This window comes from Thiofilum sp., assembly GCF_016711335.1.
Lineage (GTDB): Bacteria > Pseudomonadota > Gammaproteobacteria > Thiotrichales > Thiotrichaceae > Thiofilum.
Genome location: NZ_JADJTF010000001.1, coordinates 2,873,905 through 2,931,575 on the forward strand (window position 1 = coordinate 2,873,905; position 57,671 = coordinate 2,931,575).

At 43.6% G+C, this 57,671-nt stretch carries 54 protein-coding genes (2 of these 54 only partly in view); 31 read left to right on the plus strand and 23 right to left on the minus strand.

Features of this window, described 5'->3' with window-relative positions:
• The 7 genes from IPL34_RS13685 to IPL34_RS13715 form a co-directional block, all read left to right on the plus strand.
• Window positions 1-210, plus strand: the 3' portion of a protein-coding gene (locus IPL34_RS13685; RefSeq protein WP_296842007.1) for a TerD family protein. 390 nt of this gene lie to the left of the window's left edge; only the last 210 of its 600 coding nucleotides appear in the window; the start codon falls outside the window, past its left edge; its stop codon occupies window positions 208-210.
• Between the two features lie 11 nt (window positions 211-221).
• Window positions 222-1,475: a TerD family protein gene (locus IPL34_RS13690; RefSeq protein WP_296842008.1), complete on the plus strand. Its 1,254-nt coding sequence runs from the start codon at window positions 222-224 to the stop codon at window positions 1,473-1,475.
• Window positions 1,476-1,524: 49 nt separating this feature from the next.
• Window positions 1,525-2,103 (plus strand): TerD family protein, encoded by a 579-nt coding sequence (locus tag IPL34_RS13695; RefSeq protein ID WP_296842009.1) that lies wholly within the window; start codon window positions 1,525-1,527, stop codon window positions 2,101-2,103.
• Between the two features lie 50 nt (window positions 2,104-2,153).
• Complete coding sequence (locus IPL34_RS13700; protein ID WP_296842010.1) at window positions 2,154-2,732, plus strand: TerD family protein; 579 nt, start codon at window positions 2,154-2,156, stop codon at window positions 2,730-2,732.
• Window positions 2,733-2,826: 94 nt separating this feature from the next.
• Window positions 2,827-3,870 (plus strand): DUF475 domain-containing protein, encoded by a 1,044-nt coding sequence (locus tag IPL34_RS13705; protein WP_296842011.1) that lies wholly within the window; start codon window positions 2,827-2,829, stop codon window positions 3,868-3,870.
• Window positions 3,871-3,889: 19 nt separating this feature from the next.
• Window positions 3,890-4,345 carry a tellurite resistance TerB family protein gene (locus IPL34_RS13710; protein WP_296842012.1) on the plus strand — a complete coding sequence of 152 codons (456 nt, stop codon included), beginning with the start codon at window positions 3,890-3,892 and terminating at the stop codon, window positions 4,343-4,345.
• Between the two features lie 149 nt (window positions 4,346-4,494).
• Window positions 4,495-5,529, plus strand: a complete 1,035-nt coding sequence (locus tag IPL34_RS13715; RefSeq protein WP_296842013.1) for a thioredoxin fold domain-containing protein — start codon at window positions 4,495-4,497, stop codon at window positions 5,527-5,529.
• Between the two features lie 74 nt (window positions 5,530-5,603).
• Here the strand turns inward: IPL34_RS13715 and IPL34_RS13720 are convergent, their stop codons facing one another.
• The gene (locus tag IPL34_RS13720; RefSeq protein ID WP_296842014.1) at window positions 5,604-6,647 is read right to left on the minus strand and encodes a thioredoxin fold domain-containing protein; all 1,044 of its coding nucleotides are present in this window, start codon (window positions 6,645-6,647) and stop codon (window positions 5,604-5,606) included.
• 116 nt (window positions 6,648-6,763) lie between these two features.
• On the opposite strand from IPL34_RS13720, the gene IPL34_RS13725 reads away from it, so the two are divergent.
• Complete coding sequence (locus tag IPL34_RS13725; protein WP_296842015.1) at window positions 6,764-7,222, plus strand: DsrE family protein; 459 nt, start codon at window positions 6,764-6,766, stop codon at window positions 7,220-7,222.
• Between the two features lie 73 nt (window positions 7,223-7,295).
• On the opposite strand, the gene IPL34_RS13730 is transcribed toward IPL34_RS13725, so the two are convergent.
• The 6 genes from IPL34_RS13730 to coaBC all read right to left on the minus strand — a co-directional run bounded on the left by IPL34_RS13730 (window position 7,296) and on the right by coaBC (window position 13,959).
• The gene (locus tag IPL34_RS13730) at window positions 7,296-7,811 is read right to left on the minus strand and encodes a Uma2 family endonuclease (RefSeq protein WP_296842016.1); all 516 of its coding nucleotides are present in this window, start codon (window positions 7,809-7,811) and stop codon (window positions 7,296-7,298) included.
• Between the two features lie 162 nt (window positions 7,812-7,973).
• Complete coding sequence (locus tag IPL34_RS13735; protein ID WP_296842017.1) at window positions 7,974-11,525, minus strand: tetratricopeptide repeat protein; 3,552 nt, start codon at window positions 11,523-11,525, stop codon at window positions 7,974-7,976.
• On the minus strand, window positions 11,526-11,762 hold the full coding sequence (locus IPL34_RS13740) for a hypothetical protein (protein WP_296842018.1): 237 nt from the start codon (window positions 11,760-11,762) through the stop codon (window positions 11,526-11,528).
• Window positions 11,763-11,772: 10 nt separating this feature from the next.
• Entirely contained in the window at window positions 11,773-12,219 is a 447-nt protein-coding gene (locus tag IPL34_RS13745; protein WP_296842019.1) for a hypothetical protein, read from the minus strand.
• Between the two features lie 73 nt (window positions 12,220-12,292).
• Complete coding sequence (gene dut, locus IPL34_RS13750) at window positions 12,293-12,751, minus strand: dUTP diphosphatase (RefSeq protein WP_296842020.1); 459 nt, start codon at window positions 12,749-12,751, stop codon at window positions 12,293-12,295.
• The gene (gene coaBC, locus IPL34_RS13755) at window positions 12,736-13,959 is read right to left on the minus strand and encodes a bifunctional phosphopantothenoylcysteine decarboxylase/phosphopantothenate--cysteine ligase CoaBC (protein ID WP_296842021.1); all 1,224 of its coding nucleotides are present in this window, start codon (window positions 13,957-13,959) and stop codon (window positions 12,736-12,738) included. The genes dut and coaBC overlap by 16 nt, the downstream gene beginning before the upstream one ends.
• 38 nt (window positions 13,960-13,997) lie before the next feature.
• On the opposite strand from coaBC, the gene radC reads away from it, so the two are divergent.
• Window positions 13,998-14,669, plus strand: a complete 672-nt coding sequence (gene radC / locus IPL34_RS13760; protein ID WP_296842022.1) for a DNA repair protein RadC — start codon at window positions 13,998-14,000, stop codon at window positions 14,667-14,669.
• Window positions 14,670-14,719: 50 nt separating this feature from the next.
• On the opposite strand, the gene IPL34_RS13765 is transcribed toward radC, so the two are convergent.
• Complete coding sequence (locus IPL34_RS13765; protein ID WP_296842023.1) at window positions 14,720-15,208, minus strand: hypothetical protein; 489 nt, start codon at window positions 15,206-15,208, stop codon at window positions 14,720-14,722.
• A 343-nt stretch (window positions 15,209-15,551) separates the two neighbouring features.
• Here IPL34_RS13765 and IPL34_RS13770 point away from each other — a divergent pair, with 343 nt between their 5' ends.
• From IPL34_RS13770 to IPL34_RS13780, 3 genes are all read left to right on the plus strand, one after another.
• Complete coding sequence (locus IPL34_RS13770) at window positions 15,552-19,019, plus strand: acyl-[ACP]--phospholipid O-acyltransferase (RefSeq protein ID WP_296842024.1); 3,468 nt, start codon at window positions 15,552-15,554, stop codon at window positions 19,017-19,019.
• Between the two features lie 18 nt (window positions 19,020-19,037).
• Window positions 19,038-19,976: a TIGR01777 family oxidoreductase gene (locus tag IPL34_RS13775; protein WP_296842025.1), complete on the plus strand. Its 939-nt coding sequence runs from the start codon at window positions 19,038-19,040 to the stop codon at window positions 19,974-19,976.
• A gap of 118 nt (window positions 19,977-20,094) precedes the next feature.
• The gene (locus IPL34_RS13780) at window positions 20,095-20,469 is read left to right on the plus strand and encodes a hypothetical protein (RefSeq protein ID WP_296842026.1); all 375 of its coding nucleotides are present in this window, start codon (window positions 20,095-20,097) and stop codon (window positions 20,467-20,469) included.
• Window positions 20,470-20,533: 64 nt separating this feature from the next.
• Here the strand turns inward: IPL34_RS13780 and IPL34_RS13785 are convergent, their stop codons facing one another.
• Entirely contained in the window at window positions 20,534-21,448 is a 915-nt protein-coding gene (locus tag IPL34_RS13785; protein ID WP_296842027.1) for a hypothetical protein, read from the minus strand.
• A gap of 146 nt (window positions 21,449-21,594) precedes the next feature.
• Between IPL34_RS13785 and IPL34_RS13790 the strand changes: the two genes are divergently transcribed.
• Window positions 21,595-21,903 (plus strand): CopG family transcriptional regulator, encoded by a 309-nt coding sequence (locus IPL34_RS13790; protein WP_296842028.1) that lies wholly within the window; start codon window positions 21,595-21,597, stop codon window positions 21,901-21,903.
• Between the two features lie 71 nt (window positions 21,904-21,974).
• On the opposite strand, the gene IPL34_RS13795 is transcribed toward IPL34_RS13790, so the two are convergent.
• From IPL34_RS13795 to IPL34_RS13820, 6 genes are all read right to left on the minus strand, one after another.
• Window positions 21,975-22,583 (minus strand): hypothetical protein, encoded by a 609-nt coding sequence (locus IPL34_RS13795; RefSeq protein ID WP_296842029.1) that lies wholly within the window; start codon window positions 22,581-22,583, stop codon window positions 21,975-21,977.
• A complete protein-coding gene (locus IPL34_RS13800) occupies window positions 22,561-23,730 on the minus strand; it encodes an XRE family transcriptional regulator (protein WP_296842030.1) in 1,170 nt (389 codons plus the stop codon). The genes IPL34_RS13795 and IPL34_RS13800 overlap by 23 nt, the downstream gene beginning before the upstream one ends.
• Entirely contained in the window at window positions 23,720-25,105 is a 1,386-nt protein-coding gene (locus tag IPL34_RS13805) for a 7-cyano-7-deazaguanine synthase (protein ID WP_296842031.1), read from the minus strand. The genes IPL34_RS13800 and IPL34_RS13805 overlap by 11 nt, the downstream gene beginning before the upstream one ends.
• Window positions 25,102-25,677 carry a hypothetical protein gene (locus IPL34_RS13810; protein WP_296842032.1) on the minus strand — a complete coding sequence of 192 codons (576 nt, stop codon included), beginning with the start codon at window positions 25,675-25,677 and terminating at the stop codon, window positions 25,102-25,104. The genes IPL34_RS13805 and IPL34_RS13810 overlap by 4 nt, the downstream gene beginning before the upstream one ends.
• A 365-nt stretch (window positions 25,678-26,042) precedes the next feature.
• Complete coding sequence (locus IPL34_RS13815) at window positions 26,043-26,390, minus strand: XisI protein (protein ID WP_296842033.1); 348 nt, start codon at window positions 26,388-26,390, stop codon at window positions 26,043-26,045.
• Complete coding sequence (locus IPL34_RS13820) at window positions 26,375-26,791, minus strand: element excision factor XisH family protein (protein ID WP_296842034.1); 417 nt, start codon at window positions 26,789-26,791, stop codon at window positions 26,375-26,377. The genes IPL34_RS13815 and IPL34_RS13820 overlap by 16 nt, the downstream gene beginning before the upstream one ends.
• A gap of 162 nt (window positions 26,792-26,953) precedes the next feature.
• Here IPL34_RS13820 and aroA point away from each other — a divergent pair, with 162 nt between their 5' ends.
• The 5 genes from aroA (at window position 26,954) to mltB (ending at window position 32,405) form a co-directional block, all read left to right on the plus strand.
• Entirely contained in the window at window positions 26,954-28,270 is a 1,317-nt protein-coding gene (gene aroA, locus IPL34_RS13825) for a 3-phosphoshikimate 1-carboxyvinyltransferase (RefSeq protein WP_296842035.1), read from the plus strand.
• Window positions 28,263-28,940, plus strand: coding sequence for a (d)CMP kinase (gene cmk / locus IPL34_RS13830; protein ID WP_296842036.1), 678 nt, complete (start codon window positions 28,263-28,265; stop codon window positions 28,938-28,940). Before aroA ends, cmk begins: the two co-directional genes overlap by 8 nt.
• 116 nt (window positions 28,941-29,056) lie before the next feature.
• Window positions 29,057-30,094, plus strand: a complete 1,038-nt coding sequence (locus IPL34_RS13835; protein ID WP_296842037.1) for a low specificity L-threonine aldolase — start codon at window positions 29,057-29,059, stop codon at window positions 30,092-30,094.
• Window positions 30,095-30,264: 170 nt separating this feature from the next.
• Window positions 30,265-30,768: a hypothetical protein gene (locus IPL34_RS13840; protein ID WP_296842038.1), complete on the plus strand. Its 504-nt coding sequence runs from the start codon at window positions 30,265-30,267 to the stop codon at window positions 30,766-30,768.
• Window positions 30,769-30,866: 98 nt separating this feature from the next.
• Window positions 30,867-32,405, plus strand: coding sequence for a lytic murein transglycosylase B (gene mltB / locus IPL34_RS13845; RefSeq protein ID WP_296842039.1), 1,539 nt, complete (start codon window positions 30,867-30,869; stop codon window positions 32,403-32,405).
• Window positions 32,406-32,473: 68 nt separating this feature from the next.
• Here mltB and IPL34_RS13850 read toward each other — a convergent pair whose 3' ends face one another.
• The gene (locus IPL34_RS13850) at window positions 32,474-33,400 is read right to left on the minus strand and encodes a hypothetical protein (RefSeq protein ID WP_296842040.1); all 927 of its coding nucleotides are present in this window, start codon (window positions 33,398-33,400) and stop codon (window positions 32,474-32,476) included.
• A gap of 673 nt (window positions 33,401-34,073) precedes the next feature.
• Between IPL34_RS13850 and IPL34_RS13855 the strand changes: the two genes are divergently transcribed.
• Both IPL34_RS13855 and IPL34_RS13860 read left to right on the plus strand, forming a co-directional pair.
• Window positions 34,074-34,670, plus strand: a complete 597-nt coding sequence (locus IPL34_RS13855) for a hypothetical protein (RefSeq protein WP_296842041.1) — start codon at window positions 34,074-34,076, stop codon at window positions 34,668-34,670.
• Window positions 34,667-35,353 (plus strand): methyltransferase domain-containing protein, encoded by a 687-nt coding sequence (locus tag IPL34_RS13860; RefSeq protein WP_296842042.1) that lies wholly within the window; start codon window positions 34,667-34,669, stop codon window positions 35,351-35,353. Before IPL34_RS13855 ends, IPL34_RS13860 begins: the two co-directional genes overlap by 4 nt.
• Before the next feature lie 99 nt (window positions 35,354-35,452).
• On the opposite strand, the gene IPL34_RS13865 is transcribed toward IPL34_RS13860, so the two are convergent.
• On the minus strand, window positions 35,453-36,121 hold the full coding sequence (locus tag IPL34_RS13865; RefSeq protein WP_296842043.1) for an HAD family phosphatase: 669 nt from the start codon (window positions 36,119-36,121) through the stop codon (window positions 35,453-35,455).
• 84 nt (window positions 36,122-36,205) lie between these two features.
• Here IPL34_RS13865 and IPL34_RS13870 point away from each other — a divergent pair, with 84 nt between their 5' ends.
• Window positions 36,206-36,664, plus strand: coding sequence for a DUF1499 domain-containing protein (locus IPL34_RS13870; protein WP_296842044.1), 459 nt, complete (start codon window positions 36,206-36,208; stop codon window positions 36,662-36,664).
• A gap of 178 nt (window positions 36,665-36,842) precedes the next feature.
• Here the strand turns inward: IPL34_RS13870 and IPL34_RS13875 are convergent, their stop codons facing one another.
• The 4 genes from IPL34_RS13875 to IPL34_RS13890 all read right to left on the minus strand — a co-directional run bounded on the left by IPL34_RS13875 (window position 36,843) and on the right by IPL34_RS13890 (window position 43,254).
• Window positions 36,843-38,039 (minus strand): ferritin-like domain-containing protein, encoded by a 1,197-nt coding sequence (locus tag IPL34_RS13875; protein WP_296842045.1) that lies wholly within the window; start codon window positions 38,037-38,039, stop codon window positions 36,843-36,845.
• Window positions 38,017-38,874, minus strand: a complete 858-nt coding sequence (locus tag IPL34_RS13880) for a PhnD/SsuA/transferrin family substrate-binding protein (protein WP_296842046.1) — start codon at window positions 38,872-38,874, stop codon at window positions 38,017-38,019. The genes IPL34_RS13875 and IPL34_RS13880 overlap by 23 nt, the downstream gene beginning before the upstream one ends.
• A gap of 11 nt (window positions 38,875-38,885) precedes the next feature.
• Entirely contained in the window at window positions 38,886-40,001 is a 1,116-nt protein-coding gene (locus IPL34_RS13885; RefSeq protein WP_296842047.1) for an acyl-CoA dehydrogenase family protein, read from the minus strand.
• 427 nt (window positions 40,002-40,428) lie between these two features.
• Window positions 40,429-43,254, minus strand: coding sequence for a cadherin domain-containing protein (locus IPL34_RS13890; RefSeq protein WP_296842048.1), 2,826 nt, complete (start codon window positions 43,252-43,254; stop codon window positions 40,429-40,431).
• Between the two features lie 435 nt (window positions 43,255-43,689).
• On the opposite strand from IPL34_RS13890, the gene purL reads away from it, so the two are divergent.
• The 4 genes from purL (at window position 43,690) to IPL34_RS13910 (ending at window position 49,860) form a co-directional block, all read left to right on the plus strand.
• A complete protein-coding gene (gene purL, locus IPL34_RS13895) occupies window positions 43,690-47,583 on the plus strand; it encodes a phosphoribosylformylglycinamidine synthase (protein WP_296842049.1) in 3,894 nt (1,297 codons plus the stop codon).
• A 77-nt stretch (window positions 47,584-47,660) separates the two neighbouring features.
• On the plus strand, window positions 47,661-48,713 hold the full coding sequence (locus IPL34_RS13900; protein ID WP_296842050.1) for an AAA family ATPase: 1,053 nt from the start codon (window positions 47,661-47,663) through the stop codon (window positions 48,711-48,713).
• On the plus strand, window positions 48,706-49,380 hold the full coding sequence (locus IPL34_RS13905; protein ID WP_296842051.1) for a DUF3226 domain-containing protein: 675 nt from the start codon (window positions 48,706-48,708) through the stop codon (window positions 49,378-49,380). The genes IPL34_RS13900 and IPL34_RS13905 overlap by 8 nt, the downstream gene beginning before the upstream one ends.
• Before the next feature lie 3 nt (window positions 49,381-49,383).
• Window positions 49,384-49,860, plus strand: a complete 477-nt coding sequence (locus tag IPL34_RS13910) for a phosphate-starvation-inducible PsiE family protein (protein WP_296842052.1) — start codon at window positions 49,384-49,386, stop codon at window positions 49,858-49,860.
• Window positions 49,861-49,910: 50 nt separating this feature from the next.
• Here IPL34_RS13910 and petA read toward each other — a convergent pair whose 3' ends face one another.
• Window positions 49,911-50,513, minus strand: a complete 603-nt coding sequence (petA, locus tag IPL34_RS13915) for a ubiquinol-cytochrome c reductase iron-sulfur subunit (protein ID WP_296842053.1) — start codon at window positions 50,511-50,513, stop codon at window positions 49,911-49,913.
• A 264-nt stretch (window positions 50,514-50,777) separates the two neighbouring features.
• Between petA and IPL34_RS13920 the strand changes: the two genes are divergently transcribed.
• The 5 genes from IPL34_RS13920 to IPL34_RS13940 are packed head-to-tail and all read left to right on the plus strand — an operon-like array spanning window position 50,778 to window position 56,018.
• Window positions 50,778-52,160 (plus strand): c-type cytochrome, encoded by a 1,383-nt coding sequence (locus IPL34_RS13920; protein WP_296842054.1) that lies wholly within the window; start codon window positions 50,778-50,780, stop codon window positions 52,158-52,160.
• Between the two features lie 2 nt (window positions 52,161-52,162).
• Complete coding sequence (locus tag IPL34_RS13925; protein WP_296842055.1) at window positions 52,163-53,386, plus strand: hypothetical protein; 1,224 nt, start codon at window positions 52,163-52,165, stop codon at window positions 53,384-53,386.
• Window positions 53,387-53,395: 9 nt separating this feature from the next.
• A complete protein-coding gene (locus IPL34_RS13930; RefSeq protein ID WP_296842056.1) occupies window positions 53,396-53,998 on the plus strand; it encodes a hypothetical protein in 603 nt (200 codons plus the stop codon).
• Complete coding sequence (locus IPL34_RS13935; protein WP_296842057.1) at window positions 53,995-55,347, plus strand: NAD(P)/FAD-dependent oxidoreductase; 1,353 nt, start codon at window positions 53,995-53,997, stop codon at window positions 55,345-55,347. Before IPL34_RS13930 ends, IPL34_RS13935 begins: the two co-directional genes overlap by 4 nt.
• Window positions 55,344-56,018 carry a c-type cytochrome gene (locus IPL34_RS13940; RefSeq protein ID WP_296842058.1) on the plus strand — a complete coding sequence of 225 codons (675 nt, stop codon included), beginning with the start codon at window positions 55,344-55,346 and terminating at the stop codon, window positions 56,016-56,018. The genes IPL34_RS13935 and IPL34_RS13940 overlap by 4 nt, the downstream gene beginning before the upstream one ends.
• 141 nt (window positions 56,019-56,159) lie before the next feature.
• On the opposite strand, the gene IPL34_RS13945 is transcribed toward IPL34_RS13940, so the two are convergent.
• A complete protein-coding gene (locus IPL34_RS13945) occupies window positions 56,160-57,377 on the minus strand; it encodes a hypothetical protein (RefSeq protein ID WP_296842059.1) in 1,218 nt (405 codons plus the stop codon).
• A gap of 208 nt (window positions 57,378-57,585) precedes the next feature.
• On the opposite strand from IPL34_RS13945, the gene IPL34_RS13950 reads away from it, so the two are divergent.
• A protein-coding gene (locus IPL34_RS13950; protein ID WP_296842060.1) for a Crp/Fnr family transcriptional regulator crosses the window boundary here: on the plus strand, window positions 57,586-57,671 show its beginning. 616 nt of this gene lie beyond the right edge of the window; the window shows 86 of its 702 coding nt (coding positions 1-86); it begins with the start codon at window positions 57,586-57,588; the stop codon falls past the right edge of the window.

The following is a 57,671-nucleotide window of genomic DNA, read 5'->3' on the forward strand; positions in this document are numbered from 1 at the left end:
GTAGGCAATGCGTTCTGTCGCCTTGTGGATGATACCAATGACACTGAATTAGCACGCTATAACTTAACTGAGCAGGGTGCACATACAGGTGTGGTGATGGCGATTGTCAGTCGTGATGGTAATGGTGGTTGGCAGATGAAAGCCGTGGGAGCACCCAGCCAAGGAGCGATTGCGAATGATATGATGCCTGCGGTATTAGCGGCGCTGTAAGAGGTCTAGCCATGTCAACAGTGCAATTAATAGCAGGTGCGAATGCGCCCGTACCTAAAGAAACCCTCAGCATAGAGGTCAAACTTAATCCGAATCAACTGGCAGGCGTAGAGGTTGATATATCAGCCTTTTTATTAACTGCACAGGGTAAGGTGCGCGGCGATGATGACATGGTGTTTTATGGTCAACCGCGTCCGGGCAATGGAGCGGTAGCCTTAAAGAGCAATACAGCAGGGCGTGCTGAGTTTGAAGTGAATCTCAATAGTCTGCCTAGTGCCATTGAAAAAGTCGCTTTTACTGCCACGATTCACGAAAATCGCCAAACCTTTGGAGCGTTTCAAGAGCTAACGGTCACGCTTAAAAACGCTGCACAGCAAGCTATAATTGAAGCGAAATTACCTGCTGCTGGCATGAAAGAATCTGCCCTGATTTTAGGTGAGTTGTATTTACGTCAAGGACAGTGGAAGTTTCGTGCAGTCGGTCAAGGGTTTGCTGGAGGTTTAAAACCCTTAGCTGAGCATTTTGGAGTTGACGTTAGTGATCCTGCACCTGCACCTATTGCACCCGCGCCTATTCCTAAAGCAGCACATGCACCTATTCCCCAACCAGTTCCAGTGCCTAAACCCATTTCATTAACCAAAATTACTTTGGATAAAGCCAAACCTACGGTCAGCTTGGATAAAAAAGCCGAGGGTTTTGGTGAGATTCGCATTAACCTCAATTGGAATCGTAACAACGCCGGACAACCTGCGCCTAAAAGTGGTGGCTTATTAGGTGGTTTATTTGGCGGCGGTGCGCGTTCGGGGGGGATTGATTTAGATGTGGGTTGTTTATATGAGCTGCAAAACGGTACTGTGAGTGCTATTCAAGCACTGGGTAATCGTTTTGGCGCATTTAATCAAGATCCTTATATTGAATTACAAGGTGATGATCGTACCGGAGCGGTCAAAGAAGGCGAATGGCTGCGTATTAATGGGCAGCATTGGACGCATTTCAAACGTATTTTAATCTATGCTTTTATTTATGAAGGTGTGCCGAATTGGGCGCAAACCGATGGAGTGGTTACCATTTATGTACCCAATGAAGCGCCCTTAGAAATTCGTTTAACCGAAGGCTCAAACTCATTAGGCATGTGTGCCACCGTTTTATTGGAAAATATCAACGGATCATTAAAAGTTAATCGAGAAGTGCGTTATTTCCGAGGTCATCAGGATATGGATAAAGCTTACCATTGGGGTTTACGTTGGACTTCCGGCTCCAAATAAAGGCTTAATCGAATATAAAAGCAATCAGCATTAAATAAAGGAGAGAGTAATGGCTTTAAGTTTACAAAAAGGCGGCAATTTATCACTGAGTAAAACCGATCCTAGTTTAACTAAAATTATTGTCGGTTTAGGTTGGGACGAAAGAACCACTGATGGTTCGAGTTTCGATTTAGATGCTAGCGCCTTTTTACTCACTGCTACGGGTAAGGTACGTGGTGATGCTGATTTCATTTTTTATAATCAATTAAAGTCAGCCGATGGTTCAGTAGAGCATACGGGCGATAATCGCAGTGGTAAAGGTGACGGTGATGATGAAGCAGTGAAAGTGGATTTAAGTAAGGTATCCGCTGATATTCAAAAAATTGCTTTTACCGTGACGATTCATGATGCTGATGCGCGACGGCAAAACTTTGGTCAAGTAGCCAATGCTTTTATTCGTATTGTCAATGAACAAACGGGTGTTGAAATTGTACGTTATGATTTAGCGGAAGATTATTCGACTGAAACTGCAATGGTATTTGGTGAGCTATATCGCCACAATGCAGAATGGAAATTCCGTGCAGTCGGACAAGGGTATTCAGGTGGTTTAAAGGCTATGTGTGACCAATATGGTATTATGATTGGCTAAACCCCTATTATTGAAATAGTAAAAATTTTATCTTAAGAGAGGATATTAAAATGGCTGTTAGTTTACAAAAAGGTGGCAATGTTTCTTTAACTAAAGAAGCACCGGGTTTAACAAATGTAGTGGCGGGCCTAGGGTGGGATACTCGTCAAACCGATGGTGCAGCATTTGACTTAGATGCCTCAGTATTTATGTTGGGAGAAAATGGTAAGGTGCTTTCTGATGCAGCTTTCATTTTCTTTAATAATAAAAAGTCACCCGATGGTAGTGTAGAGCATTTAGGTGATAATCGTTCGGGTGAAGGTGAAGGCGATGATGAGCAGGTTAAATTAAATCTGGCTACTATGTCCGCTGATGTAAAGAAAATAGTCTTTGCTGTTACCATTTATGATGCAGAGGGACGTAAACAAAATTTTGGGCAAGTTTCTAATGCTTATATCCGTTTGGTGAATGAGGCAGATAATAAAGAAATTGCACGTTACGACTTATCCGAAGATGCGAGTACTGAAACAGCCATGTTATTTGGTGAAGTTTATCGCCATAATGCTGAGTGGAAATTTAAAGCAGTAGGTCAAGGTTTTGCCGGTGGTCTAGGTGCTATGGCTGCCTCTATGGGTGTGAATATTGGTTAATTAAATAACTATTCATAGCTAAAAAATAATAATTATGAACAGGCATCCTTGAGGTGCCTGTTTTTGTGTAGGCTTAAGGAATTAATTAACCACTATGTTTCAAGATTTTAAATACTCTCTACTTGTTACCATTCTATGTGTTGGTATAGCGATATGGTGGGGAGTAGTCCATCCTTCTATGGGCGTATTAACCGCTATTTTCTTAGTAGTGGTACTCGGTATTATGGAGGTGAGTCTATCATTCGATAATGCTGTTGTTAATGCTTCGATCTTGAGGGAAATGGATGAAAAATGGCAGCAGATATTTCTAACGGTTGGTATTCTAATTGCCGTTTTTGGTATGCGCTTAGTTTTCCCTATTGTCATAGTAGCGGTAGCAACAGGGTTAGGTGTATTTGAAGTCGTTGATATGGCATTGAATAATCCTACTCAATACTCACAATATTTAACGGCTAGCCATGCAGGTATTGCTGCATTTGGCGGAATGTTCTTATTATTGGTGTTCTTAAGTTTTATGTTTGATCATGAAAAAGAAGTCCATTGGTTAGGGGCATTCGAGGAGAAAATGAGTGCACTAGGCAAGCTTGATGTGATTAGTGTATTAATTGCCTTAGTAACCTTATTCTTGATTCAAGAGTTTTTACCTATGGCTCAAGAGACACGCTTGACTGTGTTAATGGCAGGTTTAGGCGGGGTTATTTTGTATATTATGGTCAGTAGTTTAGATATTTTCTTTGAGAATAAAGAAGAGGGCGAGGCAGTCGTAGAAGGAGCTAAGCGTAATGGTTTAGCAGGATTCCTATATTTAGAGGTATTAGATGCCTCATTCTCTTTTGATGGTGTAATTGGAGCTTTTGCGATTACTAATGATGTGGTTATTATTATGCTAGGCTTAGCGATAGGTGCTATGTTTGTGCGTTCTATGACTGTTCATTTAGTGCGTAAAGGTACATTAGATGAGTATATTTACTTAGAGCATGGGGCGCATTACGGGATCGGTGCGTTAGCGATCATTATGCTACTCAGTATTCATTTTCATATCCCAGAAGTCATTACCGGTTTAATTGGGGTAAGTTTTATTGCATTTTCAATAATGTCTTCCTTAAAATATAAAAAACAATTAGCCCATTCAGCTTAATTAGTAAGGAGTTTAAGCTATGTCATTTTTAGATACATTAAAGCAAAAAGCCTCTGAGGCGCGTAGTAAATTAACTACTGAAATTGCTAAGTTCAAAAACAAAGAGTTCATGGAGGCTTGTGTCGCAGGCTGTGCTCTAGTTGCCGCAGCCGATGGCTCGATTGCTTCCTCTGAAAAGCAAAAAATGATGAAGTTCATTCAGCAATCAGATGAGCTAAAAGTATTCGATACTAAAGACGTGATCGATTATTTTAATAAAGTAGCTAATAACTTTGAGTTTGACCATGAAATTGGTAAAGCAGAAGCGTTAAAAGCAATTGGTAAATTACGCTCTAAGCCCGATGCAGCGCGTTTAATGGTACGGGTCTGTTGTGCTATTGGTACTGCGGATGGTGATTTTGATGAGAATGAGAAAACGATCATTCGTGAAATCTGCCGTGATCTAGACCTGCCTGCGGATGATTTTGGTTTATAAAACCTAAAATCGTTTAATGTTTCAGTCTAAAGCCTCAATTTATATTGGGGCTTTTTTATGTTTGCCTCTGTCCTCTCTCTTCAGGAGAGTCGCCTTTAAATCACTATTCTTGTTATAATGACTCACTTAATGCTAAGAGGGTAAAAGTGATGCGTTCTATTATTAAGCTAATATTGCCGCTGCCTTGGCTATTGGTGTTTTACTTCATTTCCTTTAGTCATTCTCTGTCTGCCGATACTAAGAGTTCACTAGGTAAAGTCAGCGGCGGTATGGCGTATAGTACGCCTGATTGGTTTAAGGAAAGCTTTTTAGATATAAAAGAAGATATAGCAGAGGCAGAGCAGGCGAATAAACAGGTGATGTTGTTTTTTCATTTAGAAAACTGCCCCTACTGTGCCAAAATGCTCGAAGATAGTTTTACTAAAGAGCCGCTTAAAAGTTATATTCAAAGCCATTTTGATGTGATTGCAATTAATATAAGGGGAGATCGAGAAGTTGCTTTGACTGAGGATCAGTCCCTATTAGAAAAAGAATTGGCCAAAGAGCTTAAAATTCAATATACCCCAACGATTTTATTTCTAGATGCTACTAATAAACCTATTCAGCGTTTAAATGGTTATCGCTCACCAGAGCAGTTTGAGCCAATCTTAAAATTTGTAGCGGATAAAGCCTATCAGAAGCAAACTTTAACTGAGTACTTAGATAAAAATGCTACGCAAGCACTATATGAGTTTAAGGATAATAATTTATTTCAAGCGATAACTGATTTCTCTAGCATTAAAACGCCCTTAGCTGTTATTTTTGAGGATCAACGTTGTAAAGATTGTGAATATTTACATACTAAATTACTGACGCGTGAGGATGTATTACAAGAATTTAAAGCTTTTAGTGTAGTGCGTTTAGATGCTAGTAGCAGTAATGAGATTATCGACCCTAATGGCAATAAAACCACACCTAAAGCATGGGCTGAAGCTTTAGCCTTAGATTATCGTCCGGGCATGGTATTGTTTGATCAGGGTAAAGAAGTAACACGGATGGATGGGCTATTATATGGCTATCATTTTAGGGAGTTACTGCGTTATGTTAGTTCTAAAGCTTATGAGAGTTTAGGGTTTCACCCTTATCTAGGTAAACGCCAAGCGGAATTATTAGAGCAAGGCATTAATATCAATATGAGTGAGTGATAGAGCCTATATTTCTTCTCATCCCTGACCCTTGCCCTAATAAGGAAAGGGATGAGAGCCGACAACTATATTTATTAATCCATCAAATCTACTTTAATGCCTCTAGCTAATAGGGTTTCGCGGCGGTGTTGTAGAAAACGTTGGAATTCGGGCTGGGTTTTATAAGCGCTACTGGCTATATAATCTAAAGCACCGTGAATATGAAACGTTTTTAAATAAGCTTCTACACCAAAGACTTGCGAGCCATCGGGTGCAAAAAATAATAAACTAGGATTGTATTTAATATTGAGTTCTTTGACCCAATCGGCAATAGTTTTCTCTTGACCATCAGGTGTTTGGATAGTGTTAGTATCATCAGCTTTAAGCCAAGCTACGTCTACATTGGTGAGACTATAAGCCACCTCTGGGCGTTGTAGAATAGTGAGTAATTCGGAACAATTAGTATTGCAGTCAGATTGTTCTATGATAACTAATAAATGCCGTCCATTGGCTTTTAAGGTCTCTTGTAGTTTTAAAGGCTGAGGCAATGTCCCTGCTAGGGTTTGAAAGGGGATAGCAGTGGCTTCTTTTTGGGGGTTATTACTGTTCTTTTCTAAATAATCTCGAAAACTACCTTCTTTTTCCTGTTTACCCGCTACGTAATCGAGGGCGTAATTAAATTGTTCTGGATTATAATAGCCATTAATACGTAAAGCGATTTTTCCTTGCTCATCTAGAAATAATAAAGTAGGGGTATATTGCACTTTTAAACTGGTAGCAAAAGATTTTTCAGTCAATACCGTTCCGGTTAAATCGGTGACTTCGCGTGAACCCCACATATTCAGAGCAATGACTTCAAAATGGTTTTGCATTTTATTAGCTAACTCAGGATTGCCAAAATTATCTTGCACTAATTTTAAACAGTAGGGGCAACCATCTTGATAAAAATACAGTAAGACACGTTTATTATTCTCCGCTGCCTCTTTCACATCATCGGGCAGATCTAAAAAGGAGTTTTTAAACCAAGCCGGATGTTCGGGTTGCGTATCAATGGCGGCATGGGTGGCGGGTGGTGCAGTGGTTTCGGCAAAAATCGTTTGGCTCCAAAAGAACAATAAGGCGTAAATCAGGTATTTCATCTTCATTCCTCCCGCTATTTTAATCTTTTTAGGGATTTATCCCTTAGGCTAGCTTGTGAGCTTAAAGGGTTTCTGTTAAATCTGCCAATAATACTCATGATAGAGGAGAGACGAAGATGCTAAGTCGTGGATTAAAAATTGGAGTGTTGGTAGCGGCGCTATTAGGTGCGGGTGCTTTGATGTTGCCAAGCTATGCCACTGAACAGGCGGTAGCCGTGCAGCAAGATCATCGCTTAGTGATTCAGGTGAATAAGAAAGATGCAGAGCTACAGGATCATGTGTTGTCTAATATTGTCAATTTGCAAAAGCATTATGGTATGGACGAGATTGAAATTGAGTTGGTCGCTTATGGTCCTGGGGTGTGGTTTTTGACGGAGGAGTCGGAGTTTAAGCCACGTATTGAGAGTTTGATGTTGCAAAATGTGGTATTTACGGCGTGTGGTAATACGCTGGATACGATTGAGGCACGGGATGGTAAGCGCCCTCCGTTGATTCAGGGCGTGGGGGTTGCACAGGCAGGGATTGCGCGGATTATGGAGCGGCAGAATCAAGGGTGGAATTATTTAAGTCCTTGATTGGGGATGGGCTATCACTGCGTCACTGTCTGTCAACGTAAGTTTGAGCGGGTACATCTAATCAGCCAGCGTATTAGGTAGCCTCATTTTTTTGAAGGAATGCCCATTCAATAGTGAGATCGGGAAATAGATCTACGGGGGTAGGGTCAGTGAGTGCGAGCATTTGATAGTGACCATAGCGCCCGTCTGGTCCTAAGCGATAGACCATGAGCCACTGGTCGGTGGGGTGAATAATCCAATAGGTTTTAACACCGTGACGCTCGTAGAGTCGGAGCTTTTTTTCCATGTCCATGATGGCTGAAGAGGGGGAGATAACTTCAATAATCCAATCGGGTGCGCCACGACAGCCTTTGTCGTCTAATTTGCTGGGGTCACAAATGACCGCTATATCGGGTTGTACGGTGGTATCGATTTTGTCGTCGGCTTCGTTTTGGCGCGGTAGGCGCACGTCAAAGGGGGCGATGTAAACATCACAAGGTTTACCGTCTAGGTAGCGATCTATTTGGGTGGCTAGTTTTAGGACGAATTGTTGATGCAAACGTGAGGGAGATGCGGTGTAGTGTTCGGCTAGTTTTTCTGCTGTGCTCATCGCTATTAGGCTCCGCTGTTGTCTGCGTGTGTTAGGTAGTAGATTAGCATAGTTGGTGATGGAAACCCCACCCCAGCCCTCCCCTTGTCAAGGGAGGGAGCTAAGAGCTTGATCTTGTTGTGGTTATGGTTATTTAAGTTCTTCGCTCTTTGGGAGAAGGATTTAGGATGAGGGTAGGTTTTCTATTTGCTCAGCTAGTTGTTCCCACAGGGCTAATCCTTCATTTGAGCCTAGTTCTTCGGCTAGGTTTTCTAGGTTTTTTAAGGCTTCAGCTAAATTAATCTTTTTGGCTATTTGATAGACCATTACCCATGCTTGTAGCGCTTCAGAAACTTGCTCATTTTGTAAATGAATGTGTCCCATATTGAATAAGGTGTAACACATACCTGCACTATCACCGATCTCCTGTTGAATGGCGAGTGAGCGTTGTAGGTAGTCGAGGGCGGTGGAGTAATCGCCGCGAGCATCGTAAATTTGCGACAAATTATTGAGGGTAGTGCCTTCGCCGGCTTTATTGCCGATCTCCTGTGTAATGGCGAGGGAGCGTTGAAGGAAGTCGAGGGCGGTGGAGTAATCGCCGCGAGCTTTAAAGATCTGCGACAAATTATTGAGGGTAGTGCCTTCACCGGCTTTATCGCCGATCTCCTGTTGAATGGCGAGGGAGCGTTGAAGGTAGTCGAGGGCGGTGGAGTAATCGCCGCGAGCATGAGCGAGAGCAGACAAATTATTGAGGGTAGCGCCTTCACCGGCTTTATCGCCGATCTCCTGTTGAATGGCGAGCGAGCGTTGAAGGTAGTCGAGTGCGGTGTCGTAATCGCCTCGTGCATCGTAAATTTGTGACAAATTATTGAGGGTAGCACCTTCACCGGCTTTATCGCCGATCTCCTGTGTAATGGCGAGGGAGCGTTGTAGGTAGTCGAGTGCGGAGTCGTAATCGCCTCGTGCTTTAAAGATTTGCGACAAATTATTGAGGGTAGCGCCTTCACCGGCTTTATCGCCGATCTCCTGTTGAATGGCGAGGGAGCGTTGAAGGTAGTCGAGGGCGGTGGAGTAATCGCCGCGAGCATCGTAAATTTGCGACAAATTATTGAGGGTAGTGCCTTCGACTTGTTTATTGCCGATCTCCTGTGTAATGGCGAGGGAGCGTTGTAGGTAGTCGAGGGCGGTGGAGTAATCGCCGCGAGCATCGTAAATTTGCGACAAATTATTGAGGGTAGTGCCTTCGCCTTGTTTATCGCCGATCTCCTGTGTAATGGCGAGGGAGCGTTGTAGGTAGTCGAGGGCGGCAGAAAATTGCCCCAAGTGGAGATTTTGCTTACCTGTCTGTCCTAAAGCCTCTGCTTTAATCTTTAAATCACTAGATTCACAAATGGGTGGCAACCATTGCTCTAATAAAACGGTATAGAGTCCAGCTCTACTAAGTGCTCCTACTATCCAATCCAAAGCCAACCGATGTGCGTCTAACTCCAACCCCGCAGTAGTCAAAGCCCCATGTGTAGCCAGCTTATACTCCCAATTAGTATTTACCCTTTCCTCCAACTGCCAATACAAAAATTTAGCCGCCGTTTGCAAAAGCGCTTGAGTGAGCGGTTCATAATGCTGATTCAAATAACTACTCACTAAGGGGGCGAGCTGATACTCCACACCGCGTTCAGTTTGATATGGCTCTACCAATGAAAACGCCAGCAGCTCCGCCAATAAAACCTCAGCCTCTGCCAACTCCAATAAATACCCCAGCTTCTTCACCCCCGACATTGGCACAGCTACCGGATAAGCCCGCAATGCCAGTAATAAGGACAAAGCCTCAGCACTGCAATGCTCTAATAACTTCGCCAGCGCCATATCGGTCTGAGCCTCAGCTTCCGCCGTACCCAAAGCCGCTAAAAACGCCGTTTCCTCCGCCACCTCCATCGTCTTTGCCGCTCTAGCAAAGTACTCTAAGGCACGGAAATTCCCACCCAGCACTTGATAAGCCTTTTGCAAGCGCTCACCCGTTAAAGGTAAAGCCTGTTGCCGCGCAAATGCCACATAGTCCCCATACACCGGACGCCCCAACGCACACTGCAATTCCTCTGACCAGTTGGGTAATTGCCAGCGTGAAGTAGCTAGTACCTTTAAACCCAACGCACTCACGGCTAAAGCGGCATCCAACCAGAGTTGTACTTCAGAATTATTAATCGTGTGGGGAGTGGTTAAATCTTGTACCGATTCGAGATTGTCAAAGAATAAAATCAGTTTGTTATTAAAGCGTTTAAGGCTCAGTTTCAGGAGCCATTCTAATAACTTAGCGCGAGGTAGTTGCTTGGTTTGTAGGTGTTGATATTGATTTTTGAGCGCCTCGTTTTCGACCAACGCCATTTCAATCGCTAGCTCGACCTCTGACCAGTCATGCTCAGGACGCAATGAAATACTAAACAGGTGATAGCCTTCATGAGTTAAACTCGCAATCAGCTTACTCGCCAATGCCGTTTTACCCATACCGCCCGCGCCCGTAATCAATAACCTATTATGGTGAGTACTCAATAATCGATTTTGCCACAGACGCAACTCTCGCCGCCGTCCCAAAAAGCGTTCAGGTACAGCAATTTGCCCTAATAATTCTTTAGTTGGAATGGGTGTTTTAGGCTTAGGCGTAAATGACCAATCAATTAGCGGTTGTTCAATATTGTGGCTCAATAATTGCGGTAAGCACCAATGTGTCTGTGCTAAAGCAGACAACTCTGGACTAGACTGGCTCTCGCGCCACACCTCACCCGTCAAAGGCTCAGCAATCGCCTGACGTGCTGCTTGCAGCGCAATATCTACTCGCTCCTTATCAGCAATTTTACCCAGTAGCGCCTTAGCAAACTGAATACCTGCCTGATCAAAGATAGACTCACGCATCCCGATCACTTGCGGCACACCTGCTCGATACAGTGCATTACTCAACCCCTTATCAGGATAGCGCGTGTCAAGTTCGGCACTCAAACACGCCGACAGCACCACCAATTGCACCGGAAGATTCGTGAAACAAGTGGCAATTTCTGCTTCAGTTACTGGATACCCATTACCCTGAGCGTCTTCAAATAGAAAACTACCTGTTGCGGTTTTTTTTAAATCATCAACTTTAAACAAACCATGCCCACTTAAATAAACCACATGCGGCTTAAAACGTTGCAGCTCAGCTTTAAACGTGTCAAAGCGCCCATCATCGGGCATATACAGCTCAATCTCGCCCTTTAATTCGGAGGCTAAGAGGACTTCCTGCACTTTCGCCTGTTCGTTTTCACTATCCAGCCGCTCCCGCTCACCTAAATCATCCGGCAAAGACGAAAATAATAGGACACGCAACGGTTCTGCTTGAGGTTTGGGAAGGGCTTGGAGCACATCAAAATAATGCCGCGACACACTAAAGGCTGGATTGTGTCCCAAAAAGCCAAACTCAGGGTGATACAGCGTTTCCCAAGGTAGTTGCATAACTGCTGCATCATTAGATTCAATAATAATCGGGACGACTTGGAGTCCAGCTAGTTGTTTGCGTGCTTTCAGTTCGGCTTGTTGCGAGCTATTTAAGGCTTGCCATAATGCCTCGCCCATTGCTTGCAAGTACTGATCATCGATCTTTTGATGATTTTTATAAGCACTTGCTAAGGCTTGAGCTTGAGTTACTAAATGTGGTGCTTGCGTCAAAAACTCAGCAGTAATAAGCATTTCAAAGGGCGAAGCAGACATCATTTATTCTCCCTTTTCAGCTTGGATAGTATGGGCAGGTTTAATCAGCCTGCGCTCAATCGAAACCCCACGCATGACCTCAATCTCGCGCTGAATTTCAAAGCGCACTTTAAGCTTGCCCCCACAAATCGGGCAGGTAGTGAGCTTAATCAGCTCATCCCCTTGAGCAGGTACATCTGGAATAGGGTAATCAAAAGTATTGGCACAATGCGGGCACAGCACTATCGTTAAATTAGCCATATTAGTTCCCTCACAACACCAAGCCAAAAATCACTAAACAAATACCAAAAAAGGTCGTCAAACTCGCAATCATGACCAGCATTTGTTTGCGCTCGGCGGTGGTCGCAAAATACTTTTCAAGTGCCAGCAGATTATTGGGATTGACTTTAGTTTTAATAGGCAACAACACCATAAAAGCTAAGCCCAGCGCCACCAACCAACTAGCAAAAGCAATTAAAATTAATACGCCTGAAATAGTGGCGGTTGCACCTTGGGTCAGTTTAAGCACTGCGCCATATAAAGCGGGAATGGCAAGATTCAAACTAATCAAAAGCTTAGCTAAATCTTCCATGCGTCCCGCTTGGTTGGCGACATCTTTGGCAAGGCTGTCTTGGAGGCTTTCGTGGTATTTAGACGGGCGTACTGGCAAAGTGCCAGCATTCACCACCGGAGCCTCATCATCATGAGTATCAGACATAGGGGTATTCCTGATAAAAAGCGGATGCTTAAGAGTTTATCAGGATTTAAAACACTGTGGCGTAAATTTGCCACTAATGCCGCCCCGAATGCCCAAATCCCCCCTCACCACGCTTACTTTGAGTAAACTCAGTCACAGGTTTTAACTCCACTTGCACCACGGGCACGACCACTAATTGCGCAATTCGCTCACCTACCTCAATGGTGAATGCTGTTTGCCCACGATTCCAACACGAAATCATCAATTGCCCTTGATAGTCTGAGTCAATCAAACCCACCAAATTACCCAGTACAATCCCGTGCTTATGCCCCAAACCAGAGCGTGGCAAAATCACTGCTGCCAGATTCAGATCACCAATATGTATGGCTAGCCCTGTAGGGATTAAAGTGGTTTCTCCGGGCTTTAAGGTTAAGGCGTGATCTAGGCAAGCGCGTAAATCCATACCCGCTGAGCCATCAGTGGCATAGCTCGGCAATGGGATCGTGTCACCGATACGGGAGTCTAAAATCTTATATTCTAGTTGAGGACGCATGAGCGGATATCCTTAAAAGAGTGATAACGGGCGGCGATTAACTGCATCAGTTGTTGAGCCAATTCACGTTTAGGCATTTCGGGGAAGGAATGTTGACCATCACGCCACACCACTTCTAAGGCATTGGTTTCTTGATCAAATACTTTACCCCCCGCGACTGAATTAGCCGCGACCATCTGTAAATTTTTGCGCTCTAATTTGCCGCGTGCATAAGTCATTAAATCATGGGTTTCTGCCGCAAATCCCACGCTAAATAACTCAGGGTAACGATCCGTCACAGTAGCTAAAATGTCCTGTGTGCGCTTTAAGGGTAAACTCAATTCAGTTGCTGATTTTTTGATTTTCTTATCAACCACTTCCTGTGGGGTATAGTCCGCCACCGCCGCAGTCGCAATGAAAATATTTTGCTCAGGCATATGGGCTAAGGTGGCATTGAGCATTTGCTCAGCGCTTTCAACCTTAATAAGTGTCACGTCAGGGGGAGCCTGTAAAGCGACGGGTCCTGAGATTAAAGTCACCTTTGCACCGAGTGCTTGAGCGGCTTCGGCTAGGGCATAGCCCATCTTTCCAGAGCTGCGATTGGAGATAAAACGCACTGGATCAATCGCTTCGCGCGTAGGCCCTGCGGTGAGAATTACCTTTACCCCATTTAAGGGGAGAGCACTCGTATCGGCTTGCAGTAATTGCATAATCTGTTCGGGTTCTAACATACGTCCAAACCCTATATCACCACAGGCTTGAGCACCGCTCGCAGGGCCTAATAGCTTGATATGGCGTGATTTAAGGGTGGCAATATTGGCTTGTGTAGCGGCATTAGCCCACATTTGTTGATTCATAGCCGGAGCAATATGCAAAGGTGCTTTACTCGCTAGACATAATGTCGTGAGTAAATCATCAGCAAAGCCATGTGCTAAACGTGCAATGCAATTAGCACTAGCAGGTGCAATGACGATTTGATCGGCCCAACGTGCGAGTTCAATATGTCCCATGCCCGCTTCAGCTTCGGGGTCTAATAACGTGGTATGTACCGGATTCCCAGACAGCGCTTGAAAGGTAAGAGGGGTTACAAAATGGGTAGCGCCCTCAGTCATACAAACTCTGACTTCAGCGCCCGCTTTAATCATGAGGCGGGTTAGTTCAGCAGCTTTATAAGCAGCGATGCCGCCGCTAATCCCTAAAAGAATATGTTGTTGCGCCAGTGTGGGCATAATTCAATCCGAGTTAATTTCTAGTGAAAACAAACAGCATGGCAATTACAGACTGGCCTATCGATGAACGACCCCGCGAAAAATTACTTCAACGCGGTGCTGAGGCACTGTCCGATGCTGAGTTGCTGGCAATTTTCCTTCGTACTGGAACGAGAGGCAAGACTGCTGTCGATTTAGCACGGGAATTAATTCAAGAATTTGGGAGCCTAAGGGCATTATTTGAAGCCACTCAAGAGCGTTTTTGCCAAGCCAATGGTTTGGGTGATGCTAAATATGTGCAATTGCAAGCCGTTTTAGAAATGTCTAAGCGCTATTTATTTGAAAGCTTAGAGCGCGGTGAACCGCTATCTGATCCTGATACTGTACGCTTTTATCTCAAAGCACGGCTGCGTGATTATCGTCATGAGGTGTTTTGCTGTTTATTTTTAGATACGCGCCATCGGGTGATTCAATTTGATGAGCTATTTCAAGGCACGATTGATAGTGCTAGTGTCTATCCGCGTGAAGTGGTGAAGCGTGCTTTGCATTATAATGCGGCAGCGGTCATCTTTGCTCATAATCATCCCTCCGGTATCGCAGAGCCTAGCAATGCCGATGAGCGTATTACGCAAAAGCTGAAAGAGGCTTTAGGGTTAATTGAGGTGCGTGTGCTCGATCATTTTGTGGTGGGAGAGCAGGTTGTGTCTATGGCAGAGCGTGGACTGATCTAGCGCTGTAAAGCTTAGTGCTAAACCTAACACTAAACTTTACCTTGTCATGCTTAGATTACTGTAGTCACTATGGCAGAATTGGAATTGGCGTTTTCCACGGCGATGGGATTGTTATTAGCACTATTACTGCTAGCTTGATTACCAGTTAGAGCAAGGTTAGTGTCAGTAGTCACAAGTGGCTCATTAGCAATATTATTGTCTGGTAAGCCAGTATTACTATTAATCAAGTGATGCCCGCCCGTGGTATGTCCATGAGATTTACTACCACAATGCTCTTTACCCACATTTTGATACAGTGAGTCTGTTCCACAGCCTGATGGCGTGCCCAAGGCAGATGAATGATGACCTATTTTCCCTACTAAGCCGCCTAATACATTGTGTAGATTTTGGGTATTACCTTGAAACCAATTACCACCGGATGCACATCTTGAGGTTTTGAAACTGTCGCTACCCGCTGTTTGGGTTGGGGTCGTGGGTGGCGTAGAGCATGTTCTAATAGAGTTAGTAGCATAGCTACCGACAAAACAATTGAAACTCATGTAAACACTCCAAAATTTGGAATAGGGGTTATTTTAATTATCGTGAGTCAGCTAGAGCATTATTAAACTGCTCTATTACTTCCTAATATATAAATTAAATTTATAAAAGTCAGCTTATGAGTGATGTGATCAGTGAAAAATCAGGTAAGCGGTTGGTATCGACACCCTTAGCAATCCTATTAAGCGCAGTCCTAGTAGGCATTAGTTAAGCACGTTTGTCTCAAGAGAGTACTATCCACTACCTCTAGCATTATGGCATGCTACTTCTCCCCGCTAGTGTTGGGTTTGAGCACCAAACCGAGTATGGTGTTTAGCCATCATCGCCCCTTGAGGAGAACCATTCATGTTACAAGTATTACGCATTTCGGGTTTTTTGGCTTTTTTAAGCTTAGCCTTTTTGAATGCGTTTGTAGATCTGGGTCATAAAATTATTATTCAGAATACTATTTTTAAAATTTACGATGGTTCTGAACAAGTTATTTTAACTGCCATAGTCAACGCCTTAATCTTATTACCTTTTATTCTAGCATTTAGTCCTTCGGGGTTTGTGGCAGACAAATATTGTAAACCTCAAGTCATGCGTTACAGCGCATGGGCTGCGGTACTCCTCACCTTACTTATTACCTTGGGTTATTATCAGGGATGGTTTTGGTTTTCGTTTGCAATGACCTTTTTATTAGCCTTACAAAGTGCCTTTTATTCACCGGCTAAATATGGCTATATTAAAGAGCTAATTGGGGAAAAAAAGCTAGCGCAAGGGAATGCTTTTGTGCAGTCCGTTACCATGATTGCTATTTTGATTAGCACCTTTCTCTTTGCCGTGTTATTTGAGGTGCGTTTAGAAAGTAATGCTTATACCACTGAGAGCGATATTTTACAGTTTATAGCCCCACTGGGTTGGGTATTAGTCGGATTATCATTGCTTGAAACTTTATTGGCTTATCAATTGCCCATGACTCCGGCGGCAGCACCAGAACAGCGCTATGCTTGGCAAGACTATGTGAGCGCTAAATCGAGCGTGAGTGATATTAACTATGTGCATAGCCAAAGTGTTATCTGGCTCTCTATTATAGGGATTGCGGTATTTTGGTCTTTAGCACAAGTTATTTTAGCTATTTACCCCAGCTATATAGAAAGCTCGCTCAATATTCATAATACAGCTTATATTCAAGGTCTAATGGCTTGTTCTGGCATAGGAATATTAATAGGTTCTTTAATTGCGGGGCGAGTATCTAAACACCATATTGAGACGGGGCTAGTGCCGATTAGTGCAGTGGGTGTGTTTTTTACTATTGGCTTAATTACTTGGTGGCCAACCATGACTCTACAAGCGCTGAACTTTTTAGTGCTGGGTATTATGGGTGGATTATTTGTAGTACCGCTGAATGCACTCATGCAATATCATGCTGAAAACAATCAACTAGGGCGCATTTTAGCAACTAATAACCTAATTCAAAATATAGCGATGCTGGGCTTTTTAGTGGGCACTGTCGCTTTAAGCTTAGCGGGTGTCAGTAGTCTATGGTTATTTAGTGTCTTAACAGTCATTGCCGCTTTTGGTGCTATCTATACTATTTATCATTTACCCGAATCTTTATTGCAGTTTGTAGCTAAGTATATTTTTAAAGCGCGTTATCGTTTAAAAGTATTAGGTTTTGAAAACTTGCCGGCGCGCGGCGGGGTGCTGCTATTAGGCAATCATATTAGTTGGATTGACTGGGCTTTAGTGCAAATTGCTAGCCCTAGGCGTTTACATTTTGTGATGGAGCGGGGCTATTATGAACGCTGGTATTTAAAATGGGTATTGGATTTATTTAAGGTTGTACCCATTCGCGGAGTTGCTAGTAATGAGGCGTTGAAAAAAATTACGCAATTGCTTAATGAGGGTGAAGTAGTATGTTTATTCCCAGAGGGCACTATTAGCCGTACTGGTCAATTAGGTGAGTTTAAAAAAGGCTATGAAAAAGCGATTGCGGACACAGAGGCTGTGATTGTGCCGTTTTATTTGCATGGCTTGTGGGGTAGTCGTTTTTCACGTTCCAGTGGTTTTTTACGAGCGAATCGTCAATCCGGTTTTAAGCGCGATATTATTGTGTCATTTGGTAAACCTCTTTCAAAAACCACCGATGCTGTTACCTTAAAACAAGCGGTGTTTGAGCTGTCTATGAGTTCATGGCAAGAGTATTCACGTATTCTAGATCCAGTGACTATTAATTGGTTACGTGTATCTAAGCGCCGTGGTATGGGTTTAGCCGCAGCCGATGTATTAGGCGATCCTATTAGCCATCACCGTTTTATGACGGGCGTATTTCGGTTTGCTAAAGCGATTAATCGTTTAAACCCAGAGCCTAATGTGGGATTGTTATTGCCAACGAGTGTGGGAAGTGCATTGGCGAATATGGCAGTATTCACCTTGGGTAAAACCGTGGTGAATTTAAATTTCACTGCTAGTACGGCTGCTTTAAGACATGCTGCTACCCAAACAGGGATGAAGCGTATTTTTACCTCGCAAAAATTTGTGGAAAAACTCAAAGAGCGCAATATTCAAGTGGCGGAGATTTTTGAGGGTTTAGAGCTGGTTTATTTAGAGGATATTAAGGCTAGTATTCCTAAGTATAAAATGATCATGACCTTATTGGCAGTCAATTTATTGCCAGCTAAATGGTTACAGTGGCGTTATGTAAAGCAAGTTGATTTAGAGGAAACTGCCGCTATTTTATTTAGTAGCGGCAGTGAAAGTTTACCCAAAGCCATTATGCTTTCGCATCGTAATATTGCCGCTAATGTGCGCCAAGTAGCCGATACACTCAATACTCGTGATAATGATGTATTAATGGGAACTTTACCTACCTTTCATGCTTTTGGCTTTTTAGCCACTACTATGTTGCCTTTAGCCGAGGGTATTCCCTTAATTTGTCATCCAGATCCTACCGATGGTTTGAATATTGCCAAAGGGGTAGCACGTTATGAAGCGACGGTATTATTTGGCACAGCTACCTTTTTACGGTTATACGCACGCAATAATAAAATCCATCCTTTAATGTTTCAGCCTTTACGCTTAGTCGTAGCGGGTGCGGAAAAGCTTACTCCAGAAGTGAGGAGGGTTTTCAATGAGCGTTTTGGCAAAATGATTTTAGAGGGCTATGGCGCAACCGAATTATCTCCGGTAGCGGCGGTAAATATACCGGATGAATTAGATTCGCGTTATTGGTTTGTGCAGCAAGGTAATCGTCCGGGCACGGTGGGTTTACCTTTGCCCGGAACCTGTTTCCGTGTGGTTGATCCTGATAGTTTAGCCATGTTGCCAATAGGTCAAGATGGTTTGATTTTAATTAGTGGACCACAAGTAATGAAAGGTTATTTGGATAACCCTGAATTAACGGCTAAAACCATTATCGAATTAGAAGGGACGCGTTGGTATAAAACCGGAGATAAAGGTCATATAGACGAGGATGGGTTTTTAACAATAGTAGATCGGTATTCACGCTTTGCTAAATTAGGCGGGGAGATGATTAGTCTCACTGCTATTGAAATGGAAATTCGCCAAGCGATGGAAAACCCTGATATGGATATAGTCGCGGTGAATTTAGCGGATGATAAAAAGGGTGAAAAGGTAGTGTTATTAGTATCATTATTATCCGGTGCTTATGAAGCTAAAGACATTCGTGCCAAATTAGTCGAAAAACAGATTAATCCCCTCATGCTTCCGGCTAACTACTATATGGTTGAGCAAGTGCCTAAACTAGGTAGTGGTAAAACTGATTTTGCAGCAGCACGTCAATTAGCACTGCAATTAGAGCAAAGTGCTTAATAACAGGAGTCTAAACGGATGATTACCTTTCCTAGTGCACCTCAACACGTTTTAGTAACGGGTGGAACAGGGTTTATTGGTCAAGCTTTAATTAAAGAACTGTTGGCTAATCAACACCAAGTGACGGTGTTGTCACGTAATGTACAAAAGGCTCAAGCCTTATTTAAGGGTAAAGTTCAGGCGATTAGTCATTTAGCTGATTTTAAACCTAATACACCGATTACGGCAGTGATTAATCTGGCGGGTGCGCGGATTTTGGGTAAACCGTGGACGGCAAAGCAAAAGGCTGTATTACGTGCTAGCCGGATTCAATTGACTCAAACCCTAATAGATTGGATGGCTCAGCAGACCACGAAACCGCCAGTGTTATTATCGGCTTCAGCGATTGGCTATTACGGGATTCAGCGTCAAGGCGATCAAACCGCTCTGACGGAAACTAGCCCACCCCAAGCGATTTTCATGTCAGAGCTATGCCAAGACTGGGAAAAAACCGCTCTACAAGCGCAAAGCTATGGTGTCAAAGTAGCGACCATGCGCTTTGGGGTGGTGCTGGGGCAGGGCGGGGCTTTACCTATGATGTTGCTACCCGTGAAGTTAGGGGTAGGAGGGCGTATGGGTACAGGTCAACAATGGATGTCGTGGATTCATCTTGAGGATTTATTACAAGCCTTAGCCCATGCATGGAGCGAGCTAGTGAATAATCCCAATGCAGCTAAGGCGTATAACTTCACCGCACCGGAAGTGGTCACTCAAGAGCAATTTGTAAAAACTGCTGCGGGCGTATTAAAGCGTCCGTCCTTTTTTCCCACTCCCGCATGGCCGGTGAAGCTTTTATTAGGGGAGCAGGCGGATTTATTACTGGAAGGTCAAAAGGTGATTCCACAGGCACTAACCCAAAAGGGCTTTAAGTTTAAATATCCTACGATGCGCTCTGCTTTAGAGGCGATTTGTGGTTAAGAGTAGCCGGAGGGGATTTTAGAGCGCGTTAAAAAATCATCACTTGCCAGTGGTGGTTGATCAACTATGCTTAAAGGTGGAGTAGTTGATTAAACCGTTACATAGCGAGGTATGGGTGATGAAAGTAGCATATTCCTTTATGGCGTTGGCGGCGCTGGCGTTGAGTATGGTGAGTTTGCCTGCTCAGGCTAGAATGATGATGGTGTGCACGATGGATGTGAAACAGTGTCCCGATGGTAGTTATGTGAGTCGGGACGCGAGTCGCGGATGTGCATTTAAAGCTTGCCCGACAATTAAACCGCCTGTGAAGCCTATTCCTAGACCTCCCAAACCGCTGCTTCCGCGTGGGTGTGCTAAGGATTTACGGATGTGTCCGGGGGGCGGGTTTGTGACACGTAATCCAGCTCGAAATTGTGCCTTTAATCCTTGTCCTAGACCTTGGCGTCCGCATCGTCCTGAGCGACCACAGCGCCCGATGAGACCACATCATTAATTTATCCTAGTTTGCAACCCTTCACTTACGAGGAGTGAAGGGATCTAGCATAGGGTTTTATAATTTAATGTTGGGTGGGAGTGGATTGGTTAGCAATCTGCTCCACTTCCTCAAGGCTCAGCTTAAATAAGTCCGCAATGGCTTGATGCGACATAGTATTCAGTGCAATCAGTTGTTTGATTCCTTCTAAAAGTCGCTGTTTAGCTTCAGCCTCTTTTTTGAGAGCTAATTCTTTTTCACTGAGCAAAGGTTCTAGTTCAGTGCGTGCTCGTGCAACGCCTGCATCAAAACCCTGTTTAATTCCTGCCTCTAGACCCCAGCGGTAAGTAGAGAAGCGGGTAATATCTACTTGTGTCAGCATCTTGATAGCCTCATCTAAATTGGCTTGTAAGTCCCTATTATCGCCTAAAGTTTCGAGCATTTCATAATAATTGCGAAACGCTTGTTCATTGTCGCCTGTGAGTTCGCGTAGACGGGTGACAATATAATTCACTACCTGTTGCGTAGGGCGTTCTTTGAAGTCACATAAAATTGCCAGCACTAATGCCTCAGGTGTGTCTTGAGCAAGGAGTAAGCTGCAATCGACGGTGTGCATATCCAGTATTTGATATTGGTAGGTAAAGCCCACTAAAGGCAAATGGTTTGGCATACTGAGGCGATGTTTGCCGATGTAGACCAAATATTGGTAAATCGGCTCTTCGGCGTACATCATTAAAATATCGCTGAGGTAGCGCAACATTCTAATAGGCATAGTTGCATCATTCGCGTTTTGAATTTCGACATGCAAAATAAAGTGTTCACCGGATTCGCGTTTACGCATTCGCGCCACCATATCCGCACGGCGTGACTCAACGCGCTGTTGTTCGGTTTGCAGGAGTTCTACTGAGTTTTTATCGACATCCAAATGCAGCAAAATATTAGCAATATCAGCGGCTAAGAATTGGAGTACGTCTTTGCTAACAATATCTTTTTCAGCCATAGTGGGTACTTTGGGTTGGAGATAGTGGGATTATAGTAGAGGGGGTTGGTCTCGCTAGGGTAGTAGTACTAAAGGGATTTATTTTTCTTGTTTGTTGGTTATAGACTTAAAGGTGTCACCTAGTAACACCTTTAGAGAGATAACTAATGGCAACTATGAATTCTAATGTGGCTAGTACTTCAGCAGGTACTACCTCAATCAAATTAGGCGCTCGCAAAGAAGCGTTAGCACAATTAGCCAAACACAAGCAACGTACTCTACATAGTTTAGTGTTAGAGGCGGTGGATAATTATGTTGCGCAAGAGCAAGCCCGTTTGGAGTATGAGGCTCAAGCAGTACGTTCTTATGAGAGTTTTCAAGCAACAGGATTGCATATTACTTTAGATGAATTAGAGACATGGGCAAAAAACCTCGGTACTACTAATTCACCAGAGCTGCCTGTATGTCACAAGTAATTTTATCGCCCGAAGCGCGAAATGATATTGCGCGTTTTGCAGATTTTTTAATTGAAAATGGGGCATATTTTCTAGAGTTGATTTCTCAGAGTTGTTGGTAAACTTGCACAAGTTTTAGCAAATTCTGGGCCTACTATTTGTATAAGAACATCATAGTGCTCAGGTATTATTCTCATACGAGCAAATATAAGTGCATTTTGTAGACTTTCTCTAACTAATTCTAATCCTAAGTGTTTTATGACTTGATTATGTGTAAATAAGTCAAATGAAGTTGCAGTTTTCAAAGTAGGTAGTTCTCGGCTACATAAATTTAGTCCCTTTTTTTCGTCTAATAATGCAGTAGATTTAGTCGTTTGCGCATAGGCAATAGTGGCGGACTCACCATCGTCTAAGTTTTCTAAGTTTGAGCCAAATCCCATAATTAACTCTTCAAAAAGCAATGATGAGGTTTCATCGAGTTTTGTGAGATGTAAAATACCCTGTTTGATAAGATAGTTTATATCCTGAAAAACAGAAGAACCTGCTTGTAGCTCTTCCATTACCTGATTAACGACTACTAAGTGATTAGGTACTTGTTCTAAGATTTGATAAGAGTATTTTGATTTAGATAAATTGATAATCACACTAGTATCTAGTACTAAAGTAGTATTTGAGTTATCAAGACAGCTTCGGTGCATCATCAAGCTCGTCCCCATCATTGTTTAAGGCGTCTAGAATTTCTCTTAACTCAATACGATCTATATGTAGTAATCGAGCTAATTGTCCTTCACTTAGAAGGTTTTTACGACTTACCTCTGCAATAAGCAAGTTCATTCTTAGAGATGTTGGCCTACTAGTTTCCCTTGAATAAGGAGCATTATATAATTCGCCCAATACTTGTTTAGCTTGTTCATCAGTTATACCACCATTATTACTGAACCAATCCCATGTTCCAGCTCTTACTAGCTCTAACTCTTCTAATCTCCTAACAGTAGCTTCTCTAGATACTCCTAGTTCATATGCTAAGGAAATAACATGTGTTCTCGTTAGAGTAGATGATCCAGTAGTAATTTCCTGAAATTTTTGTGTGACTAAGCGTGATGGCGTTAGAAAGCATCTAGCAAAGGCATTAGCATAGTTTTCTTCGCGAGAGGCTTGATTGGTATCAATTAAAATTTCTGGAGCATTTCTTGTTGAGATAAAATGTCCTAACTCATGAGCAGCACTAAAGGTACGACGATCATATCGATGTTTTGCGTTAATTAAAATGCAAGCCCCAATTTTTTCATCAAATGTGAATAAGCCTGAAATTTTGGGATCCAAATCCCTTACATAAACCCTAATTCCTAAGTCCATTTCCAATATAGCTAGAATATTTTTTATAGGACTAAATCCAAGCCCCAGCCATTGTCTTAATTCAAGGGCATTGGTTTCAGCTTGAAGTAATATATTACCTGAAAGTATTGGACGTTCTGGGGGATAGTTTTTATGCTTTGTGATTCCTAATAGTGTTTCTAATTCAACCTCTGCTTTGACAAGATTGCTTAAATAATTTGCTGCATTTAAAGCAGCTATTTCAGTACCCTCATTGGTTTTTCTAAATCTAGGTACAAGATCAATGTGAACAGCATGTTTACGTACTAAAGCATTAATTGATGTTTGGTAAAGCTTAGCCAACAACTCTAATTCTTCGAGCCGAACTTTTCTCTGCCCTTTTTCTATAGCTACAAGTGTTGTACGTGCAACTTTTATAACATCGGCAGCATTAGCTTGCGTAATACCTAAAGACTCTCTAGCTATTCTGAGTCTTTCACCTAACTCGGTAGGCGTAATAGAATTAGATATCATAATATTTTTCTCTTTTAACCCATTGGCTAATAAAAGAGCTGTCTCCTAGATAATTAAGAAAATCATTCCATTTTTTTCTATGTTGTCTTAGCATGGTTTCAAGTTTTCTCCTAACTTCAGGTTGAGGCTCATTTAAAGCATTTGCCAGTTTGAATGTTGTATTATCTAGCATATCCTCATTATAAAATGGCTTATTAACATCTGCTAAATCTTGTAGATGTAAAGTCCCAGCTATTGCATACTCAGACATAGATTTTAATTGAGAAGGTTTCATGGCTTTAACCACACCCTGATCAAATTTTGGTGTTTTCAGGTTTTCCCAGAGATAGTTTGTAATGGGTTCGTTAGCTCTAGCAGTATAAACACTTAAGCGTCTAAGCATACAAGCTGCACAGATACCACACTGTCTATGTTGGCCTGAAATAGATGATTGTCTTGATGATTGCCAACAAGTTTTAGTTTTTGTCCAAATCGAATCAGAGCTATTGATATTTAAATATGCTTGTAAAGTTTGGCCTTTAGTAAACCATATTCTAGGGAATTTATAAAATATATTGTAGTTTAAAATTAGATTAATAAATCTTTCTACTTTTCTTAAAAAAATAGGGTGATTTCTATAATCTGGATAAATTTGGCCTACAGGTACTAGGGCAACACCTAAGGAGCCTTGCCCACTTTCTGGGATAATTATATCTTTAGAATTAGAAAGATATCCTGATATAGCTGTGAGAATTGAAAATTTGAAGCCTCTAGATCTAACACTTGTTTCTGGTAAATTAAAAGCATATATCGAAAATGGAGTTAAGAGAAAGCGATCATTAGGGTTATTAGATTTTTTACTAAATTTCGCCCTGCCTCCTATCCGAACACGTTGCACTTCATCACCATATTCAAGATCAAGTAATTTTCCAACTAAATAAGAGTCCAGACCATTACTAAAGGGCATAATGACTTTAGGGGGATTTGATCTCATAGGAAGAGCCGTCTGTTTTATATTCTTATATTTTCTTTTTTTAAAATTGAGTATCCATTTATCACCAGTTAGGAAGTTAAGCGTTTCCACTAGAGCATTATAAGTTTCTTCTTGTTCCCATAATTGTCTTTCAAAAACAGGTATCGTTATGTTTATATATCTTCCCCAAATAACATGAGATCTTTTTTTTACTCTATCAGCAAACTCAACCGACGCAGCAACTACTAATAAGTCTTCAATAATGGGTTGTTCAGTTGAAAAAAAGTGTTGCTCTAAAACACTGGAGTTAAATTTGATATTTAGCCCTATTTCGCATTTAATACAATCTTTTTTAGGTTTTTCGTTTTCATCTACAACGTCAATATAGGTTTCTGATAGTTGTATAGGATAGTAACTCATCATAACGGTACTCCATCTTCTAGCCCATTGTATTTGATTGGCTTGCTTTGCTTTTCATTACTTAATAAGAACATTGCATTTTTTTTGCAATCAAGGGTTTGAATTGCTTGAGCAGAGCGTCTAATTACCTTTTGAGCGTTGCATGAGTTATCTTCTCTTAAGTAGTGTTCTGTAATTTGTCTATGCTTTCTACCTACTTGCTCATATATGGTTTTACTTAAAATGCTAATTATAGCCTCATCTCCAACTTTATTCTCAGCTAGAGCTTGTTGGGCAAATCCAATAGCTGTTTCAACTAATGGATAACCAGAGTAATTTATTTGGAGCTTTTCAAGTAAAATAAATTCTGATTTTTTATCAGAAAACATATTTATTTGATGATTAGAGGGTATTTTGAATAACGACTTAAAATCTTTAATTAGGTTTGGAGGTATTTCATTTTTGAAGTCCTGCCGAATAGCTTGTTCGAGAGTCTGCTTTATTTCAGTACTAGAAGAAACATCCATTTCTAATACTTTTGCAAATTTTTTCCACCAACGTTGACTTTTAAGAGATTTGTAAGGGCCATCACTCATATATTATGACTATTTAAGTATATTAATGTCAGAGTACTTTAGGATTTTTAATATGACATGTCAAGTTAAGTTGATTGAGAATAAAGAAATATATGTTATATGGTAGATGTGTAAGTAGGTATCATTAAATATTTTTAATAAAAATCATATAGTTAAACTTAAATGAAGTTTGTTTTTAGACCTGACATGTCAGCCTCATCTTGAGGTAGGAATGATGGTGATGTTGGTATGAATTTCGTGTGCTAAAAAAGTGAATTTACTAACAGTGATTATATGTATTTGTTTTTATTGAAAAAATAACAATAAAAACGTCAAAAATAATTACTATTATTCCATCTAGGACTTTCATAATAATTTTAAAATGCTTAAGCCGCCACTGAGTACTTAGGTGTAAAGGAGGTTTCTTTGCGAAGGAAAGGTGGCAAAGTACCTAGTACAATAGCATCAGGTGCAACACCCATACTCACTAAAGTATCTTCAATCAATTCTTCAGTGTCATTACATTGAATAACAATGCGCTCATCCAAAATATCTAAGTGTAAGGCACAACTATGAATACGTTTATGTCCTTCCCAACCTACCCAAAGCACTAAGTAGTGCATACCCATATCATCAGCCACGATGATAGTTTTAGCTTGTTCACTTTGAAGACCTTCATAGTTTTTTAAGAGGGTTTTGATACAAGTTTGATAAAAAGCTACTGAGGTTTCCATAATAAGGGTTGCTCCTCTGCTAAAGAATAAACAACTAAATTGATTTTAAGTGCTTCAATCACAGTTTGCCCGACTTCACGACTTAAAATATTATCTAAAGCGTGATGCGGGACAGCTAAATACAGTTTACGTTCTGGGTCTTTCCGTTGCAAAAACACTTGGTATACCGCGTATTGCCCAATAGCAGCTTCTAAGTCAAATACTTGTGATGAGTTTAAAAAGCTTTTGATCTCAACCACGATACGTTCATAACCACGCTCAGCCGCCATAAGCCGCTCCGCACCTAAATCCGCTGCTAGTTTCGGATCAGTTTTAAATACATAAGGATCATGAGTAATTGTCCAGCCTTCACGTTCTAATGCTTGCTTAACTATATCGTGAAATTTATCCCGTTTTGACATAACTACCTATCCTTATCTTTTTAACACTAAATTATTATAACAGCCTGATTGGTCAGCCAAGGGCATAATACCTATCGTCTACCACTTCGCTCCTAGACTCTCACGCTAATACCCGCTAACGTATGCGCCACTTTTTAGCACGCACTACACAGGATTTTAGACATGAGCGATTCTATGCAATTCATTGTGCAACCCGGTGGCGCACTGACCGGACGTATCCGCGTTCCGGGCGATAAATCCATTTCTCACCGCTCCATTATGTTGGGTTCTTTGGCTGAAGGGACTACCCACGTTAGCGGCTTTTTACAAGGCGAAGATTGCCTATGTACCCTCAATGCCTTCCGCGCTATGGGTGTCCATATCGAAGGTCCTAATGAACAAGGCGAACTCACCATTCAGGGTGTAGGCTTACACGGTTTAACAGCCCCCTCTCACGACCTAGATATGGGGAATTCCGGTACATCCATGCGCTTAATGTCCGGTCTGATGGCAGGGCAAGCCTTTGATGTACGTATGATCGGTGACGTATCACTTTCTAAGCGTCCGATGAAGCGTGTCACCGTCCCCCTAAGCCAAATGGGTGCTGTGATTGAAAGCACTGAAGCAGGTACGCCACCTTTAAAGGTCAAAGGCGGTCAAGCACTCAAAGGCATCCATTACGATATGCCTATGGCTAGCGCTCAGGTTAAATCCTCCATTTTATTAGCCGGACTCTATGCTCAAGGTACAACCTCAGTCACCGAACCTGCACCCACTCGTGATCACACCGAGCGTATGTTGCGCGGGTTTGGTTATGAAGTAATCACCGAAGGTAATAAAATCACTCTACAAGGCGGTGGCAAACTGACCGCAACCACTATTGATGTACCTTCCGATATTTCCTCCGCCGCGTTTTTCATGGTCGGTGCGAGTATTGCGCCGGATTCTGATCTGATTATTGAGCACGTCGGCTTAAACCCCACCCGTACCGGTGTGATTGATATTCTTCGTTTAATGGGCGGCGATTTAACGCTACTCAATGAGCGCGAAGTAGGGGGCGAGCCTGTAGCCGATATTCGTGTGCGTTATGCACCCTTGAAGGGGATTAATATTCCAGAGGAATTAGTACCTTTAGCCATCGATGAATTCCCCGTACTCTTTATTGCCGCCGCCTGTGCTGAGGGGCAAACCGTTTTAACAGGTGCAGAAGAATTGCGCGTCAAAGAAAGTGACCGTATTCAAGTCATGGCAGATGGTTTAATTGCTTGCGGTATTGATGCCAAACCAACTTCTGACGGTATAGTGATTCAGGGGGGGCAATTAGGTAGTGCGCCGATTGAAAGTCATCATGATCATCGGATTGCGATGGCATTCTCAATCGCAGGATTACGCGCCCATGCACCGATGACGATTAATAATTGTGCGACAGTCAATACTTCATTCCCCAATTTTGTGGGCTTAGCTGCTAATGCGGGTTTGAGGATTACTAGCCATGCATAAGCCTAATCTCGATGCCCCTGTGATTGCCATTGATGGTCCCGCCGGAGTGGGTAAGGGTACATTAGCTCATCAATTGGCGGCGGATTTGGGGTGGGGGTTTTTAGATAGTGGAGCGATTTATCGGGTAGCAGCGCTGTATGCGTTGCGCCATGCTATACCCTTGGATAATGAGGAAGCGCTGGTTGAAGCGATTCGCACTCTTGATATTAATTGCCAGCACGCGCTGATTTTATTGAATGGTGAGGATGTCAGTGAGGCGATTCGCACTGAGGAATGCGCAAGTGCCACTTCTAAAATTGCAGCATTGCCTAAGGTGCGTGAAGCCTTACTAGCCTTACAACAATCCTTTCAGCAGTTACCCGGACTGGTGGCGGATGGACGTGATATGGGCACGGTAGTCTTTGCGCATGCGCCTTTGAAATTGTTTTTAACGGCGAGTGCCGAAGTGCGAGCCGAGCGGCGTTTAAAACAACACCAAGCACAAGGTAATCAGGCTGATTTTGCGCAATTAGTCAAAGATATTAATGAGCGTGATTACCGCGATGCCAATCGTGCAGTAGCGCCCTTGAAAGCCGCCGACGATGCTAGGGTAATTGATACCAGCACTTTAAGTGTGGCGGAAGTGAAGGCTTTAGTCGTTGCTATGCTTAAAGAGCGTGGTTATTTATAGTATTAGTCTGATTACGCAGTAGGGGCAAACCTAGGTGTTTGCCCTTAAATCTTTACTATTAGTAAGGATTGGCGCCAAAAAGTAAATGACTCAGTTAGCTAGCAGGATTAACCACCATGTCACAACAATTTGCCTCCGATAATTACGCGGGTACTTGCCCCGAAGCCTTAAAGTATTTTCTCGAGGCCAATGCCTCAGGACACGAATTAGCCTATGGTGAAGACCGCTGGACAACCCAAGTCTGCGATCAGTTGCGTGAACTATTCCAAACCGATTGTGAGGTATTTTTTGTTTTTAATGGCACAGCGGCGAATTCCTTAGCTTTAGCGTCTTTATGTCAAAGCTATCATTCTGTGCTCTGTCACGAATTGGCACATATTGAAACCGATGAGTGTGGCGGACCAGAGTTTTTTTCTAATGGTTCTAAGCTATTAGTCGGTAAGGGGGCCAATGGTAAGCTAACTCCGCAAATCATCGATGCCTTAGTCACTAAGCGCAATGACGTACATTATCCGCGCCCTAAAGTCGTCTCTATTACCCAATCTACTGAGGTAGGAACGGTTTATACCGTAGAAGAGTTACGCGCCATTGCTGCTATGGCAAAGCGTCATCAGTTAAAAATTCATATGGATGGTGCGCGTTTTGCTAATGCGGTCGCCTCCCTCAATGTACATCCCTCGGAAATTACGTGGCGAGCGGGGGTAGATGTATTGTGTTTTGGTGGGACTAAAAATGGCTTACCGATTGGTGAGGCAGTGATTTTCTTTAATAAATCACTGGCAGAAGATTTTGCCTATCGGGTCAAACAATCGGGACAATTAGCCTCGAAAATGCGCTTTATTTCAGCGCCTTGGCTAGGCTTATTAGAGCATGAAACTTGGCTGAAAAATGCCCGTCATGCGAATCAAATGGCACAGCTACTACACGAGCGTATTAAGGATCTATCACAGATTAAGGTTATGTTCCCACCGCAAGCTAATGCGGTATTTGCGGAATTACCCCTACCTATCATTCAAGGTTTACGCGCTAAGGGCTGGCGTTTTTATCAGTTTATTGGTGAGGGCGGCTGTCGCTTTATGTGTGCTTGGGATACAGCACCTGAGACGGTGGAGGCTTTAGCAGCGGATATACAGTGCCTTTGCCAGCACGCCTAAGTGCTTGACTCCAAAACTTAGGGCTTAGGGGATACGGATTTTAAGACTTAAATTTGGTATGCTGAATATAAGAAATCTCTAATCATCCAAGGCTGCTATTTTCTGAGTGAAGCAGTGATTGGGTGAATGGTATAGAGGTATAGATACAGTCCGTATTTAGGAGACTTGTAATGCGTAAAATTCTATTGGCGATGACCTTAGCCCTAAGTGCCTTTAATGTAAGCGCTGACAATCAGACTAATCAGTTTGATGATTTAGTATTCCCACCCGCTCAAGCACCCGTAGGTAATCCTCCGGCGGTCTATGGGGCGAATCCCTATGGTGTTCCTTATGGAAATAATCTGCCATACAACATGAGTTCATATCCTCAGAATTATAATCAAGGCAATGGGCAAGCAACATCCGAGCCTAATAACTCCACCAATAACCAACCGCGTAAACCGCGCAAGCCTTGGGGAGATGTACGTCATATCTGGCCTGATTTCTATACAGAGCACACCAATGATATGTGGGATCGGATGATTAATGCGCCTCATGATATGGGATATATGCCGGGGGGCTGGCGTTTTCCTTCTCTTAGTACACCCGATCCGGTAACGGTGGGTGATGCTGTTGCCAATCAAGTTCCACCTATCGTGGAGGAAGTTCCTAATTTTATGAACTTTACTAATTAAAGTTTAAAAAGGGTAATTAATTAAATCTTGACCCGCGACAGCATCCCAATAATACAAGCATAATAAGCCTCGTAAGGGCATTTAAAAGGGATGAATTTATGAAGTCAGGTAGAGCATTATTAAAATATTCATTAGCAGCCATGTGTGCCTCGACCCTAGTGGGGTGTGGGTCAGCACCGGTGGCTGATAAAGAGCCTGAAACCGTTAGTGTGGCAGCGATACCCGAATCAGCGCCATTAGCCGAGATTCCAGAGGCTGAGCCTAAGCCTACAGTAGTAGCCAGGCCAAGTGTGGCGACTCCGAGTACAACCACCGTAGCACGCAATAATACCAACCGTGCGGCTGAGGCATTACGCGAGCAACGTAGAGCTGAATTAGAAGCCAAGCGTATGGAGTATCATCAACGTTGGGAAACCGAACAACAACGTAAATTACTGGCGGCTCAAGCAGAAAAACAACGCCAACTACGCGAGCGTGAGCAATTGGCGGCACAGGCTGAGTTACAGCGCAACCTTCAACAACGTCAACAGCTAGTTATTCGTCCCACCCGCCCGCGAGCGCAACCACGTAAAGTAAATTATGCCCCCGCACCGCGTGCTCAAATACCGATGCAGGTAGCCTATGCTGATCCGGTTGGAGGGCAAGGTAATGGCAATTATTCAGCGGCGAGTTTAACGGGATCTTTTGCAGGTCAACCAGCCGTATTAAGTTTAATTGACAAATTAGCTCGCAAAGGTTTTGAGCGGGATTATCTCTATGGCGTATTTTCCCAAGCTCAATATCGAGACGATATAGCGCAAATTTGGGCAAAGTATTATGCCAAAGGGGGCGAGGATGCAAAACCCAAAGGCAGCGGTGGTGGCGGTTATCCCAGTTATCGCGGTAAGTTCCTCACACCAGGTAATGTGGCGAAAGGGCGTAATTTCTGGGGGCGTTATGCTGCTCATTTAATGCGTGCTGAGCAGCAATACGGTGTTCCGGCGGAATATATTGTAGGGATTATGGGGGTTGAAACCCGTTGGGGCGAAATTCTGGGGAAACATCGGGTTCTAGAAGCCTTGTTAACTTCTGCGGTAGCAGTACCTCATCGGGCTAATTTCTTTTTGGGCGAGGCTGAGAACTTCATGTTAATGACTCGCTCTGAGCGCATGGATCCCTTAATTCCTAAAGGCTCTTATGCCGGTGCTATGGGTTATGGGCAATTTATGCCCAGTAGCTTTAAAAGCTATGCAGTAGATTTTGATGGTGATGGTATTCGTGATTTGTGGAATCCAGTGGATGCCATTGGCAGTATAGCCAACTATTTTGCTCGACACGGTTGGCGTCCGGGCGAGAGTGTGGTCGTACCGGCTAGTGTGAGTTCTAATAACTATTACTCCATGCCAGATGGGTTTAAAACTAAATATTCTTTGGGTAATTTAGCGCAAAATGGGGTAGTACCCGCACAACCATACCGGGCGAGTGGAAGTGCACATTTATTAGCCTTGTCGCATGATGGCGGTAAAATGCCTTTCATTGGCTTTAATAATTTCTATGTGATTACACGTTACAACCATAGTAATTATTACGCCATGGCAGTACATGAATTAGGCAATACGATTAAGCAGGGAGTGGGGACTATTTACGCTCAACGTTGAGCCTTGTATTAATCAACTGAGAGGTTTTTAAAACCTCTCAGTGAGCGTGTAGAAAGCAATTAAGGGGTTTAAACAGTACTGCCAATAGGAGCGTTACCTGACCAGCTACCGCCTACTCCAGAACCTCCACCCATAGAACCGCCACCGAAGGAGCCGCCACCGCCGCCAATAACAGTATTACCTGACCAGCCACCGCCGTGACCACCGCCACCGAAGCCGCCGCCGTTACCGCCGCCACCGAAGTTTCCACCACCATGACCACCGCCGCCAAAGCCACCGTGACCACTACCACCGCGATGACCACCAAAGCCACCACCGTGACCGCGTGACCAACCTCCTACCATATGCGTATTGCCGGAGTGACTATTACCTTGCCAGCCGCCATGAGGCATATTCGGGCGCGAGTGACCGCCCCACCAGCCTGCATTACCGCCATGTCCGCCCCAGCTACCACCAATGTGAATATTAGAGCCGCCACCGCCATGACCACCACCATATCCACTGCCGTAGCCACCGCCATGACCGCCGCCGTGACCACGCTTACCTTTGACCCAAACATTACCACCTGAACCACCACCAAAACCTACAAAGCCATCATTAAAGCTGGCGTAAACAACGGCTTGAGGTTGTTCCACTATTTGAACAGGTCTGGTGACATAGGTGCGCACGGTCTTAGTCACACGCTTAACCGTGCGGCGCTCGGAGCGCGTCACGATTTTAGTAATGGAGCCACAGTTTTGTGCTTGAGCGGCAGCCCGTGCGCGTGCTTGTTGTTGAGCACGTAGACGGGCTTGTTGCTGGGCGCGTAGACGCGCTTGTTGTTGGGCACGTAAACGGGCTTGATGAGCGCGTGCTTGTTGTTGAGCACGATAAGAAACTGACCAACCTTGGCAAGGGTTATAGCAGTTTTGTGATCCATAATTACCTGCAAAAGCAGTTTGTCCATAACTGGCCAATACCATACTAATAGGTACAGTAATTAGTGAGTATTTCAAGGCGCATCTCCTAATTGTTGTTAGTGCAATTAAAATAAAATAAATTATTTCAATTACTTAGTAATAGAGCGTACCAACGTCAGGAGTTTTTACAGCAAGACCCTAACATCATTGAGGTACAGTCAAGTATGGGGTTATTAGTTCTATAGTCTTATGGGCTATAAAAAAATAACTATGACTAAAGTCTAGTGTGAAGGGCTTTTGAATGCCTCACCGTCGGTCGCAGAATAGTGAGCGCCAGTCTTATTTATCACCTTTAATAATTTTTACTTATTGAAGATAATTAAAATTTTAATTCAGATTGCTAGTAGGTTTGCTGAAATGCCGAGTGTTATGGATAAATAAATGTTTCGGAAGTTATTCAAGAGCAGCTTAAAAAGCAGTTTGTCCCAATAAGCATAAAAGATTTTAAATCCAACGCTCTATTTAATTAGAATAGGACTAATTAAAGCCATAGCCAATATAATGGTCTTTTAAGATTATACTATCTTATAAAACATCAGCCATATTAAAAAAATAATCAACGCTTACGCTATACGTATCTTTACCCCCTATTTTGCTTGAAAAATACCTAGGCGCTTATGCGTAATATTAATACGTATTATACCGTCTATCGCTAAATACTCTTCTAGAGCATGCTGTTATCACGTTATCAATCAATTAGAGGAGCTTAATGATGCAAGTGATGCAGCACCATTTCACCCCCTCAACTGTTCCGGAGCATTTAAAAATTGCTACTCAGGAACAAGAGTTTCAAAAAATCTGGGCGCGGCGTGAAATAGAGTTTACTAAATATTATCCTGCTTTAACACATGTACATTTTCAGGATGATATCTACGATGCTAATGCTTATGTGTTATATAGCGAAAGTGAAGAGGGAGAAATTATTAGTACTGGGCGCTTAGTATTTGATGGTGCATTTGGACTACCTGCCGATGAGGTTATTCATAAGGAGGTCGATAAATTACGCCAACAAGGCTTAAGAGTCGCAGAGTCCAGTAAATTAGCTATTGCTTCTGCTAAGCATGGTATCCATATTTTACCGTTCTATTTTTATACTTATTATGAAATAGCAGTACAGTATCAAATAGACTCGGTAATTTTCATTATGGCCACTCAGCATATTCAAGCTTATAGACGTTTTGTGGATGTCAATATATTAGTAGATGATATTGGCTATTCCTATGGTACACAAAAAACGTTTGCTTTATTGGAGTGCCGTATTTTAGAAACAGCAGCAACGATTGCAAAAAGAATGGGAGGAAAATGATGAGTGCTCTACAGGCCAGTCATGAGTCTTATAGTGTCAATGAGTGGAATGATTATGCTCATTTATTTGCTTATGTGACACCGAGTATTCAATTAGCGATTTATCAAGAAGCTTGTAACCATCTCTATGATTCCGTAGTGGATTGTGGTAGTGGTACGGCTAAGATTGCGTCCTTATTGGTCGATAATCCTAATATTACTTCTTATACCGGAGTGGATTACTCTGAGGAAATGATTGCGGTAGCGAATTGGATTTTGCAAAAACTCCAGCGCTCTAATTTTCAAGCGCTACATAAGCGTATTGAGGAAATCGCCGATCAGCAATATGCCTCCGCTGTATCAATTCAGAGCTATTATGCTTGGTCTAATCCAGAGTTGACTTTACAAGTTATTTTTCAGGTATTAAAACCAGAAGGTAAGTTTGTACTAGCCAGTCCTAATAAAACCTTGCCTTTAAAGCTGAATGAGTTAGCGAGTGATTTATATAAGGAATTAATTGCTCACCCTTATTTAGAGGCATATATGGATTATAATCGTAAGCTCGCCGAAAATACTGAAGCAAACTTTATAGAGATGGATGATTTGATTAAGCAAGTACAACAAGTAGGGTTTCATGTTGAGGAGTGTCATCAACGTCATTTACGCGGCGGCTTGAATTTCTTAGTCCTAAGTAAGAGAGCCTAATAAGCTAAATGCGTGATTACTTTAGCTCAAGTGTCGTACTAAAGTCAGAGCAAACAGATTAGTTTGCTCTGAACTAACCGATAACCTCATTACACTGAGTTAGCTAGTAAAAGTCTTTTGTAGCCATGCTAAAGCTTGTGGTAATGAATCGACACAAGCTATGGCTCCGGTAAAGTCATGATCTTGAGAATAATGATTGCGTACTACTAAACAGAAAATACCCGCTGTTAAAGCGGCTTGCATACCCCGTGCCGTATCTTCAATCGCTAAAACCTCATTAGCCTTTAAGCCTAAGCGCTCTAGCGTTAATAAATATAAATCGGGTGCAGGTTTATTATGTGGCGCATCCTCTTGACTACTAATCACCTCAATAAAAGGCTTAAGCCCATAATAGCTCAAAGTATGCTCCACACTAATTCTTTGCCCACCGGTCACAATCGCTTGCCGTAAATGCTGGTTTTGCGCCCATTGCATAATAGCGCTAGCGCCATCATTTAAAGGCCATGCCTGTTGTTTGAGCCATGCTTGAGTGATCGTGACTTTATCTTGTGCGAGAGTGGTCTGATCCACTGCTAAACCAAAGCGCTCAATAAAATCATGAGCATTTTGTAAAGTAGAATAGCCTGCATAATGAGTGTGATAGTCCTGTGCGCTAAGGGATGCACCATAAGTGGCGAGTACCTCAGCCCACAATTGCCCATGTAAAGTTTCTGAGTCGACTAAAGTGCCATCGTGATCGAGTAATAAGGCTTTGAGCATTATTGCCATTCAATAGTTAAAAACTAAGTTTATCACGAAAGTACAAATGACTCGTTTATACTTAAGTTCCTGAGTCTAACAAGGACACTATTTATGTGGAAGTTTCTAATACTAGCGCTATTAGTGATGGGTATCGGTTTTATTGCGATGCTGTTTTATAAGGCTCATCTTTCTAAAACAGGTCAGGCGGCGGGGCTAGTGGCTAATCAACTCACTCCTTGTCCTGCCACCCCTAATTGCGTATGCAGTGAGTTTAAAGAAACTAAGGAGCATTTTATTGAGCCTATTAGCCTGCAAGGTTCGAGTGAGCTAGTGATGGCTAAACTTAAACGCACTATTGAGACTATGGGGGGCGTCGTTACTACTCAAACGCCCCACTATTTAGCGGCTACTTTTAGCACTAAGTGGATGGGGTTTGTGGATGATGTGGAGTTACGCTTGGATGAAAGCTCTGGCTTAGTCCAGATTCGTTCTGCCTCGCGTCAGGGGTATAGTGATATGGGCGTGAATCGTCAGCGTATGGAACAATTAAAACGAATACTCGCCAGCTAAATACTTGAGTTCAAAGTAAGCGTGCATTTTCTCCACAGATGCTATGAATACATCCTTGTACGCTTCAAGGCGGCATCCTTGCCGCCAAGACGGCTCCCAAAACGCACGCTTACTTTTAGTCAGCTATTTAAGTAGCTTTACGACAGAAGCTATCATCGAGAGGGGCTAGCTTGGCGTTTTACATAAAGTTACGGGTATGCAAAGAAGATAAGCGCGTTGCCTCCTGCGCTGTAAAGCCCAGTTTTAATAGGCGAGCTTTGCGCCCCTCAGCCATGGCTTGCATTAAGCCTTGTACCCGCTGATAGCCTTTTTTAATTGCCTCTGGAGCTGTATTACCGGCGGCGAGTAAAATCAAAGCATCAAACACTTCTTCATTTAAACCCGACGTTCCCGCTAAAGCATCAAAGCGTGTTTCTACTGCCATCGCTAGCCGCCCGCGTAAATGCGGTTCTACGCTTAAATGATAAGCCAAATGCGCCATACCAAAAGCCACATGGCGGCTTTCATCAATCGCTGCTAAGCGGGCAATTTGGCGCGTAATAGGGTCAGGTGCGCACTCATGTAAAAAATTGAGTAAATTAACAAACGTACCTTCCCCTAAAACGGATAATAAAAACGCCGCTAATGAAAAATCCGGTTCATCGACTAGGGTTTTAAGCGAGGCTTGTCCTCCCACTGTTGATAGGGCAGGCTCATGACCTTTAAGGCGAATACGGCGTGTGAATACTTCAATATGCCGTGCTTCATCAGCGACTTGAATGGCTAAGAGCGCTTGAATCTCACGAAAATGAGGATGCAGTTGCCCTAAAAATTTAGCAGGTACAATCAAAGCCGCATTTTCATTTTCCACCATATAGGTCATCACTTGGACTACCGCCGCTTCAATCGCTGCGGGCAATTCACAAGGCTGACGCCAATCAATTGCCTCATCTGGATTCCATTGAGCGTCTACCGCCTGGGTGTAAAGCTGTGCTGCATTATGAGTCCAGACTTGGGCTTTTTGATTAAGACGAAAGGACCATTGAGGCGCACCTGCTTCGACCGTAGCGCCGCGTGCTGCTAGACCCCATGTGGCTTGCGCTTCATCGGCAATAGCATGAGGTGTGTTAGTATCACTGTGTCCGGTCTGTTTTGCACCTTGCCAACGTCCCGCAAAAACTGCCCCTTTTTGAATAGTGGCACAGTTAGACAAAGGGTCAAACTCAACCGTATGTCCTTGAGTACGACACCATGCGGTCAGAGAAATATCCCAGCCACTAGCACCGCCCGTGATAGTGAGTACTTCACTGACCGCTAGGGGGCGTAGTGCTTCTTTAATCAGCACATGCGCCCCAGTATCAAAGCTCAAGCCTTCAATATCGATAATTCTGCTCAATGATATTACCCTGCTGATCGTAAAACTGTTCATCATCCACCGCACGCGCTAACAAGGTATAGCCACTGGTGCGACCTGCTTTCCATTCACGTAAGCCTTCTAATTCTAATAGAGGGCGTACTGTGGGATCATCCCACCGCATAGCAAGCAGTAGCTGAGTAAATTGAGTTAGGCGTGCGCTATCCGCATGAGGGCTAGTAGTGAAATTACAATGATCAAATAGCCCAGTACGAGCTAAGAGAGTTGTCGAGCCACTAGGCAAAGTACCCTCATTAGCAAAAGCATGATAATTACCATCGATCATCCATGCCGCATCAATTTCGCCATTGATTAATGCTAGAGCGGCCTCACGTTCACCGCCGATATGATCACCGTGTTTGCCACCCAATACATCAAACAAGCGAGCTTCATAATCACGTCCTGCTAACATGCCCGCCTGACGTAAGTGATCTTTAGGAATCAAGGTAGCCTGTGGGGAATCTATAGCACCAAAGCCAATGGTTTTGCCTTGCAGTTGTTTTAGGTCTGTCAAGCCATCCTGTTTACGCACCACCAGCACAGAGGACAAGTCTTGATCAGTGTCGCGCATAGCAATAGCTTCTACGCTTAAGCCTCTAGCGGTAGCTATGCGTTTTGCGCGTTCCCACGCTAAGGGTGAGTTCCATGCTATATCAATCGCACCGCTAAATTGCGCCTCGACTTGAGTCTCATAATTAGAATAGAGCATGTAATCAAACGCTAAGCCTTGTTGGTAAAACCATTCTTTAAAGCCTTCCCAAATGGTGACTACTTTGGGGGCGTAAGCTACTGCTCCGAGCATTAAAGGTTTAGTCATGAATTGAGTCCTTAAAAAACGGGTAAACCGCAAATCGCTTTGCCGATAAAATCATAGAGTACATCAGAAGTAGGGGCCATAATGGCAGCCGCTCTGGCATCACGGAAGTGGCGTTCAATGCCTAAATCTTTACGGAAGGCTGCTCCGCCACACACCCGCATCGCCGCATCGGTGACTTCTAAGGCAGCTTCGGCGGCACTGGCTTTTACTTCCATGACTCGCAGCATGGCATCCGCCCGCCCCGTGCTTAACGCCGTTAGAGTATCATCACGCAAAGTACGTGCCTGATCCGCCCGAATGCGTGCTTTAGCTAAATAGGCGCGTATGGTGGGCAAATCCGCTAAAGTACTATCCAAATGTTGTAATTTATTACCGCTAACATGCTGGATAGCTCCCGCTAATGCGCCCTCCATCAAGCCAATAGAGCATGATGCATTCAGTACCGCAAAAACAGGCAATACGGTATTGATCATAACATCAAAGCCTGCACCATCAGCCCCTAGTAAGTCCGCTTCAGTAACTTTTAAGTGGGCACAACGCATAGGTGCGGAAGCATTACCTCGCAAGCCTAAACCATCATAGGTTTTGGTAATCGTTAACCCCTCAGCGCGAGCATCCACTAGCCATAGTGAGGATGCACCTTCTGCTTGAGCAGGACGTGAAGACCAAATATAGGAGTGTACTTCACCGGCTGAGGTTACCATCGTTTTGGAGCAGTTTAGTAAGTAGCCTTCCTGTACCTTTTCGGCTGTACCTAGAGGAGCCCAGAAATGGCTACGCGAGCCGCTCTCAGACCATGCCAGCGTAGATACATGTTGTCCTAAGGCAACTTTGCGGCGTATTTCATCACTGGCGAACTGTTCAATAACCGCATTGGCTGCATAGTGCATGGTCACTACCATAGCGGTAGAGGCGCAATGCGTGGCAATACGTTCAATAACCGTCGCCGCTTCTGCTAATCCGAGTCCCATTCCGCCCATAGATTGAGAGGTGGTCAGACCCAATAAACCAGAGGCCCCTAATGCATCCAATGCAGCGCGTGGAAAGCGTGCTTGTTGGTCGATTTCATGGGCTTGAGGGGCAATAATATCGCGAATAATGCTGTCTAGCGTTTCAATAAAAGGCATAGTTTGGTACTCATGGAGGGTAAGCGTTATGGCTAATGCGGAAAAAATGACAAGGTGAAAGTACTAGGTAAGCCCCCCTACTGCAAGTGCCCTCACTAGCAAAATAGTGAGATAGAGTGAGTGGGGGTGGGAGCAGGGTGATTAAAAAAACTATGACCATTACTGCTATGATCAGTAATGCTAAAAGAGGGTAATTAACAGTAAACCAGAGCGCACGCGCCACTGGAGGGGAGAGATTCATTGTAAAGGGAGAATATCCTTACCTAAGCATGAATGAAGTTTTACTCCACTTAATCTAGGTGTGCAAGAGGATTTTTTATGGTGGTATGGTTGGATTTTGCGGCTTTTAGATTCTGCTAGCTCACCATTTGCATGTTAGCCTAGGACTCAAACGTTAGTCTGAGTCCTAGGCTACTTAAGGGATTAATTAAAGACTGCCATTAACAATATAATTTTGTGAGCGGGTGCTATTAGCAGGATGCATAATCACATTGAACACAATCACATTCACATCATTATTAGGGCCTGCAAAGATCACGTCACCATCAAGGTTGAGATCAGCTTTTGCATAGCCTGCATTAATATAGTTAGAGTTTAATGAAGTATTGGCGGGGGCTAATAAAACATTGCTTAAGACTAGGCTAGTATCATTATTAGGACCATTGGCAATGACTTGATTATCAACATTAGCATCACCTGCCCAGAGTTGAATATCACCGGATTTAGTCAAGATACCCTCGTTTTGACTCAACACTCCCTTGGTAAAGTCAATCACATTAATCGCATCCAACAAACTAACCGTATTTTTAGTTCTAATCCCTAAATGATTGCGGTGACGAATAGCCAGATAGTAGCTACCTAAAGCAACCGTATTAAGACTTAATAAGTTACCTGTGACCGGATCAACCACATCACCATCACGTTGTAGAATGCTCGGAATGCTGAGTAAGATCTGATTAGGATTAAGCGGTGAGCGTAATTCAACTAATACCCAATCGACAGGGGCGTTATTACCCGTGATACTTAATAAGCTACTAGAGATACTTTCTAAGCCTAAGGAGCCAACTAAATTGGTATAGGGTTGTAGAGTGGGAATCAGACCTTTGGCTCTTAGACCATCACCCATTAATGTGGTGGACTCATCATAACTGCCTTGCAGGAATGCTTTAATTTGTAGCCTGAGATTAATCAGTACTTTGGTCACGGTGATACTAAGCGCTTGGGTATCTGTACCGCCCTTGCCATCGCTAGCCTGTACCGTGACTTCATAAATATTGTCACCATTAGCATCACCCGGCGCACCTAATAAGCTACCTAGTAGAGTAGAACCATAATTGGGTGCAGTAATAAAGCGTAGTACTCCAGTAGCACTATCAATAGTAAGTTTCGCTGCATCCGCTCCACCAATAATACTAAAGGTGATGGTATCAGCATCAGGGTCAGTAGCGGTGACAATCGTAACCGCCGTGGTTTTTTCAGGAATGCTAATAGAGGCGGTTACACCTCCACCGTTACTGGTAATCACAGGCGGCTGGTTTTCAGACAGATTAGTGATGGTAATACTTAGGTTTTGAGTATCTATTCCACCTTTACCATCGGATGCTTGGACGGTGACATTGTAAATATTATCAGCCCCCACATCGGTAGGGTTTTCAAAGTCGGGAGCGGTAATAAAAGTAAGTACCCCAGTACTACTATTAATACTCAATTTGCTGGCATCACTCCCTCCACTAATGCTGTAGGTTAAAGTGTCATTATCGGGATCAATAGCCGTGACGGTTGTTACTGCGCTCGTATTCTCTGGAATACTGATCGAAGCTGAGATACCTCCACCGTTGCTAGTAATGATAGGGGCTTCATTACTATTGGTAATAGTGATAGCCAGATTTTGAATATCAGTACCTCCATTACCGTCAGAGACTTGTACTTGCAAGTCATACACATTATTCGCACCCGTGTCGGTAGGATTTTCAAAATTAGGAGCAGTGACAAAGGTGAGCACACCTGTACTGCTGTTAATAGTAAATTTGTTGGAATCAACCCCACCGCTAATACTATAAGTGAGAGTATCGTTGTCGGCATCGGTTGCTGTGACAGTAGTGACTGCTGTGGTATTTTCGGGAATATTAATTGCTGCGGAATCACCGCCGCCATTGCTGGTAATCACCGGAGGATTATTGGTAACAAAGCAACTAGCAGGTGCTAATACCACATTATAGATTTTAAGATCCGTATTGACGCCAGTAATCGAACCTGCGCTCACTCTTATTTCATTAAAGGGTTTAGTAGTATGAAAGCCTACTACATGGCGTCCAGAAAAAATCGGCCAGTCAAAAAGACTGCCCACGCTGCGTGTTTCTTGAGGTACTCCATTGAGATAAGACGTGAGGGTATAAATATCTAAGAAAGCGCCAGCCAGTCCTCCTGCATCATTAATCGAAAAGCCTGCGAAGGTTCCAGCAGGTTGAGGGCTACTTAAAGGGTCGATAACTGAGACACTACCTGTACCTAACAGACCTGCTGCGATATACACATTAGAATAATCACTATAATTGCTATCGAGGAGATTAGAGGCTGCTTCTACCTTACAGCCTGCACATAAACCTTGCACCCCTGTTCTGCTGTTTTCTAGGCGTACTGGATAGGTCGGTTTAGTCCAAGGCGTACCATTGCCACCATTACACGCGATAGGGGTAGTACTTGGTGCGGCTAACTCTACTACACCGTGATAAATACGGATTTCACCGCCGATACTAATACCAATCGGTTGGCTGACCCGAATGCGCACCTCATCAAATGCTTTAGTGGTCCAAAAGCCAGTATTGAAAGCGCCCCCATTACTAGCACCTATAATCGCCATGAAGGTTCCATCAATTAAGTTAGTACCTGCCAGATTTTCCTGCGCCACACCCGATAAATAAGTAGTGATAGTAATATTGTTAAATAAACTGGTGTCCCATAAGCCTCCCACCTTTTCAATTCTAAAGCCTGCATAATGACCTGCGGGATAAGTCGTACCTGCTTGCTTAACACCCACCTCCGCATAAGAAAGCACACTTAAAATAGGAAAGGTAATACTGGCATAGTTGGTCAGGCTAGCATCAGTCACATTGCCAACATTACTAATAGTAGGGCAGGTCAACCCAGTACATAAGAAATTAGGGGAGCGAGCAGTAGAGGAGGTCACACCCAGCCAAGGCGTAGTTACGTTGGGGACTAAAGCGGCTTGGGCAGTAGGAGCTAGTAGACTCATATTAGTGAGTACTAAAAGCACCATTATTAAGGTGTTGATGATAGGCTTAACTAGCCTGTGAACTAAACTGTGAGGAATTGCCATTATTATAATCTTATTCATTTCAATAGAAACTCTGGCGTTAGTGTGACTGGTTTTGCAGTGTGAGTTAATAACTAACTGACAAATGAGCAACCAATCAGGGTATCGGTGATTAAGTGATTTTTTAGTTAGATTTAGATCTTTTAATATAATTTTTAATTATTATTTAATAAGTAGGTTATATAGCACATACTAGAACAAAATTCATGATATAGAAAGCTTTAGAGAAAAAATTGCGCTATTCAGTAGCCCGCTTGTCCAGTCTAGTCGCTTAATGTCACAGGTTCATTAGTGGCAGGCTCCACACAGATGCTCTATCATACCCGCTTTGCAAATACCCTCAGACCAAAGATTATGTTGATTCTTCCCGGTAGCGTTGCGCTGACTGATTTCCGTCGTAATAAATTACTTAAAACTTTGCAAGCGCTAGTGCCTGCGATTGAGAGCTTATATGCCGAATGGGTGCATTTTGTCCGTGTTGAGCGCGAGCTAGACCCCGTTGAACAGCAGCGCTTAGCGACGGTTTTAACCTATGGTGAGCAAGCTGCAACGGGAGTGCTACTAACTGGTAATCTATTTTTAGTGATTCCACGTCCCGGAACGATTTCACCTTGGTCTAGTAAAGCGACTGATATTGCTCATAACTGCGGCTTAACTATGATAGAGCGTATTGAGCGTGGGGTCGTTTACGTTGTAGAAGGCGCTGAGCTAAGTACTGAGCAATATCAAACGCTTGCTAAGGTGCTGCATGACCGCATGACCGAGACTGTGCTGAATAACTATCAAGATGCAGAAATCTTATTTAGGCATACCGAGCCGGGCGAATTACGCTTTGTGGATATTAGTGGTAATGCTGAAGCGGCGTTAGCTCAAGCGAATAAAGATTGGGGCTTGGCGCTATCAGCGGATGAGATTACCTATTTAGCCGAAAACTATGCTGCATTAGGGCGTAATCCCACCGATGTTGAATTAATGATGTTTGCCCAAGCTAACTCGGAACATTGTCGCCATAAGATTTTCAATGCCGATTGGTTGATTGATCATAAAGCTCAAGCCAAATCATTGTTTAGTATGATTCGCAATACCTATCAACATAATCCAGACGGGATTTTATCGGCTTACAAAGACAATGCCTCGGTGATTGAAGGCTCAGAAGCCACGCGCTTTTTGACCGATCCTAAAACGGCTGAATATCGCTACAGCCATGAGCCTGTACATATTCTGATGAAGGTAGAAACTCATAATCACCCGACTGCTATTGCCCCCTTTGCGGGTGCTGCCACAGGTTCAGGTGGTGAAATTCGGGATGAGGGCGCAACAGGAATTGGCTCTAAACCCAAAGCGGGATTATGTGGTTTTTCAGTCTCTAATCTACGGATTCCCAACTATGTCCAGCCGTGGGAACACGATTTTGGTAAGCCTTCTCGTATTGCGTCTGCTTTAGACATTATGATCGAGGGTCCGATTGGTGCGGCAGCGTTTAATAATGAATTTGGGCGTCCTAATCTAGCAGGCTATTTCCGCACCTTTGAAATGCAAGCCCCCGGAGCTAAAGGTACTGAACTGCGCGGTTATCACAAGCCAATTATGATCGCAGGTGGCTTGGGTAATATTCGCCCGAATCATATTCAGAAAAAACCTTTACCTGAAGGCACTCCCATAGTGGTACTCGGTGGTCCTGCGATGTTGATTGGTTTAGGGGGCGGTGCTGCCTCGTCTATGGCGAGTGGTGCGAGTACTGAAAATCTTGATTTTGCCTCAGTACAACGCGGCAATCCTGAAATGCAGCGTCGTTGCCAAGAGGTGATTGATCGCTGTGTAGCAATGGGTAATGACAATCCGATTTTATCGATTCACGACGTGGGTGCAGGTGGCATTTCCAATGCGATTCCTGAAATTATTAATGATGCAGGACGCGGCGGGCGTTTTGAATTGCGTGCAGTACCCAATGATGAACCGGGTATGGCGCCGATGGAAATCTGGAGCAATGAAGCTCAAGAGCGTTATGTGCTGGCTATCGCTGAGGAGCGGCTGAGTGAATTTAGAGCTTTATGTGAGCGTGAGCGTGCCGTGTATGCGGTAGTAGGGACTGCCACCGCCGAGCAGCAATTATTAGTAGGCGATTCACTCTTTGATAATACCCCCGTGAATCTGCCCATGAATGTATTGCTGGGCAAACCCCCTAAAATGCTGCGCGATGTGCATCATCAAACCTTCCATAAGCCGGAAGTCGAACTAGCAGGTGTTGAGTTACAAGACGCGATTGAGCGGGTATTGCGTTTGCCTACGGTGGCGTCTAAAGCTTTCCTGATTACGATTGGCGACCGCACCATTACCGGAATGGTCGCGCGTGATCAAATGGTTGGTCCTTGGCAAGTACCTGTGGCGGATGTTGCGGTCACAGTGAGTGATTACACCACTTACTTCGGTGAAGCAATGGCAATGGGTGAACGTACTCCGATTGCTTTGGTGAGTCCAGCCTCCTCTGGTCGTATGGCAATTGGTGAAGCGCTTACTAATATTGCAGCGGCTGATATTCAAAGTTTGCGTGATATTCGTCTTTCTGCCAACTGGATGGCCGCAGCGGGTTATGCAGGTGAAGATGCAGCGCTTTATGACACGGTAAAAGCAGTCGGTGAGGAGTTATGCCCACGTTTAGGACTGGCTATTCCGGTCGGCAAGGACTCGCTCTCGATGAAAACCGTCTGGCAACAAGACGGCGAACAGCGCGAAATGGTGGCGCCTTTATCCTTAATCATTTCAGCTTTTGCGCCCGTGCGTGATGTGCGCAATACCTTAACGCCGCAATTGCGCACCGACAAAGGTGATACGGATTTAATTTTGATTGATTTAGGTAAAGGCAAGAACCGCTTAGCCGCTTCTGCTTTAGCCCAAGTATACAATCAAGTCGGGCATCAAGCCCCAGACCTCGATGATCCCGAAGCAATGAAATCATTCTTTGAGGTCATTCAGGATTTACGCGCTGATGATTTGATTCTCGCCTATCACGACCGTTCTGATGGTGGCTTACTCGCAACCCTCGCCGAAATGAGTTTTGCGGGGCATGTGGGTATTACGCTAGCGCTGGGTGAGTTAGGCGGCTCAATACTGCCTGCTTTATTCAGTGAGGAACTGGGAGCCGTCATTCAAGTCAGTCATTTTGATACCGATGCGGTGCTCGAAACTTTCCGTGATGCGGGGTTGGGGCACCACACTCATGTGATTGGTGAGTTGAATGAAAGCGATGAGTTCATTATCAATTTTGGGCATAAAGAGCTATTCAAAGCGCCGCGTGCGGAACTGCAAAAAATCTGGTCAGGAACGAGCTATCGCATGCAAGCGCTACGCGATAATGCCGATTGTGCGGGCGAAGAGTTTGAGCGCCTAGACCATGCGAATGATCCGGGGCTACCGTTTGATATTAGCTTTGATGCAACGATTGATGTAGCAGCACCTTATATCAATTTAGGTGCACGTCCGGCGATGGCGATTTTGCGTGAGCAAGGGGTGAATGGTCAGATCGAAATGGCGGCTGCCTTTGATCGCGCGGGCTTTAAAGCGGTGGATGTGCATATGACCGATATTATTAGCGGTCGGGTGAGTCTGAAAAACTTCAAAGGCTTAGTCGCTTGCGGTGGTTTCTCCTATGGTGACGTATTGGGCGCAGGGGGCGGCTGGGCTAAGACAATTCAACTCAATCCGCGTGCGAGTGATGAATTTGCGGCATTTTTTGCGCGTCAAGACTCGTTTGGTTTGGGGGTGTGTAATGGTTGCCAAATGTTCTCGCAGTTGCGCGATATGATTCCGGGGGCAGCGCACTGGCCGCGTTTCTATCGTAATCGCTCTGAGCAGTTTGAAGGGCGCTATGCAGCGGTTGAGGTGTTGAAATCGCCCTCATTATTCTTCCAAGGGATGGAAGGCTCGATGTTGCCGATTGCGGTCGCACATGGTGAGGGGCGTGCGGTATTTGATCAAGGTATTGATCCAAAAGATATGCTCACTCAGGGCTTAGTAGGCTTGCGTTATGTGGATAATTATCGTGAAGCAACCGAGCATTATCCTGAAAATCCCAATGGTTCACCGTTAGGGATTACAGGGCTAACGACCCGAGATGGACGCTTTACCATTATGATGCCGCACCCTGAACGGGTGTTCCGTGCGGTATTGCATTCATGGTTGCCGCATGATTGGGAAGGAGGAGCACCTTGGATGCGTATGTTTGGCAATGCACGGGTGTGGGTGGGCTAAGCTGCGTTATTGAGGTTTTTTGCTACTATTAGGCAAGGAGGTGGTTAGCTTTCTTGTCTAATCCTAAGGAGTTCGTTATGAGCCAGCATGGTATTGAAACTATAAAAATCGAAAACTTTAAGTGCTTTGAGAGTTTAGAAATCAATGGCTTTAAACGAGTGAATTTGGTTGGCGGCAAAAATAATGTAGGGAAAACGGCGCTTTTGGAGGCTTTAGAGCTAGTAAGCAACTCATATAATCCTTATATATTGGCTTATCTTACGTGGACACTATTAAGGCGTAGACAAGACAAAGGTTATCTTGAGAATGATTTATTTCATGATAATAGTATAAGTTTTAAGCTAAACTCTAATCTAAATCAAGTAGAAATAAACAGGGATATTAGTGATTTAACCAACCACCTATTTAAACAACAATTTGATAGTCCTCCTTTTGATAATCTATCTGATATGGCATTGCGCTTTGTAGTTGGTGTTGCTAATACAACTATACCTATTGGACGTTTGTCAGATGCAGATCTGAATGCTTTTTTTTCTATGCGAGCTAAGAAAGAAGAAATTAAGGGGATTTTTGTTAAGTCATCTCGTTTGTCTGATGATGAGCTAGCAATTTTATATGGTGTAATTATTAATAAGGACAAAGAGCATTTTTTAGAGGATTCAATAAGGGTCTTTAGCGACTATCTTAGAAGTATAAAAGTAGTTCCTATGAGTCAAGGAGTAAAGCTCAAAGCAAAGTTGGCTAATAAAAATGAATTAGTATTGCTAAGTTCCCTAGGTGAGGGCGTAAACCGCTATATAGCCATACTCTGTGCTATTTGGGCGAGTCAAGATGGCTATTTATTTATAGATGAAATAGAAAACGGTATTCACTACACCAACTATCCCAAGCTTTGGGAGCTGATTTTCCTAGCTAGTGCTCAAGCCAATTGCCAAGTATTTGTAACTTCTCACTCGAAAGAATGTATTACTGCCTTTAATAATACTCAACTACTAGAGAATACTAAGGATAGTGGTGCTTATTTCGAGCTGTTCTATAGCCAAAAGAAGCAAAGAATATCAGCCGCTTACCGTGATGCTGAGCAATTAAAATATGCTTTAGACCACAATGAGGATATTCGTGGTGAGTAAAAATGTCCTCATTGTCGAAAGCCAAAATGATAAGTTCTTCATAGAAAACTTGCTAAAGCACATTAATCAAATCGCTATTAAAGTAGAAAACCCTATTTGCTCTATCGATGACTATGAGTGTTTAGAAGGACTATCATTGGCTAAGCTAAAGCATAAGCTAACTGAAATACAAACCACTATAGAAAAGGATGATATTCAAAAGCTAGGCATCATAGTCGATGCGGATAAGCAAGGCATTGATCAGCGTTTAGGATTAGTCAATCAAGCGATTAGTGAATGTGGCTTTGATCTTGCCCCCTTAGAGTTTAATCATTGGCTACACTGTGAAAAATATGATGTTGATCTTTCATGTCATATACTAAGCTATGATGGAGTGGGTGAGTTAGAGACTTTATTAAAAGCCATTAAAAACCAAGATTCTAGTTTTGCCGATTGTTTAAATGCTTGGCAATTTTGCTTAGCTGGTCAAGGAAAAACCATTTCAAGCAAAGAGTTTGATAAGTTTTGGATTAGTATCTACCAGCGTTATGACTGTTGCTCTAAGGAAGATAAGAAACAAGCTAATAGAAAATGCTCATTTGAGGCAAGTATGGCTAAACCCATTTGGGATTTTGAGCATGCTGCTTTAAATAGTTTAAAGGATTATCTTAACACTTTTACGGCGTAAATTATGGTTACTGAAAAAAATAAATCAAAAATGGCTCACGAAGAGCTGCCCGCAGAACATGAAGATATTTTAATTTCATTTCTGCATCGTATTATTCGGGTAGCTGTCAAAATATTGGCGGTCATTATGATGTTTGTGATTTTGTGGGGTATTGGCGATGTAGTTTATGTACTTTATCAACGTCTTATGGCTCCCCCCAAGTATTTATTGGAAATTAGTGATATTTTCCAAACTTTTGGTGCATTCATGGCGGTAATGATTGCCATTGAAATCTTCATTAATATTCGTTTATATCTTGGTACGAATGTGATTCCAGTACAGTTAGTGGTAGCAACTGCTTTAATGGCGGTGGCGCGGAAGTTAATTGTATTGGACTCTGAAAAAGCTACACCGGAGTATATTTTAAGTATTTCAGCCGCTGCCTTTGCTTTGGGTATTACCTATTGGCTAATGGGGCGTAATCATAATCAACAGAACTAAACAGAGTAGTTGCACCCAAGAGGGTATGAATCTCTTGGGCTGCAACAGGACTAGGCTTTCACTGCGGGCGCATCTTCCCCAATCAATAATGTACTTTCATCCTTAAAATAATAAGGTGGTACTACTAAATTAGTGGCGGCGGGTACATTTTTATAAACACGTCCCGCTAAATCAAAACGTGAACCATGACAAGGGCAATACCAACCTCCTTTCCAGTCAGCACCTAAATCAGCGGGTGCTACTTCAGGACGATAAGTCGGCGAGCAGCCTAAATGAGTACAAATACCCACCAAGACCAAATAGTTAGGATCACGCGAGCGATACGGGTTTTGGGCATAGTCGGGTTGTTGTTCTTTGACTAGCGATTCGGGATCGCGTAGCGACTTATCATTACTGGCTAAATTGGCGAGCATTTCTTCGGTGCGATGGACTACCCACACCGGTTTACCACGCCACACCACACGTAACATTTGTCCTGCTGCTACTTTGCGCACATCAAACTCTACCGATGCACCTGCTGCTAAGGCTCGTGCACTAGGTGACCAAGAGGCTAAAAAGGGCGCTGCGACGGCGGCGACTCCGGTTGCACCTACGGCAGAAGTGGCGGCTACTAAAAAGCGGCGACGGCCGGTAGAGGTTGAGTGTTCTGACATAGTGAATTCCTTAAAAGCTTAATGCTATAAAACTGAGTAAAACACTACGGTAAGGACTAGAACCGCTCCTTGATAATGCGCAAACCTTCTCCTTAGAGAGAGATAGTACTGAGCCTTGGGAATAATAAGTGACTAAATTAGTATATAATTTAATAAAATTTAAAAATTATCAAAGTAGTCAGCCTTAAAAACCTAGAAGCTTGCTCGCCTTTATGCTTTGAGCAGCTAACTGCAACAGGGCAAGTTTGTTTTTAAGGAGAGTCGATGGAAATGTTAGGACTCTATCCCACATGGTTAGAACCTATGCTGGGTAGTGGTTGGATCGTCGCGGTGATCGCAACCATTCACGTTTTAGCTTCACATACTGCGGTAGGGGCAGCGCTGGTGTTTGCCTATTTGTCCGTAATGGCTTATCGCCATAATCGTCCCGAATTATTGCAATACATTAAGCAATATGGTCTGTTTTTGCTCATTTTTTCCTATGTGATCGGTTCTATTACAGGGCCTGGCATTTGGTTTTCCACCACAGTAGCGAGTCCACGCGGTATCTCAGCCTTAATTCATAGTTTTGTATGGAAGTGGGCGACCGAGTGGGTGTTCTTTGTGATTGAAGTGGTGGGTGTTTACCTAGTGATTTATCTGGTGGGGAAGGTGGATCAAAAAACGCATATGCGTATAGCGATTAGTTTTGGTCTAGCTTCCTATGGCACTATGTTGATTATTATCGGTATTTTGTCCTTTATGATGTGGCCGGGTAAGCCAGAGTGGTTTGTGGAGGGCGGCTATTTAAATGGTTTTTATGGTGCAAATACCTTTGCTCAGTTAGCTCTGCGTACTGCGTTTATGTTTACTATGACAGCGGTGGTGGGGGGCATTGTCGCTGCTAGTATTAAAGAGCCTGAGTTTAAGCATGAAATGATGCGCCGTCTCGCATGGTTAGGTTTAGTGTCCACTCTCAGTGGTGCGGCTTTATTCCAATGGTATTTAAACACGTTGCCTGACTACGCTCATTTAGTGATGGAAAATCGTCTACCCGATTACTTCCAGCCTGCACTATTGGGTGTACTGAGTTTAATGGTGGCTTATTTCGTGTGGATCTTGATGAGTCCTAATAGTATTGTGCCTGCCATAGCCAGCGTGATGACTGTCATACTATTAGTATTTGGTTTGTGGCCGGAGGAAGTCGCTCGTGAGTCGATTCGTAAGCCCTATGTGGTGGGGCAATATATTTATTCTAATCAAGTCATTGCTCATGATGTTCCCAGTTTAGGTATTAAATCTGAAATTCCACTCTTAGAAGAAAAAGGTTTTCTCAAAACCCATATTTTCCTCCCTGATTCACTGCGTACTGTGACAGATGATAATCAGATTCAAGTGGGGCATGCCTTGGCTATGACGGCTTGCTCGAATTGCCACTCTTTAACCTCCAGTGGTATTCGCCCTCTGGCTAAGTATTTTGGAGGCAATACCGATACACAAGCGCTTAAAACCTATCTATTAGGGGCATTAGCGACGGGTAATACTTTATACATGCCTAAAATTCCTTTGACCGACGCAGAGGCACAAGCCTTAGCGACCTATATAGCCTCCTTAGCCAGTCCCGCCTCAGCCAAGGCTGCGGTTAAACACGCTAAAGCAGGAGAGTAAACATGACACCAGAGTTATTGTATAGCCTACGTGATGTAGCAGGTGTGCCTTCTCATCCTTTAGTGTTTTTAATCCTAGGGGTGGTGACCTTTGCGCTACATATTATTGCAGTACAGGTATTAGTAGGTGCTTCTGCTCTAGTACTTTGGGGCGCGTTATCGAGTAGTGATTACCCACGCCGCCTCGCCCAAACCTTATTAGTGGTGGCTAAAGTGGCGGTATCTGTTGCCGTAGTCTTAGGGGTCGCGCCCTTATTATTTGTACAAGTGACTTATGATCCTTTCTGGTACACCTCAAATGTGCTTTCAGCATGGTGGGTCATCGGGTTCATTGTGATTTTAACGCTTGCCTATTTGCTACTGTACTACTTCTATTACCGCAATCATCACTTAGCCACCCAACCCACTAGCAGTATTTTTAGCCTAATGGTGTCCTTGGTATTGTTTTGGACGGTCGGTTTTATTATGCACACCTTGACCTATCAAATGCTTTCGCCTGATCAATGGATGCAGTGGTATGCCCCTAATCAGACAATAGATGCGAGTGGCACAAAGCTACACAGTTATCACCTAGCACGCTACGGCTTTTTCATGCTCTTGGGGTTGCCAGTAATCGGCTGCTTTATTATTGCCTATCGTCAATATGTCAGTGAATGTATTGGTATACAGCGCGATTATTTACATTGGCTAAGAGTGTTAGGGATGCGCTTAATGTTAAGCGGTGGGGGGGTAGTGTTAGTAGTGGGCGCTATATGGGTAGCAACGACTCCCTCTTTATTCACTCAGTTGCTCACTCAACCTTTAAGTTGGTTGGCAGTGGCTTTATTAGTCCTAGTAAGCGTTGCACCGACCCTATTAAATCGCAAGCTCAATAGTGTATGGGGAAGTTATGGCTTAGTCGGTCTAATAGTGCTGACTGTGCTAGTGATTGCAACGGTGCGTGAGTTAGAGCGCTTTGCCATTTTAAAGGGTAAGTTTGGCTATAACACATTGGATTATAAAGTGAATGTGGATTGGTATAGCACCACGATGTTCTTTGTCACTTTTGCCTTGGTAGGCGGTAGCACTCTAGCCTATTACCTAATGATTGCATGGCAAGCGGGACGTACTGAAGGGATTTACACACCATCACCTGCTTTAAGCCGTCTCGGTAATTGGGTCATCGGTATGATGGTCGTGTGGATTGTGCATTTTTTTGTGCTCGGTTTTTGGGTTTGGTGGCGCTAGGAGATGAGCATGAAACACTATCTATTCGCTAGTATTCTAGCTCTAGTGACTTATTCAGTCAGTGCGGATAATCCACCGCCCCCTTTTAAACCCACTACTACAATGCTTGAGTCTATTCTATTTAGTACTGATACAGCCGTAGCGAGTGCTGACAGTACTTTATCTAAAGAGGAGTTGCGCAGTTTAATTCGTGAGGTGGTTCGAGAAGTGGTACAAGAGGAGTTGGCAAAGCTCCAGCCTCATGAGACTAAAACCCCCACGAATAACGCTACACCTGCTCAAGTCGAGGCTAAACCTACCGCCATTGCACCCGCTGAATCCACGACTGCAAGCATGGCTCAGCTAAGTAACAAGCCAGCCGCTTTTCATCAAGGCGAAGGTCTAGCGCATACCTGTGCAGGTTGTCATGGCACATTAGGGCGTATCCACAATGCAGCTTTTATGCCCTTGGCTGGTATGAAACAAGAAGAGTTTGTCGGCGCGATGTTAGCGTTTCGGGACGATAAGCGCCCCTCTACTTTAATGGGTACGGTGGCTAAAGGTTTAAGTGAAGATCAGATTAAAGCTATGGGCGATTACTTTGCCCAATTGCCTTTGGAGGACCTACCATGAATCCCTCACGGCGTAAATTATTAAAGTGGCTAAGCGCTTTAACGCTCACTAGCACTTTACCCAGCCGCTCCTTATTTGCCGCTACAGCACCACAGGTAGTGATTATTGGTGGAGGTGTAGGAGGGGCGACCGCAGCTAAATATCTCAAGTTGTTTGACCCTCATATTAAGGTGACGTTGATTGAGAAAAATGCTCAGTATTTAAGACCTTATGGCTCTTCCGAGGTGGTGACTGGGCATATTCAAATGAGTGACTTGGTAGTGACCTATGACACACTACGCTCTAAGTATGGTGTTAATATTATTATTGATGAGGTTATAGGGTTTGATGCTGCCAAGCGGCAGGTACAGCTTAAGCAGGGCAGTAAGGTTGCTTATGACCGTCTTATTGTCTCACCCGGAATCGAGTTGTTGTATGACAAGATTGAGGGTTACTCCTACGAGATTGCCGAGCATGAAATTCCGAGTGGCTGGATTCCGGGGGCGCAAACTGAGTTGCTAGCTCAACAGCTCAAAGCTATGCCCCAAGGCGGAACCTTTTTAATGGTCGCTCCTCCTAGCCCTTATCGTTGTCCACCGGGACCTTATGAGCGCCCTGCATTAATAGCGGAATGGTGTCAACGCCATAATCCGACTGCAAAGGTGATCATTGTTGATCCTAAAGATGAGTTTGTGACTGATCAAACCATGATGCTAGGTTGGAATCGGCGCTATGGTTTTAATATGCCTAAAAAATTTACTGCAACCCTACCCAAGACCGTAGAGGTGTTACAGCATCAAGGTGAGGGGATATTAAGTTGGATTCCAGCCGCTGAGGGGGGAACGCCACTGAAGTTAGATGCTACAAAAAAGGTACTCACGACGGCGGGCGGTGAGATTAAAGCCGATGTGATTAATATCGTGCCTCCTATGAGAGCCGGACAATTAGCCGCCAAAATGGGGCTAACAGATGAGAAAGGTTGGTGTCCGAATCAGCGTAAGACCTTTGAGTCCACGCTTCATCCTTATGTGCATGTTATTGGTGATGCGTGTAGCGCGGATGCCATGCCGAAATCGGGTTTTTCAGCCAATACTCAAGCCAAAAGTGTGGCGCGTGCCGTACTTGAACTGTTAGCAGGGCGTGAAGCTCCTGTGCCGTATTGGGAAAATACCTGTTATGCCTTAGCTGCTTCCGATTATGGTCTGTATGTAGCGGATGTATTTGAACTGAATGAGCCTGAAAACAAAATTCAGCGTGTAGGTAAAGCCTCGCGTTATTTGCGTTTAGAGGCAACGCCTGAAGAAATTCGTTTAGGGGCAGTGTACCAGCAAGCATGGCTGCAAGCTTTTACAGAGGATTGTTTCGGATGAAATTAGCCACCTTTTTAATAGCGTTGATGGCTGTAGGTAGTGCATTAGCCAATGAAGCAGCACCGCTCGAAGCGAAAGCTTGGACGCCTGCTAGTTTAGAGCAGGCTTTACAAGCTAGACCTCAGGGCAATAGTGAGCGTGGTAAGCAGTTGCATCATAGCGCTATGTGCATTGCTTGCCACGGTGCAGCAGGTGTTGCACCCACACGTAATTGGCCGAGTGTAGCGGGGCAGAAAGCGGATTATACCTATAAAACCTTATTGGATTATCAATCGGGTTTAAGGGCTGAGGATGAACGCGCTAAGCTCATGACCGCAAGTGTAAAGGATTTATCAGCTCAAGATTTGGCAGATATTGCTAGCTATTATGCTAGTTTGCCTCTACCTGCCTCACTGAATAACGTTAAACAAACAGTCCCTAGTTTAGTACGTAGTGGTGATCCTACCCGTCTCATTACGCCCTGTGCGTCGTGTCATGGGGTCAAAGGTCAGGGTGGAAAGTTTGCAGCCCCTGCTTTAGCCGGACAGACGCGTTTGAGCTTTATACGTACCATGGACTTATACCGTTCTGGTGCTCGACATAATGATGTGAATCAGGTAATGACCGCGATTGCTCGCCAGTTAAGCGCTACAGAAATTAAACTATTGGCTGATTATTACGCTGCGCATTGATCCTACTTCTCACCTTTGAAACCGCTTGGTTTCTGGTGTTTTGCCCACAGAGTCTTTGGATGATGTGGGTTTTTTTTAGGGTAAGGGATTTAGAACAGGTGTTAGGCAATGAGTTTATGCCCATTGCCTAATCGTCGTCACTTAAACAGTGACGGGATTGAAGAGTACTTTTTCACGGCCGAGTAATTTGCTATTTAAACGCAACATTACTAAAACCGTTTTCAGTTGTAAGGCTACTATCGGTGCTAACAGGATAAAGTAAGCTAAGGAGAACTTAGTCACTAGACCCGCAGCAATTAAGCCTTGATGTAAAAAGAAGAAGGATAAGACCACTAAAGCAATGCCCGGACAAATCAAGGCATAAGACCCTGCACTACGACCTTCACCTTCACGGCTAGTATAAGTCGCAAAATAGCCTAAGCGATTCATGACAGCTAATCCGACAATACCAAAGAATAATTGGATACCGAGAATGACGCTAAAGAAGGCTAAGCTTTCAATAGCAGTGGCTTCAGCACCAAAATTATGGTGCATTGCCATGGTTAAGCGATACAGTGCAATGCCCCCCACAGTCAAAATCGGAATAATAATCCAAAGCGATACTGAACCTTCACGATCAATTCCTTGTTGCAGCATAGCGCGGAAACCTAAGACTAAGTACACCGCACCCAAGACCGCAGCAAAGCTTAGAAACGCTAAAGTTAATACAATGCCGATTCCTGAAGTTAAATGATGATGGCTCATCGCAGCAGGCGCTGAAAAACCAACGGCTACCATAGCAAAAGCAAACACAGCTAGCATTTGTCCTAAGCTATTGTTTTTAGAGCAATCAAATTGACCTGTAGCCAAAATACGTCCTATAAAGCTTGTGAAGATCACCAATGCATAAGCCCCTACGGCTAAGAAAGCAAGCATAGCCAGTGGAAATAAGTACTCCACTACCGACCAAAGATTCGGTACAAATAAAGCACCTAATATAAAACCTACATTAATCGACATAGCATAGGTTAAAGGGATGGCCATAAGTTGTACTTCAGCATTGCTGCTTTTTAGACGGGTATAAGCTTCGGTACGTTTGAAGCGCTGATACTCAATAAGGTTCCAAATTAATAAACGCACATGGAGCAAGGAGAGTAAGACAATCGCTGTTAAAGCCACCGCAATCATACCTTGCATAAAAGGGTCGTTTTTAGCCCATACCACGAGCCATGATTCCCAAGTGGGAATAGGAGTAGTAGGGTGTGGTGTGATAAACATTAAGTACATGAAGAAGCTTACCGCAGCCCCTCCTGCACCTAGTGCCGCTAAGAAATACATAGGGGAGTATTTTGCTCCCAAATTATGACGTAAACGGAACATGATTTTTACCTATTCAATGTATTGTTGTAATAAATGTATTGCTACATTGGAATATTATATTATTCTAATATACTACTATATGCAAAATATCAATGCTTTTAACGGGTGTATTGAGTAGGCGAATGGCATGCCAACCTTCAGGGCACTTGCCTTCACTACGAATGCAGCTTAGTCTTGTTTCGATAACAATGATGGTAATGAGGTTGTCATGTCTAATATTAAAGGTAAGGGGCAGTGCCGTACTTGTGCGATTCGGCAACTCAGTATTTTTGCGCTCTTACCGGAGGCGAATTT

Excerpts from the sequence above, each read along its gene's own strand:
- IPL34_RS13690 (WP_296842008.1), top strand. The coding sequence starts at position 222 with ATGTCAACAGTGCAATTAATAGCAGGTGCGAATGCGCCCGTACCTAAA.
- IPL34_RS13695 (WP_296842009.1), top strand. The coding sequence starts at position 1,525 with ATGGCTTTAAGTTTACAAAAAGGCGGCAATTTATCACTGAGTAAAACC.
- IPL34_RS13700 (WP_296842010.1), top strand. The coding sequence starts at position 2,154 with ATGGCTGTTAGTTTACAAAAAGGTGGCAATGTTTCTTTAACTAAAGAA.
- IPL34_RS13705 (WP_296842011.1), top strand. The coding sequence starts at position 2,827 with ATGTTTCAAGATTTTAAATACTCTCTACTTGTTACCATTCTATGTGTT.
- IPL34_RS13710 (WP_296842012.1), top strand. The coding sequence starts at position 3,890 with ATGTCATTTTTAGATACATTAAAGCAAAAAGCCTCTGAGGCGCGTAGT.
- IPL34_RS13715 (WP_296842013.1), top strand. The coding sequence starts at position 4,495 with ATGCGTTCTATTATTAAGCTAATATTGCCGCTGCCTTGGCTATTGGTG.
- IPL34_RS13720 (WP_296842014.1), bottom strand. The coding sequence starts at position 6,647 with ATGAAATACCTGATTTACGCCTTATTGTTCTTTTGGAGCCAAACGATT.
- IPL34_RS13725 (WP_296842015.1), top strand. The coding sequence starts at position 6,764 with ATGCTAAGTCGTGGATTAAAAATTGGAGTGTTGGTAGCGGCGCTATTA.
- IPL34_RS13730 (WP_296842016.1), bottom strand. The coding sequence starts at position 7,811 with ATGAGCACAGCAGAAAAACTAGCCGAACACTACACCGCATCTCCCTCA.
- IPL34_RS13735 (WP_296842017.1), bottom strand. The coding sequence starts at position 11,525 with ATGATGTCTGCTTCGCCCTTTGAAATGCTTATTACTGCTGAGTTTTTG.
- IPL34_RS13740 (WP_296842018.1), bottom strand. The coding sequence starts at position 11,762 with ATGGCTAATTTAACGATAGTGCTGTGCCCGCATTGTGCCAATACTTTT.
- IPL34_RS13745 (WP_296842019.1), bottom strand. The coding sequence starts at position 12,219 with ATGTCTGATACTCATGATGATGAGGCTCCGGTGGTGAATGCTGGCACT.
- dut (WP_296842020.1), bottom strand. The coding sequence starts at position 12,751 with ATGCGTCCTCAACTAGAATATAAGATTTTAGACTCCCGTATCGGTGAC.
- coaBC (WP_296842021.1), bottom strand. The coding sequence starts at position 13,959 with ATGCCCACACTGGCGCAACAACATATTCTTTTAGGGATTAGCGGCGGC.
- radC (WP_296842022.1), top strand. The coding sequence starts at position 13,998 with ATGGCAATTACAGACTGGCCTATCGATGAACGACCCCGCGAAAAATTA.
- IPL34_RS13765 (WP_296842023.1), bottom strand. The coding sequence starts at position 15,208 with ATGAGTTTCAATTGTTTTGTCGGTAGCTATGCTACTAACTCTATTAGA.
- IPL34_RS13770 (WP_296842024.1), top strand. The coding sequence starts at position 15,552 with ATGTTACAAGTATTACGCATTTCGGGTTTTTTGGCTTTTTTAAGCTTA.
- IPL34_RS13775 (WP_296842025.1), top strand. The coding sequence starts at position 19,038 with ATGATTACCTTTCCTAGTGCACCTCAACACGTTTTAGTAACGGGTGGA.
- IPL34_RS13780 (WP_296842026.1), top strand. The coding sequence starts at position 20,095 with ATGAAAGTAGCATATTCCTTTATGGCGTTGGCGGCGCTGGCGTTGAGT.
- IPL34_RS13785 (WP_296842027.1), bottom strand. The coding sequence starts at position 21,448 with ATGGCTGAAAAAGATATTGTTAGCAAAGACGTACTCCAATTCTTAGCC.
- IPL34_RS13790 (WP_296842028.1), top strand. The coding sequence starts at position 21,595 with ATGGCAACTATGAATTCTAATGTGGCTAGTACTTCAGCAGGTACTACC.
- IPL34_RS13795 (WP_296842029.1), bottom strand. The coding sequence starts at position 22,583 with ATGATGCACCGAAGCTGTCTTGATAACTCAAATACTACTTTAGTACTA.
- IPL34_RS13800 (WP_296842030.1), bottom strand. The coding sequence starts at position 23,730 with ATGATATCTAATTCTATTACGCCTACCGAGTTAGGTGAAAGACTCAGA.
- IPL34_RS13805 (WP_296842031.1), bottom strand. The coding sequence starts at position 25,105 with ATGATGAGTTACTATCCTATACAACTATCAGAAACCTATATTGACGTT.
- IPL34_RS13810 (WP_296842032.1), bottom strand. The coding sequence starts at position 25,677 with ATGAGTGATGGCCCTTACAAATCTCTTAAAAGTCAACGTTGGTGGAAA.
- IPL34_RS13815 (WP_296842033.1), bottom strand. The coding sequence starts at position 26,390 with ATGGAAACCTCAGTAGCTTTTTATCAAACTTGTATCAAAACCCTCTTA.
- IPL34_RS13820 (WP_296842034.1), bottom strand. The coding sequence starts at position 26,791 with ATGTCAAAACGGGATAAATTTCACGATATAGTTAAGCAAGCATTAGAA.
- aroA (WP_296842035.1), top strand. The coding sequence starts at position 26,954 with ATGAGCGATTCTATGCAATTCATTGTGCAACCCGGTGGCGCACTGACC.
- cmk (WP_296842036.1), top strand. The coding sequence starts at position 28,263 with ATGCATAAGCCTAATCTCGATGCCCCTGTGATTGCCATTGATGGTCCC.
- IPL34_RS13835 (WP_296842037.1), top strand. The coding sequence starts at position 29,057 with ATGTCACAACAATTTGCCTCCGATAATTACGCGGGTACTTGCCCCGAA.
- IPL34_RS13840 (WP_296842038.1), top strand. The coding sequence starts at position 30,265 with ATGCGTAAAATTCTATTGGCGATGACCTTAGCCCTAAGTGCCTTTAAT.
- mltB (WP_296842039.1), top strand. The coding sequence starts at position 30,867 with ATGAAGTCAGGTAGAGCATTATTAAAATATTCATTAGCAGCCATGTGT.
- IPL34_RS13855 (WP_296842041.1), top strand. The coding sequence starts at position 34,074 with ATGATGCAAGTGATGCAGCACCATTTCACCCCCTCAACTGTTCCGGAG.
- IPL34_RS13860 (WP_296842042.1), top strand. The coding sequence starts at position 34,667 with ATGATGAGTGCTCTACAGGCCAGTCATGAGTCTTATAGTGTCAATGAG.
- IPL34_RS13865 (WP_296842043.1), bottom strand. The coding sequence starts at position 36,121 with ATGGCAATAATGCTCAAAGCCTTATTACTCGATCACGATGGCACTTTA.
- IPL34_RS13870 (WP_296842044.1), top strand. The coding sequence starts at position 36,206 with ATGTGGAAGTTTCTAATACTAGCGCTATTAGTGATGGGTATCGGTTTT.
- IPL34_RS13880 (WP_296842046.1), bottom strand. The coding sequence starts at position 38,874 with ATGACTAAACCTTTAATGCTCGGAGCAGTAGCTTACGCCCCCAAAGTA.
- IPL34_RS13885 (WP_296842047.1), bottom strand. The coding sequence starts at position 40,001 with ATGCCTTTTATTGAAACGCTAGACAGCATTATTCGCGATATTATTGCC.
- IPL34_RS13890 (WP_296842048.1), bottom strand. The coding sequence starts at position 43,254 with ATGAGTCTACTAGCTCCTACTGCCCAAGCCGCTTTAGTCCCCAACGTA.
- purL (WP_296842049.1), top strand. The coding sequence starts at position 43,690 with ATGTTGATTCTTCCCGGTAGCGTTGCGCTGACTGATTTCCGTCGTAAT.
- IPL34_RS13900 (WP_296842050.1), top strand. The coding sequence starts at position 47,661 with ATGAGCCAGCATGGTATTGAAACTATAAAAATCGAAAACTTTAAGTGC.
- IPL34_RS13910 (WP_296842052.1), top strand. The coding sequence starts at position 49,384 with ATGGTTACTGAAAAAAATAAATCAAAAATGGCTCACGAAGAGCTGCCC.
- petA (WP_296842053.1), bottom strand. The coding sequence starts at position 50,513 with ATGTCAGAACACTCAACCTCTACCGGCCGTCGCCGCTTTTTAGTAGCC.
- IPL34_RS13920 (WP_296842054.1), top strand. The coding sequence starts at position 50,778 with ATGGAAATGTTAGGACTCTATCCCACATGGTTAGAACCTATGCTGGGT.
- IPL34_RS13925 (WP_296842055.1), top strand. The coding sequence starts at position 52,163 with ATGACACCAGAGTTATTGTATAGCCTACGTGATGTAGCAGGTGTGCCT.
- IPL34_RS13930 (WP_296842056.1), top strand. The coding sequence starts at position 53,396 with ATGAAACACTATCTATTCGCTAGTATTCTAGCTCTAGTGACTTATTCA.
- IPL34_RS13935 (WP_296842057.1), top strand. The coding sequence starts at position 53,995 with ATGAATCCCTCACGGCGTAAATTATTAAAGTGGCTAAGCGCTTTAACG.
- IPL34_RS13940 (WP_296842058.1), top strand. The coding sequence starts at position 55,344 with ATGAAATTAGCCACCTTTTTAATAGCGTTGATGGCTGTAGGTAGTGCA.
- IPL34_RS13945 (WP_296842059.1), bottom strand. The coding sequence starts at position 57,377 with ATGTTCCGTTTACGTCATAATTTGGGAGCAAAATACTCCCCTATGTAT.